This window comes from Stagnihabitans sp., from assembly GCF_964946895.1.
This window is the reverse complement of the sequence record NZ_CBBQHX010000019.1, coordinates 1-56296: the sequence shown is the minus strand read 5'-3', so window position 1 is coordinate 56296 and position 56296 is coordinate 1. Positions and strand designations below refer to the sequence as shown.

At 64.4% G+C, this 56296-nt stretch carries 51 protein-coding genes (1 of these 51 cut by a window edge); 14 read left to right on the top strand and 37 right to left on the bottom strand.

All coding sequences use genetic code 11. The features are described from left to right. Positions 1–1786, top strand: partial view of a LamG-like jellyroll fold domain-containing protein gene (locus AC1Y2B_RS13575; protein ID WP_482253637.1) — the 3' portion only. It extends 1643 nt beyond the left edge of the window; only the last 1786 of its 3429 coding nucleotides appear in the window; its start codon lies beyond the left edge, outside the window; its stop codon occupies positions 1784–1786. Positions 1787–1830: 44 nt separating this feature from the next. Beyond that, a complete protein-coding gene (locus tag AC1Y2B_RS13570) occupies positions 1831–3051 on the top strand; it encodes an MFS transporter (protein ID WP_482253656.1) in 1221 nt (406 codons plus the stop codon). Between the two features lie 64 nt (positions 3052–3115). Here the strand turns inward: AC1Y2B_RS13570 and AC1Y2B_RS13565 are convergent, their stop codons facing one another. Continuing rightward, positions 3116–7993 (bottom strand): vWA domain-containing protein, encoded by a 4878-nt coding sequence (locus AC1Y2B_RS13565; RefSeq protein ID WP_482253636.1) that lies wholly within the window; start codon positions 7991–7993, stop codon positions 3116–3118. Beyond that, on the bottom strand, positions 7990–10428 hold the full coding sequence (locus tag AC1Y2B_RS13560) for a hypothetical protein (RefSeq protein WP_482253635.1): 2439 nt from the start codon (positions 10426–10428) through the stop codon (positions 7990–7992). The genes AC1Y2B_RS13565 and AC1Y2B_RS13560 overlap by 4 nt, the downstream gene beginning before the upstream one ends. 287 nt (positions 10429–10715) lie before the next feature. On the opposite strand from AC1Y2B_RS13560, the gene AC1Y2B_RS13555 reads away from it, so the two are divergent. The 3 genes from AC1Y2B_RS13555 to AC1Y2B_RS13545 all read left to right on the top strand — a co-directional run bounded on the left by AC1Y2B_RS13555 (position 10716) and on the right by AC1Y2B_RS13545 (position 12297). Next, complete coding sequence (locus tag AC1Y2B_RS13555; protein WP_482253634.1) at positions 10716–11150, top strand: thermonuclease family protein; 435 nt, start codon at positions 10716–10718, stop codon at positions 11148–11150. A gap of 184 nt (positions 11151–11334) precedes the next feature. After that, positions 11335–11859, top strand: coding sequence for an REP-associated tyrosine transposase (locus AC1Y2B_RS13550; RefSeq protein WP_482253633.1), 525 nt, complete (start codon positions 11335–11337; stop codon positions 11857–11859). Positions 11860–12114: 255 nt separating this feature from the next. Continuing rightward, positions 12115–12297 carry a hypothetical protein gene (locus AC1Y2B_RS13545; RefSeq protein ID WP_482253632.1) on the top strand — a complete coding sequence of 61 codons (183 nt, stop codon included), beginning with the start codon at positions 12115–12117 and terminating at the stop codon, positions 12295–12297. A gap of 51 nt (positions 12298–12348) precedes the next feature. Here AC1Y2B_RS13545 and AC1Y2B_RS13540 read toward each other — a convergent pair whose 3' ends face one another. Then, entirely contained in the window at positions 12349–12936 is a 588-nt protein-coding gene (locus tag AC1Y2B_RS13540) for an NADPH-dependent FMN reductase (protein WP_482253631.1), read from the bottom strand. 193 nt (positions 12937–13129) lie between these two features. On the opposite strand from AC1Y2B_RS13540, the gene cobT reads away from it, so the two are divergent. The 3 genes from cobT to AC1Y2B_RS13525 all read left to right on the top strand — a co-directional run bounded on the left by cobT (position 13130) and on the right by AC1Y2B_RS13525 (position 17240). After that, complete coding sequence (gene cobT, locus AC1Y2B_RS13535; protein WP_482253630.1) at positions 13130–14995, top strand: cobaltochelatase subunit CobT; 1866 nt, start codon at positions 13130–13132, stop codon at positions 14993–14995. 119 nt (positions 14996–15114) lie between these two features. Further along, positions 15115–16911, top strand: coding sequence for an aminopeptidase P family protein (locus tag AC1Y2B_RS13530; protein ID WP_482253629.1), 1797 nt, complete (start codon positions 15115–15117; stop codon positions 16909–16911). After that, on the top strand, positions 16911–17240 hold the full coding sequence (locus AC1Y2B_RS13525) for a DUF427 domain-containing protein (RefSeq protein ID WP_482253628.1): 330 nt from the start codon (positions 16911–16913) through the stop codon (positions 17238–17240). Before AC1Y2B_RS13530 ends, AC1Y2B_RS13525 begins: the two co-directional genes overlap by 1 nt. A gap of 24 nt (positions 17241–17264) precedes the next feature. Here the strand turns inward: AC1Y2B_RS13525 and AC1Y2B_RS13520 are convergent, their stop codons facing one another. Then, positions 17265–17672: a SufE family protein gene (locus tag AC1Y2B_RS13520; protein WP_482253627.1), complete on the bottom strand. Its 408-nt coding sequence runs from the start codon at positions 17670–17672 to the stop codon at positions 17265–17267. A 106-nt stretch (positions 17673–17778) separates the two neighbouring features. Here AC1Y2B_RS13520 and AC1Y2B_RS13515 point away from each other — a divergent pair, with 106 nt between their 5' ends. Continuing rightward, positions 17779–18231: a hypothetical protein gene (locus AC1Y2B_RS13515; protein ID WP_482253626.1), complete on the top strand. Its 453-nt coding sequence runs from the start codon at positions 17779–17781 to the stop codon at positions 18229–18231. Here the strand turns inward: AC1Y2B_RS13515 and AC1Y2B_RS13510 are convergent. The 19 genes from AC1Y2B_RS13510 to AC1Y2B_RS13420 all read right to left on the bottom strand — a co-directional run bounded on the left by AC1Y2B_RS13510 (position 18228) and on the right by AC1Y2B_RS13420 (position 37508). After that, complete coding sequence (locus tag AC1Y2B_RS13510; protein WP_482253625.1) at positions 18228–19073, bottom strand: calcium-binding protein; 846 nt, start codon at positions 19071–19073, stop codon at positions 18228–18230. The genes AC1Y2B_RS13515 and AC1Y2B_RS13510 overlap by 4 nt on opposite strands. A gap of 90 nt (positions 19074–19163) precedes the next feature. After that, on the bottom strand, positions 19164–20321 hold the full coding sequence (gene rnd / locus AC1Y2B_RS13505) for a ribonuclease D (protein WP_482253624.1): 1158 nt from the start codon (positions 20319–20321) through the stop codon (positions 19164–19166). 187 nt (positions 20322–20508) lie between these two features. Next, positions 20509–21576, bottom strand: coding sequence for an ABC transporter ATP-binding protein (locus AC1Y2B_RS13500; protein ID WP_482253623.1), 1068 nt, complete (start codon positions 21574–21576; stop codon positions 20509–20511). 2 nt (positions 21577–21578) lie between these two features. Beyond that, positions 21579–23768, bottom strand: coding sequence for a glycoside hydrolase family 2 protein (locus AC1Y2B_RS13495; RefSeq protein WP_482253622.1), 2190 nt, complete (start codon positions 23766–23768; stop codon positions 21579–21581). Positions 23769–23776: 8 nt separating this feature from the next. Further along, entirely contained in the window at positions 23777–24595 is an 819-nt protein-coding gene (locus AC1Y2B_RS13490; protein WP_482253621.1) for a carbohydrate ABC transporter permease, read from the bottom strand. Position 24596: 1 nt separating this feature from the next. Beyond that, a complete protein-coding gene (locus tag AC1Y2B_RS13485; RefSeq protein ID WP_482253620.1) occupies positions 24597–25490 on the bottom strand; it encodes a carbohydrate ABC transporter permease in 894 nt (297 codons plus the stop codon). 163 nt (positions 25491–25653) lie between these two features. Next, positions 25654–26925, bottom strand: coding sequence for an ABC transporter substrate-binding protein (locus tag AC1Y2B_RS13480; protein WP_482253619.1), 1272 nt, complete (start codon positions 26923–26925; stop codon positions 25654–25656). Between the two features lie 131 nt (positions 26926–27056). Continuing rightward, the gene (locus AC1Y2B_RS13475) at positions 27057–28076 is read right to left on the bottom strand and encodes a LacI family DNA-binding transcriptional regulator (RefSeq protein ID WP_482253618.1); all 1020 of its coding nucleotides are present in this window, start codon (positions 28074–28076) and stop codon (positions 27057–27059) included. A gap of 102 nt (positions 28077–28178) precedes the next feature. After that, a complete protein-coding gene (gene kce, locus AC1Y2B_RS13470) occupies positions 28179–29111 on the bottom strand; it encodes a 3,5-dioxohexanoate:acetyl-CoA acetone transferase (protein WP_482253617.1) in 933 nt (310 codons plus the stop codon). A gap of 3 nt (positions 29112–29114) precedes the next feature. Next, positions 29115–30143, bottom strand: a complete 1029-nt coding sequence (locus AC1Y2B_RS13465) for a branched-chain amino acid ABC transporter permease (RefSeq protein ID WP_482253616.1) — start codon at positions 30141–30143, stop codon at positions 29115–29117. Further along, positions 30140–31003, bottom strand: a complete 864-nt coding sequence (locus AC1Y2B_RS13460) for a branched-chain amino acid ABC transporter permease (RefSeq protein ID WP_482253615.1) — start codon at positions 31001–31003, stop codon at positions 30140–30142. The genes AC1Y2B_RS13465 and AC1Y2B_RS13460 overlap by 4 nt, the downstream gene beginning before the upstream one ends. 1 nt (position 31004) lies before the next feature. Continuing rightward, positions 31005–31706 carry an ABC transporter ATP-binding protein gene (locus AC1Y2B_RS13455; protein ID WP_482253614.1) on the bottom strand — a complete coding sequence of 234 codons (702 nt, stop codon included), beginning with the start codon at positions 31704–31706 and terminating at the stop codon, positions 31005–31007. Further along, positions 31699–32421, bottom strand: coding sequence for an ABC transporter ATP-binding protein (locus AC1Y2B_RS13450; protein ID WP_482253613.1), 723 nt, complete (start codon positions 32419–32421; stop codon positions 31699–31701). Before AC1Y2B_RS13450 ends, AC1Y2B_RS13455 begins: the two co-directional genes overlap by 8 nt. Before the next feature lie 102 nt (positions 32422–32523). Then, entirely contained in the window at positions 32524–33795 is a 1272-nt protein-coding gene (locus AC1Y2B_RS13445; RefSeq protein WP_482253612.1) for an ABC transporter substrate-binding protein, read from the bottom strand. Beyond that, the gene (locus AC1Y2B_RS13440) at positions 33741–34517 is read right to left on the bottom strand and encodes a DAPG hydrolase family protein (protein ID WP_482253611.1); all 777 of its coding nucleotides are present in this window, start codon (positions 34515–34517) and stop codon (positions 33741–33743) included. Before AC1Y2B_RS13440 ends, AC1Y2B_RS13445 begins: the two co-directional genes overlap by 55 nt. Further along, the gene (locus AC1Y2B_RS13435; protein WP_482253610.1) at positions 34518–35441 is read right to left on the bottom strand and encodes a 3-hydroxyacyl-CoA dehydrogenase family protein; all 924 of its coding nucleotides are present in this window, start codon (positions 35439–35441) and stop codon (positions 34518–34520) included. A gap of 1 nt (position 35442) precedes the next feature. After that, positions 35443–36237 (bottom strand): SDR family NAD(P)-dependent oxidoreductase, encoded by a 795-nt coding sequence (locus tag AC1Y2B_RS13430; protein WP_482253609.1) that lies wholly within the window; start codon positions 36235–36237, stop codon positions 35443–35445. Continuing rightward, positions 36234–36584, bottom strand: a complete 351-nt coding sequence (locus tag AC1Y2B_RS13425; RefSeq protein WP_482253608.1) for a cupin domain-containing protein — start codon at positions 36582–36584, stop codon at positions 36234–36236. Before AC1Y2B_RS13425 ends, AC1Y2B_RS13430 begins: the two co-directional genes overlap by 4 nt. 87 nt (positions 36585–36671) lie before the next feature. Beyond that, a complete protein-coding gene (locus AC1Y2B_RS13420) occupies positions 36672–37508 on the bottom strand; it encodes a cyclase family protein (RefSeq protein ID WP_482253607.1) in 837 nt (278 codons plus the stop codon). A 171-nt stretch (positions 37509–37679) separates the two neighbouring features. Here AC1Y2B_RS13420 and AC1Y2B_RS13415 point away from each other — a divergent pair, with 171 nt between their 5' ends. Beyond that, the gene (locus tag AC1Y2B_RS13415) at positions 37680–38423 is read left to right on the top strand and encodes an IclR family transcriptional regulator (RefSeq protein WP_482253606.1); all 744 of its coding nucleotides are present in this window, start codon (positions 37680–37682) and stop codon (positions 38421–38423) included. 2 nt (positions 38424–38425) lie between these two features. On the opposite strand, the gene AC1Y2B_RS13410 is transcribed toward AC1Y2B_RS13415, so the two are convergent. The 3 genes from AC1Y2B_RS13410 to AC1Y2B_RS13400 are packed head-to-tail and all read right to left on the bottom strand — an operon-like array spanning position 38426 to position 42129. Beyond that, on the bottom strand, positions 38426–39298 hold the full coding sequence (locus AC1Y2B_RS13410) for an intradiol ring-cleavage dioxygenase (protein WP_482253605.1): 873 nt from the start codon (positions 39296–39298) through the stop codon (positions 38426–38428). Position 39299: 1 nt separating this feature from the next. Continuing rightward, positions 39300–41054, bottom strand: a complete 1755-nt coding sequence (locus AC1Y2B_RS13405; protein ID WP_482253604.1) for an FAD-dependent oxidoreductase — start codon at positions 41052–41054, stop codon at positions 39300–39302. Next, the gene (locus AC1Y2B_RS13400) at positions 41047–42129 is read right to left on the bottom strand and encodes a maleylacetate reductase (RefSeq protein WP_482253603.1); all 1083 of its coding nucleotides are present in this window, start codon (positions 42127–42129) and stop codon (positions 41047–41049) included. The genes AC1Y2B_RS13405 and AC1Y2B_RS13400 overlap by 8 nt, the downstream gene beginning before the upstream one ends. A gap of 80 nt (positions 42130–42209) precedes the next feature. Here AC1Y2B_RS13400 and AC1Y2B_RS13395 point away from each other — a divergent pair, with 80 nt between their 5' ends. Further along, on the top strand, positions 42210–43160 hold the full coding sequence (locus AC1Y2B_RS13395; RefSeq protein ID WP_482253602.1) for a LysR family transcriptional regulator: 951 nt from the start codon (positions 42210–42212) through the stop codon (positions 43158–43160). Here the strand turns inward: AC1Y2B_RS13395 and coaD are convergent. Next, the gene (gene coaD, locus AC1Y2B_RS13390; protein ID WP_482253601.1) at positions 43157–43657 is read right to left on the bottom strand and encodes a pantetheine-phosphate adenylyltransferase; all 501 of its coding nucleotides are present in this window, start codon (positions 43655–43657) and stop codon (positions 43157–43159) included. The genes AC1Y2B_RS13395 and coaD overlap by 4 nt on opposite strands. Before the next feature lie 85 nt (positions 43658–43742). Continuing rightward, the gene (locus AC1Y2B_RS13385) at positions 43743–44177 is read right to left on the bottom strand and encodes a CBS domain-containing protein (protein ID WP_482253600.1); all 435 of its coding nucleotides are present in this window, start codon (positions 44175–44177) and stop codon (positions 43743–43745) included. A gap of 147 nt (positions 44178–44324) precedes the next feature. Between AC1Y2B_RS13385 and AC1Y2B_RS13380 the strand changes: the two genes are divergently transcribed. After that, positions 44325–44930 carry a hypothetical protein gene (locus AC1Y2B_RS13380; protein WP_482253599.1) on the top strand — a complete coding sequence of 202 codons (606 nt, stop codon included), beginning with the start codon at positions 44325–44327 and terminating at the stop codon, positions 44928–44930. Here the strand turns inward: AC1Y2B_RS13380 and AC1Y2B_RS13375 are convergent. Then, entirely contained in the window at positions 44909–45808 is a 900-nt protein-coding gene (locus AC1Y2B_RS13375; RefSeq protein ID WP_482253598.1) for a LysR family transcriptional regulator, read from the bottom strand. The genes AC1Y2B_RS13380 and AC1Y2B_RS13375 overlap by 22 nt on opposite strands. Positions 45809–45930: 122 nt before the next feature. Here AC1Y2B_RS13375 and AC1Y2B_RS13370 point away from each other — a divergent pair, with 122 nt between their 5' ends. Together AC1Y2B_RS13370 and AC1Y2B_RS13365 are read left to right on the top strand one after the other, a co-directional pair. Next, positions 45931–47430, top strand: a complete 1500-nt coding sequence (locus tag AC1Y2B_RS13370; protein ID WP_482253597.1) for a CoA-acylating methylmalonate-semialdehyde dehydrogenase — start codon at positions 45931–45933, stop codon at positions 47428–47430. A gap of 194 nt (positions 47431–47624) precedes the next feature. Continuing rightward, on the top strand, positions 47625–47849 hold the full coding sequence (locus AC1Y2B_RS13365) for a YgaP family membrane protein (protein WP_482253596.1): 225 nt from the start codon (positions 47625–47627) through the stop codon (positions 47847–47849). An 82-nt stretch (positions 47850–47931) separates the two neighbouring features. Here AC1Y2B_RS13365 and AC1Y2B_RS13360 read toward each other — a convergent pair whose 3' ends face one another. The 8 genes from AC1Y2B_RS13360 to AC1Y2B_RS13325 all read right to left on the bottom strand — a co-directional run bounded on the left by AC1Y2B_RS13360 (position 47932) and on the right by AC1Y2B_RS13325 (position 56171). Next, entirely contained in the window at positions 47932–48771 is an 840-nt protein-coding gene (locus tag AC1Y2B_RS13360) for an ABC transporter permease (RefSeq protein WP_482253595.1), read from the bottom strand. A 15-nt stretch (positions 48772–48786) separates the two neighbouring features. Beyond that, positions 48787–49710 carry an ABC transporter permease gene (locus AC1Y2B_RS13355; RefSeq protein ID WP_482253594.1) on the bottom strand — a complete coding sequence of 308 codons (924 nt, stop codon included), beginning with the start codon at positions 49708–49710 and terminating at the stop codon, positions 48787–48789. Positions 49711–49714: 4 nt separating this feature from the next. Further along, complete coding sequence (locus AC1Y2B_RS13350; protein WP_482253593.1) at positions 49715–50797, bottom strand: ABC transporter ATP-binding protein; 1083 nt, start codon at positions 50795–50797, stop codon at positions 49715–49717. A gap of 106 nt (positions 50798–50903) precedes the next feature. After that, a complete protein-coding gene (locus AC1Y2B_RS13345) occupies positions 50904–52028 on the bottom strand; it encodes an extracellular solute-binding protein (protein WP_482253592.1) in 1125 nt (374 codons plus the stop codon). A 501-nt stretch (positions 52029–52529) separates the two neighbouring features. Then, entirely contained in the window at positions 52530–53654 is a 1125-nt protein-coding gene (locus AC1Y2B_RS13340; protein ID WP_482253591.1) for an ABC transporter permease, read from the bottom strand. After that, positions 53651–54571 (bottom strand): ABC transporter ATP-binding protein, encoded by a 921-nt coding sequence (locus tag AC1Y2B_RS13335; RefSeq protein WP_482253590.1) that lies wholly within the window; start codon positions 54569–54571, stop codon positions 53651–53653. Before AC1Y2B_RS13335 ends, AC1Y2B_RS13340 begins: the two co-directional genes overlap by 4 nt. Before the next feature lie 38 nt (positions 54572–54609). After that, on the bottom strand, positions 54610–55545 hold the full coding sequence (locus AC1Y2B_RS13330) for an HlyD family secretion protein (protein WP_482253589.1): 936 nt from the start codon (positions 55543–55545) through the stop codon (positions 54610–54612). After that, entirely contained in the window at positions 55542–56171 is a 630-nt protein-coding gene (locus tag AC1Y2B_RS13325; protein ID WP_482253588.1) for a TetR/AcrR family transcriptional regulator, read from the bottom strand. The genes AC1Y2B_RS13330 and AC1Y2B_RS13325 overlap by 4 nt, the downstream gene beginning before the upstream one ends. Positions 56172–56296: the final 125 nt, after the last annotated feature.

The window sequence follows — 56296 nt, the reverse complement described above, 5'->3', positions numbered from 1 at the left end:
CGGCGCGCCAGCGGCAAGCGGAGATTTGCCGGCGGTTCAGGCGGGCACCGGCCTGATCGGCGCGGTCTATGACCGGACCGGGAGTTTCACCGACATCAACGATCTGCTGGCCCAGACCGTTACCCAGACCACGCCGGCGCGCAGCTTCGTGGCCGAGCGCGTGGATTTCGGCGGACACGCCGATCAGAACACCCTTGCCACCTTTTTTGACGACGCGGCCACGCTGACCAATGGCGGCGGCGGCACCGACATGTCGACCATCGGCATGCGGATGACGGGCTATGTCTGGATCCCTTCTGGCACCCATATCCTCGACGTGCAGTCCGATGACGGCTTCCAGCTGGCCCTCGGCGGGCAGGTCATCTCCTCGTACAGCGGTGCGCGCGGGTTCGAGGGTACCAGCCGCCAGATCGATTTCGGCACGGGCGGGCTTTATAAGATCGATCTCTATTACTATGAAAACTCAGGCGACCAGGGCTTGCGGCTGAAGATGGACGGCTCTGTCATGGGGCCGCAGTATTTCTTCCAGACCTTGGCCGACTATCAGGCGGCGCTGACCGCCAGCGGGTCGATGCCGGACGGCGGGCTGCCGCAGACCTATCACGGCCCGGTGGGCACCACCGGCACCGGTCTGGACCAGATCATCCGCGTGATCGGCGAGGATGCCGGGCTGGCCCATACCATCTCTCATCACCAGATCGCCGCAGGGGCTGCGGCGGCCGATACGATCGACTGGCTGATCGTCAACGCCATCCGGGCCACCGGGGCTGCCAACGACGGTGTAATCACCACCAGCGAGACCTATGGCCTGTCGGATTATATCCGGTCGAACGCGCTGTCGGCGTTCCTTGCCGCGCATGGCAATGATGAAAACGGCGTCGAGACCGGATTCCACCTTCTGCAAGGCGATGGCGGCACCACGCGGATTTATGGACAGGATGCGATCAACACGGTGTTTGACGGCCTTTTCCACATTGGTTTTTCCACGATGTACCAGAACTTCCTGAACGAGGACGGCAACGTCAACGCAAGGGTGGAAGAGGTTGCCACCTGGCTCAACAACCTTCTGGCCGATGATCTGGCGGCGGGGACCCTAGCCAACACCGGTGTGGGTCTTGCGGGGCCAACCGGGCTCTTGGGCAGTGCGGCCCAGCCCGATGTCGTCTCGACCGATGCGCTGACCTCGGCTTTGGCGGCCGACGCCTTGACCCTGAAGCTGACCGGCCTGTCGATGAACGGGTTCGGCAACGCCCTGGCCAACACGCTGACCGGCAATGATCTGGACAACCTGCTGGATGGCAGTTTGGGAGATGATACCGTGATCGGCGGCAGGGGGGATGACACGCTGATCGGCGGGCGCGGCAATGACAATCTGGATGGCGGCGCGGGAAGCGATCTGTTGAACGGCGGGGCGGGCAATGACGTGCTTGATGGCCGCAGCGGGGCCGATGTCTTGAAAGGCGGCACCGGCGCGGATCAGTTCGTCTTCGACGCTGCGCGTGGCGGTTGTGACACAATTCAGGACTTCACCGCAGGTTCGGACAAGATCGTCATCGACGCCTCGGGTTTTGGCGGAGGACTGACTGCGGGGGCATTGGCGGCCAATCATCTGGTCATCGGCACAGCACCCGTCGCCACGCAGGGCTTCGGGCAGTTCCTGTACGACAATCACACGGGCAAGCTGTACTTCGATGAAAACGGCACGTCGGACGGCGGCATGATCCTCTTTGCGCAATTGACTGGGATTGCGGGGCTCAGCGTCAGCGATTTCACGCTGGTGGCCTGACATCTGCGGCTTGCTGCGGGCGGCGGATGGCCTAGATGGAGGTGATGAATTATCCGCGCGTCAGCCTTTATGCGCTGATGCTGGCCGCCGCCGGCATCCCGCTTTACATCCACCTGCCGCAGTTTGCCTCGGTCAGCCTTGGCATCGGTCTGGGGACCATCGGCACGATCCTGCTGGCCATCCGTTTGATCGATCTGGTGCAGGACCCGCTGATCGGCTGGGCGATAGACCGCTGGCCGCGCGCGCAGACCGGCTTCGCGATAGCGGCGGCACTTGGGCTGGCCTTGGGTTTCCCGCTTCTGTTCGCGCTCAGGCCGGGACCGCATGTGGTGGCGCAGTTGGTCACGGTTCTGATCGTGCTGTTTTGCGCCTACAGCCTTGGCACGATCCTGCTTTATGGGCGCAGCGCCACGCTGGCCCAGACACCCGATGCCAAGGGCCTGATGACGCTGGCCGCGTTCCGCGAGGGTGGGACACTGGCCGGGGTGATCCTTGCAGCACTGGCCCCGGCGGCACTTGCCTTTGCAGGCGCGGGCGGCGCAGGGTATCCGGCCTTCGGTCTGGGTCTTGGCGTGCTGGCCCTTGCAACCGCCGCCTTGACCCTGCCCCTGTGGCGGCGTCCTGCCCACGTCGGCCAGTCCTTCTCGCTGGCGGGTCTTGGTCAGGCCGGGGCGCTGCGTCTGCTGGCGCTGGCGTTGGTCAATGCCTTGCCCGTCTCGATCACCTCGACCCTGTTTCTGTTCTTTGTCGAGGATCGCCTGCGCCTGCCGGGCCTGGCGGGGCCGCTTTTGACGCTGTTCTTCCTCAGCGCAGGCCTCAGCGTGCCGCTCTGGACGGCGATCAGCCGACGGATCGGGGCCAAGGCGACGCTGATGATCTCGATGCCAATGGCCATTGCGGGCTTTGCCGGGGCGGCATTTCTGACGGCTGGGGACCTATGGGCTTTCGCGGCAATCTGTGTGGCGGCCGGCGCGGCACTTGGGTCTGACACGGTGCTGCTGCCCGCGATGTTTTCAGTGGCGCTGACCCGGGCGGGCCTGAAAGCCTCGTTGGCGTTCGGGATCTGGGCCTTTGCCGGGAAACTTGGGCTGGCGCTGGCCGCTTTTCTCGTCATGCCGCTGCTGGAGTGGTACGGCTTTGTGCCCGGTGCGACCAACAGCGCGGCGGCACTGACCGCGCTGAGCCTGGCCTACGCCGGGATCCCCTGCATCCTGAAGCTCGCCGCCCTCGCGCTGGTTCTGACGCTTCCGGCAGAACAGGGTTAGGCATGGCGGCGGCAAACCGAAACCCGCCGCTGCCCCGGGCAAGCGCATCCACCGCCGCGCGCCCTCAATCAACCGGCAGCGTCAGGGTGGTACTTTGCCCCGGTTGCAGGGTGACAGGTTGCGGCGGCAAGGTGCCGTCGCCGACCTGCAACTGATACGCTCCGGCAGGGGCTTGAACCGGGGGGCCATCGACCGTGCCGCTGGCCACCACACTGCCATCTGCCGCAATCAGATGGAACTCCACCGCCACCGCGGATTTGACCGCCGCCCCGAGCGAGGCGCCATCCGACGCATCGAAGAATGCGCCGCCGCCCGCCGTGGCCCAAGCCGTGAACTGGTCCTTCAGCGCCGGATCATCAAGGTTGAAGCCGACGATGTTGAGCCTGAGGTCAAAACCCTGACCGCGCAGCGCCGCGATCTCGGACGCGGGATCACCGCCGCAGGTTTCTTCGCCATCGGTGATCAGCACGATCAGCCTGGCGCCGGCCGCCGATGCAAGGTCAGCCCCCGCGTCGCGCAGGCTGGCACCGATGGCCGTCTTGGCCCCGTTCTCCGCCTTGATGGTGGCAATCGCCTGCGCGGCCACGCCCGTGTCCAGCGGTGCCAAGGGCACCACATCCTTGCCCTCGCATGATCCTTTGCCGCCGATCCCGAACACCCGCAGCGCGAAATCCGTGCCCTTGGGCAGGTCTTTCGCGGTCAGGTCCGCAAGAATCGCCTTGGCCAGATCAATCTTCCGCTTGCCCCCCACCTTCTGCAGCATGCTGCCCGAGGCATCGAGGATCACCTCGATCGCCCGCCCGCCAAGGTCAGAAGCCGTGCCCTGCCCCGAAGCCTGCCCCGCCTGAACTGTCAGCAAGGCGGGTGGCGGAGGCGTGGTGGTGAAGCTCCAGCTCAACCGATAAGGCACCGGGCGGCGCAGGTCGGCCGCAAGGGCACGGAACGCGGCCCGCGCATCGGACGGGTCCGCGAAGATCCTGTGCTGGCCGTGGTTGAAATCGGCCCAATCCTGCATCATCGCCGCCTGTCCTCGCGCTGCGGCATCGCGGGTGCCAGAGGGCACGCGCAGGGCATAGATGCGCGGATTGGCCGCCCCGATCGCCGCCCAGGAAGACTCGGTCAGTTGGCTGGTGAACGAGGCATCGGTGATCAGAACGATGGCATGGCGTCCCGGCTCTTGCGCCAAGGCGTTTGAGGCCACGATCAACGCCGCCTCGCTGTCGCTGTCACTGTCAGGGTCGGAGTAAGCGTTCAGCGTGCTCCACGCGGTGCCAGCATCGGTGGCGAAATGGTCCAGAAGCGGGGTGGCACCGCTGCGGTTGGCGGCACGGAACGGCACGAAATTCATCGCCAGATCCCCGTGGGACAGGCTATCGGTCAGGTCCTGCACGGCCGAGAAGATCGCCGAGGAGAAGGTCGCCACGCTGCCGGACGTATCCCACAGCACCGCGATGGAATCGCGGGCCTTGAAGACATCCAGCAGGAACGGCCCCTTGCGCCCGGTCACATCCGCCTCTACGCCGCCCTCTGTCGGTGCCAAGGAAACGCTGTCGCCCGCCGCATCGGTCAGCGTCAAGGCCGCCCCGTCATCGTCCCGCTTCAGCGTCAGCGTCAGCGCGCCCTCGGGCGGGGCAAGACGATAGTAGCGGTGCAGCGCCTGGGCCGAGACTTGACCGGCTGCCGCGGCCCCGGCGTCAAGCGCAACGGCGGCACCGGGCGAGGTGCCACCCCCCAGTCCGCCTGTCGCCTCTGTCGCCGTCCGACGCTCCCAGACCGCTGATTGTGTGGCAGCGCCCCATTCGCCCAGGATCGAGCCACCCCCCTCTGCCGCGCGGTCCTCGGTGACGGTGACCTGCCCGGGAAGATAAGCTTGGCTGGCGTCTGGGCTTTCCACCGTAAAGCGCAGGTCGCGCGCCCAGACCGGCGAAGCCAAGTGCAATGCGCCTTGGCCGGTCGACGGGTCGATCAGCACGCGCCCGACCGGGGTCCAGGGGCCAAGCGGCCCCTCGATCGCAGCGTCCACCTGCATCGAGACGGGTTGCGCATCCGCACTGACGGACGGATCATTCGCCACGCCGATGTCAGAGACCGCCGCCGCCCGACCATCCAGAAAACCCATGACGAAGAAGGCTTGCGTCCCCGGATCCCCCTTGAACTGCACGGGTTGCCCCGGCCATCCCGCCGCTTCGCCCACCAGCGGCCAACTGGCCACCGTCGCCCGGATCAGATGGCCCCCCAGTTCGACACGGGCCAGATCGAAGGGCGCTGGCAGAGCTTCGGGCGGGACCAGAACCGAAAGCTCGGACAGCCGGGCCACAGTGCCCGCAACGCCGCCCCAGGTGTCCAGCGGGATCAGCCGGATTTGCCGCGCTGGCAGGGGTTTGTCGAACAGCACCGGCTGGGCGCGCGCGCTGGGATCAATCTCGGCCTCGATCACCGGGGACCAAAGCCCATCGGCCCCTGCGGCCTCGATCCTGAGGTGCCGCAACCTTGCCCCAACCTCGCCCGAAGCGGGCGGGGTCAGCACCAGCCCCAGAACCGACAGCGGCTGGTCGCCGGGCAGGGTTATCGTGACACCGGTGCCGGCCGGCAGATCGGTCTCGGTGCCGTCCAGTTGGCCATCGGTCAGGCCAGCGGCATTGGACGGGTCAATGGCACCGCCGAAGTCGCTGCGCGCGGCGTCCAGTGCGCCCAGCAAAGGATCGGGCAAGGGCGCGTAGGGGGCAGGATCGGCAGCCGTCACGCCCTCGGCGGTCTGCACTTTGGCGGTTGCGATGGCCAGCGTGGCGCCGCTGGCGGGCTCGGTCAGCGCGACAGCGAGCGTAGCAGCCTCGCCCGCGTCAAGCCAAGGCGGGGCCTCAAGCCGCCATGGCAGGGTGATCGGCCCCCCGGACAGGTCGACCGTCGCGGGCAGGCCCAAAAACCGCCATTCGCCGTCTGACACCCAAGGCGACAGCCGGGCCGAGCCCGTGGCCCCCGGTGGCGGGGTCAGGCGGACCTGACCCTGAAGCCGTTGCATCTGCGGCCAGTTGGCGGCCAGCAGCGACGGGTCGGGGGTCATCACCCCGGCTCCACCCGGCTCTGGCGCGGCGAAGGGCGGCGCGAGGGTGACGGTGATCTGACCGGCATCCGGTGACAGATCCGCCCCCTTCAGCGTCAGAACCGCAGTTCCGACCGGCAGGATCGCTTCGACCCGGGCCAAGGCCTTGCCGGGGTCCGCCGGGTCTGGCGCAAAGTCCAACGGCATCGGGCTGGCCTGCGCGGGGATGTCGAGATCACCCGACGCCTGCACCGCCGCAGGCACAGAGACCTGCAGGACCAGCCGTTGGGCACTGGTCACGGGCAGGGCGAAACTGTCAGTGTCTTCCAGATGATCCAGCCAGAAGCGCATCGGCGCGTCGGGCGTCAGGACGGTTGCCGTCATCGGTGTGTCGTTCGGCTCCCGCTCCTCCCCCGAAGCGGGCGGCGGCGCGGGGTCAACCGACAGGGACCACGCACCTTCAGCATGCAGCGTGATCAGGTTGCGTCCCGGTGCCAGCGGCAGACGGGCCAGGGTTGCCTCACCTGCATCGCCCCGGCGCGTCTGGTTCAGGACAAGGCCCTGTCCGTTCCTGACCTCCATCGATATTCCGCCTTCGCCATGGGCACGGATCGTCCACCAGTGCAGATCGCCGGGCGGAGCAGTGACGGCAATCATGTCCACCGTGTGATCGCTGCCGTCACCCGACACCGTGCCCCCCACCTTCAGCACCGTCGCATAGGCGGGACGGTCGTTCGGCTCAGCCTCGGTGCCCGGCGGCAAGGGCGGGGCTGAGACCAGCGTCACGCTGTAACTGTCCTCGGGTGGCAGCGATCCGTTCAGCCGCAGGCCGTAGTGCCCGGGCGGAAGTGCCAGGGGACCAAGGTGCGATTTGCCCCCCGGACCGATGTAGACCTCCGAGATGTCAGCCCCCGTGGCATCGGTCAGTGCCGCGTCGATTTCCTTGCCGACCGGCGCGTCAAGGTCGATTTCCAGCCGGGGCGCGGGGCCGGAAGGCGTTGGATCGGGCACGTCGAAGGTGAAGTAGTCCGTGTCGGAGCCGCCACCGGATCCGTACAGCCGGGCGGTCAAGGCTTCGCCAAGGGTCAGGGCATGGCCGTGGTCGATGGTGTTGTCGGGCTCGCGTTGATAGTCAGGCGTGCCTGCGGGGTCTGGACTTGCCGACAACAGCGCCACAGCCCCGGCATCCAGGCCCTTGACGCGCAGACGATACTGCCCCGCTGCCAAGCCAAGGTCGATGCGCTTGACATCATGGGCAGCGCCGCTGCCCGGTTCGTCAAAGACCACGGCACCGCTTGGATCATCCACCTCAAGCCCTGCCGCAGCGTCGATCGGACCTTGCAGCGACAGGGTCCAGGGCTGCGCCGCCCCCTCTGCACTGACCATCCAGGGCAATTCCACCGCGTCACCGGTGCCCGTCACCAGCGTCTGAAAGCCATCGATCGGGGCTGTTGGCGCAGTCGCATCCGGCAGTGCGGCCGCTTGGCCATGCAGCCGCCAGCGCAGCTTGTCAGCCGAGGCGCCGATCTGCACCGCCCAGCGGCCGGGCCCCAGCATCACCTCGGGCGAGGTCAAAAGCCCAGTGGTCAGATCCAGTGTCCCGGTCCAGGTGCTGACCGGCGCGCCGCCGTCGGACGGAACCCGTGCCAGCACAACCGCCCCGGACGGGCCCGGCGGTGCTTCAAGGGTCAGGTGCCACAGCACGGGTTTTGCCAGATCAAAGGCCAACCAATCCTGATCCCCCCCCTCTGCCGAGCCCTTGATGCAGAAGTCAGGCCCCGGCAGCGCGTTTGCCGCCTCCGGCGTCTCGTTGGGCTCCACCTCGTTCGTACAGGCAGCCAAAGTCGGCCCGACCTGCAGCACCAAGGCGCATAGCAGTGCCAGGGCCCGCCCGACGATCATGGGGCGCCACCCTGCCCGCCGGTGCAGGCCTTCGCGGCGACGTCCAAGGCCCGGCGGGTCTTGTCGCTTTCCTCCTGCGCCTTGACGATCGCGGTGGCATATTTGACCAGCGCGCCGCCCAACTCACCGCCGCCGCCCGTCAGGGTGAAGACGATGGCCACGACCGAGGCAACCCGGGCCACGGTTGACCCGAACCGGAAATAGGACGCAGCACTGCGGCAAGCGACCTGACGGAGCGTTGCTCCGTCATCTACAAGGGCTTCGCGGCCGCCATCGGCGAACTGATCCTCGACCACCGCGCCCGCCGGGGCCACGACCCACCACGCCAGTCCCGGCTCTGCGGCCGGCACCAGATCGGGGACCGGAGAGAACAGCACATGGCCAGAGGTCAGCGCCGCTGCCGCCCGGACGCGGGCGCCATCCGACAGGCCCGCCAGATCCGCCATCGCGGTGACAGGCCGCGCCGAACCGGTCTGGCGCGCCTTGGTCCAGACGGCCACGGCGTCGTCCCCGGCCCGGGTGGCACCGGCCAAAGGGGCTGCAATCTGCAGCGAAATCCGCTCGGCCAGAACCGAGGCCACGCCCCAGGCGGCCCCGGCAAAGGCCGGATCGGCCACACCCTGCGCCACAGGTTCAACCGGTCGCAGCATTTGTTGTCGAATGCTGAGCCCCGGTGCCTCGCCCGCCGCCGCGGGTGGCAGGGCATGCCACAGCGTCATCAAAAGGCCGACACCTTCGGGCAAGGGCGCCGGTGTGTCCGGGCTAAGGTCGGCAAAGATCGCCTGTCGCAGCGGTTCAAAGCCGTTCATCGCCAACCCGGTGCTGCGCAGCTGCTGCGCCAGGGCGCCGGCGGCGAAATCGCCCCCGGTGCCGGCCGGGATCACCGCATCCGCGCGGGCACCACCGTCCAGCGGCAACAGGGTGACAAGCCCAAGGAAATCAAGGTAGTTCGCGCCGAAATCGGGCAGCGGTTGGGTTAGATCCTTGCGGTCCAGCAACAGGATATGCTGCACCTCGGTCGGCGCTCCGGGACCGGAAAGGCTGACCGTCAGGGCCAGCCGCCACAGCCGATCCGGTGCCTTCGGCAAGGCCGCGCCGCCATCGGTGCCTGCGCCGGTCTGAGTGCCATCACTGGAGGTCTGATCCAGCACGCCGCCCAGCTTGCCCCCGATCGCCGTGCCCAGATCGGCGGGCATCGAGGGCGCCACGGGCAGCACGATCGGCTGGCCGAACAGCTGCTGATCCGCAGCCAGCAGCACCGGAGTGTAGACCTGCGCCCCCGGTTGGCGGCTGGCGTCGGGGGGTGTGATGCTCCACGCTTCGGCAAAGGCCAGGACCAGGCTTTGGGTGAACGGCAGGGTCTGATCCAGCACCACGCGGTCGGCGGGCGCGTCGCCTGCGGTGCCTTCGGTTGCGGTCAACGTGATATGGACCAGCGGCGCCAAATCCTGTGGCAGGGCATGGGCGGTCGCGTAACGGGCACAGGCCGTGCCGTCGAAGGACCCGCCCGAGGCCGGGTCATAGGTGCGCCATTGGCCAGCCTCATGAACCTCGACCAGGTAGCGATCCTGCCCGGCCAGAACGGCAGCGCGCCGGTCAAGGGGTTCGGGGGCCGTTTCAAGGCCGGCTTGCCGCATGTCGGCGGTCAGGGCGGCGGCCTCGGCCTTGCCCGCGTCAATCGCAGCCCCCCATTGGCGCGACAGATCGCCAAGGGTGGCCAGAACTGCCGGATCAAGACCCGGCGTTGCCGCAGCCTGATCAAGGGCCGTACGCAGTGAGGGCACGGCGGACGCCGTCTTGCCCGCCAGCAGCTGCGCCAGTTCGGTCGCCTGCGCGGTGGACATGCGGCAGATGCCGAAACGCGTTTCAGCGGCGGGATCGCGGGCCATGATCAACGCCTGCAAAAGCCGGGCGGCATCGGCCAGACTGGCCCGCCGCAGGGCCAGCACATCCTGCGGGCTGCGCAATGCGGCGGCTGTCGGCAGGATGGTGATATCCCGGCTGACCGCTTGTGCCAGCCCGGCTGGATCCTGACCTGCAGCCGCGGCATAAGCGGCCACCGGGTCGTCAGCCTCAGCACCGCCGCCGCCCGGTTGGCCTGCGTCAGAGCCTGCCGCAGTCTGCCCCAACCGCGCCAAAGCCAGCGCGGCGGGCGGATAGCCATCCTCCGCCGCCCAGCCGTAATAGCGCAGGGCTGCAGCCATCTCTCCGGCATGTTCCAGCGTGCGGGCATATTCGTGCATCAAGCGGGGCGTCTGGTCGTCCTGATCGACCGCAGCCGCACAGGCCGCCTCGGCCTCGGGGGCAATCGCGGCCATGGCGACCGCCGGATCCCCGGCCAGACGGTCGCAGTCTTCCACCGCATCCGCCCAGGCCGCAGTGCCGAACACGCAGCACACCGCCAACAGCGCAAAGACCTGTCGCAAGGGTTTCATCGCGTCCGTCCTTCGGTCAGGCCGATTCCCAGAGCCAGTATTGCGCGTCGCCCGCAATCCGCAAAGGGCACGATACACAAGACGGCCCTTTCCCGCCCGCAAGATCCAGCGCTTCAGCGCAACCGGAGACCAGCACCCGCAGGCGACGTGAAGACGCCTGCAACGCCCGGACGCGCGCTGTTGAAATTCGTTAAGACTTTCCCCAAATGTCGCGGTTGCGCCACCGGCCCGACTGCAAATCCCCCGCTCGTCTTGCGATGACAGACCCCAGAAAGACGGAGAAAACCATGCCCTATCCCTGGCGTCCTGCCCTGGCCAGCCTTGCCCATTTGTTGACGGCGCAGCCCGGATTTCCGGCACCGGTCGCGTCGGGGGGGCAGTGTCAGGTCAGCAAGGTGGTCGATGGTGACACGCTGCACCTCACCTGTGCGGGTGTTGTCCACAAGGTTCGGCTGTTGGGCTATGACACGCCCGAAATCTATCATCCGCATTGTCCTGCCGAAAAGCAGGCGGGCGAGGCTGCAACCGTCCTGATGCAAAGGCTCGTCGCCTCGGGGCAGGTGACCGAGGTGCGCTTTGGCGGCCTTGACCGTTATGGCCGCGATTTGGCTGATGTGGAGATTGGCGGTCAGGATGTGGCAGGCTTCATGCTGGCCAGCCCCCTTGCCCTACCCTATGCCGGCCACCGCCATCCCGACTGGTGCCACCTTCTTGGCTCGTGACCTGGGCAGATGGCCGATCCCTGCCCCAATCACCCCGGCGCCATTGTCCTATGGGGAGCCATCTGACCGAATGGCGAAGACCTGGCGCACGCGGCGGGTCTGAGACCACAGGCAAGCCACGCGGCAAAGGGTGGCCTTGCAGGGCCTCAACTCTTCCTTAACCAAATTGCCGGATCCTGCGACGATGACATGGTCTCGCCGCCTTCTCCTGCCCGGAGCCACCTATTTCTTCACCGTCCGCCTTGAACAGCGCGACGCGACCTTGCTGACCGACCATATCGAAACCCTGCGCTACGCCTATGCCCGAACCGTGCGCGAATACCCGGTGACCTGCCATGCCATGGTGGTTCTGCCCGACCATCTGCACGCTGTCTGGACCGAACCTGAGGGCGGTGTCTGGTACAGCGAGCGCTGGCGGCGGATTAAATCGCGCTTTTCCCATGCCATCCCGGAGGCTGGCCAGACGCGCCCCGCACCGGACGCCAAACCGGAGCGGGGGATCTGGCAGCGGCGCTTCCACGAACACGCCATCCGCACCGAGGAGGAGTTTCAGCGCGCCCTTTTTCACTGCGAGACGAACCCGGTGAAACATGGCCTTGTGGCTGATCCTGCCCTTTGGCCCTACTCCAGCTTTGCCAAGGGCAGGATGGTCCAGCGGGCCCATGCTGCGCCGGCTTTGGCCGGGGCTGACCAGCGCCGCAGCGCCTGAACCGGCAAGAGTTTTCAAACTGCTGAATTGATTATCTGTCTTTTCAGGTTCATGCTGGAAACATGGGCAGATTGCGAAACATCGGTTTCGGGCTGTGCCTGATGCTTGTGGCGCGGGCTGTGCCGCTGTGCGCCCAGACCCTGCCCGTCGCCGACCCGATGCGCCTTTTTGCCACCTGCACAGGACGCCTTTCGGCCCTGATGGAATATCAATGGCTTGTGCAAGACCCCGGGGCCGACGCAACCGAGGCGCGCCATGGCGGAACTTCTGGCGGCTGCGATGCCGCAAGACGCAGCCCAGCACGCGATGGACCTGCGCCTGCAGGCCAAGGTGGCAGAGGCACAATTGCTGCAGCAGGCCTTGGGCCGCGATGGCGCCTGGGCGCTGTCCCTGGCCAAGCGGCAGGTGGCGGCCTGCACGGCCTTGCTGCTCAGCTGATGTGAAAAGGGGGGCGCCGTGGCACCCCCCTCGAACCATGGATCAATCCGATCAAGCCTGCTTGGCAGCCTTGGTCGCATTGGCCCACCAGACCAGATCGTCCAGCGACGCCTTGACGGCCGGCAGCAGGTTGGCTTCGACATCGGCCAAATTGCCCGAACCACCCATACCGGGGTGAACCTTGAAGAAATCGCCCATGCCCAGATGCACGGCATTGCGCGTCGGCACCATCTGCAACTCGACGGCGATGGTGCGCAGATGCTCCAGCGCGCGCGTGCCACCCGTGGCACCGTAAGCAATGGCGGTCATCGGCTTGCGGTTCCATTCCACATAAGCCTGATCGAGTGCGTTCTTCAGGGCGCCGGTGATCGAGCGGTTGTATTCGGCGACGACGAAAATATAGCCATCAAACTCGCCGATCTTCTTCTGCCACGCCACGGCGCGGGCATCCGACGAGGGCATCCAGAGGTTCGACGCCATCTCGTTGAACAGCGGCAGATCAAAGTCGCGCAGGTCGACAAGCTCGACGGTCATATCGTCACGCGTCTGGGCTTGCGCCAGCATCCATTGGGCGGGAATGTCGGCAAACCGCGTCGGGCGGGTGGAGCCGATGATGAGGGCGATTTTCGGTTTGGACATGGTCAATTTCCTTATGGAAGGTCAATTCGATGACAGTTGTCTAGCTGTTGTGCGGAGATAGAGAAATTCCGAGAATGCGCGCTAACACTGTGCAGGATTGCACGAAGTTCGTTTTGGAATTTTCATCGACTTGCAAGCGCGCGGACACCCGGCCCACCTTGCCCTTGCCCGCGCACGGTGCCAGATTGCGGCCATGAGCAAGCCCCTCGACAACCCCGCTGATCCCTTCAAGAAGGCGCTGGCCGATGCCACGCGCACGATGGCCGATGACCCCGAGATGACGGTGACCTATTCGGTCGATCCGGCGGGCATGAACAAGGAAGGCGTGCGGCTGCCGCAGGTCTCGCGCCGGATGACCAAGGATGAAGTCCTTTTGGCGCGCGGCACGGCAGATGCCTTCGCCCTCAAGCGGCGCTACCATAACGAGCAGGTGTCGTCGAAATACGCGCCGACCGGGCCCTTGGCCAAGGAAATCTATGACGCGATGGAGACGGCCCGTTGCGAGGCCGTCGGCGCCCGCGCCATGCCGGGCACCGCGACCAACATTGACGCCAAGATCGCTTACGAGGCCGACCGAAAGGGCTACGGCCAGATCAATGCCGCCTCCGAAGCGCCTTTGCCGGTGGCCGCGGGCTATCTGGTGCGGCATCTGGCGACCGGGCGCGATCTGCCCAAGTCCGCACAGCATGTGATGGACCTGTGGCGCGGTTTCATCGAGGAACAGGCGTCCGGCTCATTGGGCAGCCTGGACGAAGTGCTGGCCGATCAGGCCGCCTTTGCCCGACTGGCCCGCAAGGTGATCTCTGACCTTGGCTATGGCGACCAGCTGGGCGACGATCCGGACCAGAACGACCAGCAGGACGAAACCGGCGACGAAGACCGCGAAGACGCCCCGGAAGAAGCCGGATCCGAGCAGCAGGAATCAGAGGAATCGGACGCGTCTCCGGAACAGTCGCAGGAAGAGGAACCCGACCAGTCACAAGCCGAAGTGACGATGGAGGAAACCTCTGACCTCGATCAGGGCGAAGAGGCCGAACTGCCGGATGGCGAGGCCCCGCTGGAGCCGCCGCCCCCTGCCGCGCATTCGGCGGCAGACCCGCTTTACAACGCCTACACCACGGAATTCGATGAGGAAATCAAGGCCGAGGAGCTGGCAGAACCCGCCGAACTGGAACGCCTGCGCGCCTATCTGGATCAGCAGCTGGAACCCCTGAAAGGCGCCGTCTCGCGCCTTGCCAACAAGCTGCAGCGCCGTCTGCAGGCCCAGCAGAACCGCTCGTGGCTGTTCGATCTGGAGGAAGGCACGCTGGACGCGGGCCGGCTGGCGCGCGTGGTGGCCAACCCGACCACGCCGCTGTCCTTCAAGCAGGAGAAGGACACCGAGTTCCGCGACACCTGCGTGACGATGCTGTTGGATAACTCCGGTTCCATGCGCGGGCGTCCCATTTCGATCGCAGCCATTTGCGCGGATGTGCTGGCGCGCACGCTGGAACGCTGCTCGGTCAAGGTGGAGATTTTGGGCTTTACCACCCGCGCGTGGAAGGGTGGCCAAAGCCGCGAGAAGTGGCTGGCGGCCGGGCGTCCGCCGGGTCCGGGGCGGCTGAACGATTTGCGCCACATCATCTACAAGAACGCCGATGCGCCGTGGCGGCGGGTACGGCCGAACCTAGGCCTGATGATGAAAGAGGGTCTGTTGAAGGAAAACATCGATGGCGAGGCGCTGGAGTGGGCGCACCGCCGCATGATGGCCCGGCCCGAGGCGCGCAAGATTCTGATGGTGATTTCCGATGGGGCGCCGGTCGATGACAGCACGCTGTCTGTGAACCCGGCCAATTTCCTGGAAAAACACCTGCGCGATGTGATCGCCATGGTCGAACGACGCAAGGCCGTCGAACTGATCGCCATCGGCATCGGCCATGACGTGACGCGCTATTACCAGCGCGCCGTCACGATCACCGATGCCGAACAGCTGGCCGGGGCGATGACCGAACAACTGGCCTCGCTGTTCGAGGTGGACCAGAAGAAACGGGAACGCGCCTTTGGGCGCAAGGCAGGGTAAGGCCACGATTTTTCTGAGAAAAATCATCGAAACGCCTCGGCGTCGGTTTTTCGCCTAAAGATCACGGTGCAGACAAGATCCGATTTTTCGCAGAAAAATCGCGGGCGGGGGACGCGGATATGTTTCAGACCTTTGACAGCCATGCCTCGCCCGCCCAAGGGCCCGGACGTTTGGCCGACCTGCGCGGCGTCTTGCAGGCGGAGGGGCTGGAGGGCTTCATCATCCCGCGCGCCGATGCCCATCAGGGCGAATATGTCGCGGCCCGCGATGAACGGTTGCAATGGCTGACCGGCTTCACTGGATCGGCAGGGTTCTGCATCGTGCTGCCTTCGGTGGCCGGGGTCTTCATCGACGGCCGCTACCGCACGCAGGTCAAGGGTCAGGTCGATCTGACGCATTTCACCCCGGTTCCCTGGCCCGAGGTCAAGCCCGGTCCGTGGATTGCCGAACACCTTTCTGCGGGCGTCGTGGGCTTTGACCCTTGGCTGCACACCGCGGACGAGATCGCCCGGATCGAAGCCGCGCTAGAGGGCACGGGCGTCACTCTGCAGCCCACCACGAACGTGGTCGATGCGATCTGGGAGGATCAACCTGCCGCCCCCTTGGGCAAGGCCTTCCCGCATCCGGTGGAGTTTGCCGGGGAAACCTCGCTGGACAAGCGGGCGCGGCTGGGGGCTGCCCTGACGGCGGCGGGACAGGATGCGGCGGTGCTGACCCTGCCTGACTCGATCTGCTGGCTGTTGAACATTCGTGGCGCGGATGTGCCCAAAAACCCGGTCCTGCAAGCCTTCGCGCTGCTAGAGGCGGATGGCGACGTGATCCTGTTTGTCGACCCCGACAAGATCGGCCCCGATGTCGAAGCGCATCTGGACGACGGCGTTAGCCTGTTGCCCGTTGCCGAATTCATCCCCGCCCTGCGCAGCACCACAGGCAAGGTGCGGGTCGACAAGACCACGGCCCCCCTTGCGGTGGCGCAGGAAATCCGCGCCGGAGCGGCCGAGGTCGTCTGGGGCGATGATCCCTGCCGCCTGCCCAAAGCCTGCAAGAATGCCGCCGAGATCGCGGGGATGCGCTTGGCCCATCTGCGCGACGGGGCGGCGGTTGTGGAGTTTCTGGCTTGGCTTGATGACCAGACGCCCAAGGGCGGCCTGACCGAGATTGATGTCGTGACCGCCTTGGAAGGCTTCCGGCGGGCGACCAACGCGCTGCACGATATCTCGTTCGACACGATCTGCGGATCGGGGCCGAACGGGGCCATCATGCACTACCGTGTGACAACCGAAAGCAACCGCGCCATCGGCCGCAATGAACTGCTGCTGGTCGATTCGGGCGCGCAATATCTCGACGGCACCACGGACATCACCCGGACCATCGCCGTGGGCGACCCGGGGGCAGAGGCGCGGGCCTGCTATACCCGCGTGTTGCAGGGCATGATCGCCATCTCGCGCGCCCGTTGGCCGAAGGGTCTGGCGGGCCGCGATCTGGACCCGCTGGCGCGGGCGCCCCTGTGGATGGCCGGACAGGATTTCGATCATGGCACCGGGCACGGCGTCGGCGCGTTCCTGTCGGTGCATGAAGGCCCCCAACGCCTGTCCCGCATCAACGAGGTGCCGTTTGAACCCGGCATGATCCTGTCCAATGAACCGGGCTATTACCGAGAGGGTTACTTCGGCATCCGGCTGGAAAATTTGATCGTCGTGGAACCGGCCGCAGCCTTGGGCGACAATCGTGATCAACTGGCCTTTGAAACCCTGACCTATGTCCCCTTCGACCGCCGCCTGATCCTGACTGAGGCGCTCGCTCCGGGCGAACGCGCGTGGCTTGACGGGTACCATGCCGAAACCTTGGCCAAGCTTGGCCCCCGCCTGTCGCCAACGGCGCTGGCTTGGGCGACAGCCGCCTGTGGGCCGCTCTGATGGGCCTGCCGATCACCATCACGCCTGATGCGTCCCACTGGCGCATCCGTGTGGGCGACCTGACCCTGGGTGAGACCTCTGCCGCGCTGGTGCTGCATGAGGCCGGGCATGGCCCCGTGTTGTACCTGCCGCGCGCCGACATGAAGATGGAACTGTTCACCCGGACGGACCGTGCCAGCACCTGCCCATGGAAGGGGCGGGCCAGCTACTATTCTGTGGCCGGGCTTGCCAATGTGGTCTGGAGCTATGAAACGCCGCTGGCCACGGTCGCGCAGATTGCAGGGTATCTTGCCTTTTATCCACAGGTCACGGTTGAGCGGGTGGATTAGGGCGTATGGGCACCCTGCCCCTGCTCAGCCTTCCGCCGCCACTTTCCTGATCCGCTCCACCATCGCGCGCACCCCGTTTGAGCGTTGGGCCGACAGATGGTCATTCAACCCCAGCCGCGCCAGTTCCGCCTGGGCATCGACCTGAAGCACCTGAGCCAGCGTCAACCCGGAATACAGGCTGTGCAGCACGGCAATCAATCCGCGCACGATCATCGCGTCACTGTCACCCTGAAAGTCGAAGCGTCCGGCCTCGATCACCGGGCGCAGCCAAACTTGGCTGGCGCAGCCCTGCACCTTCAGGGCGGGCACCTTGAACATGTCGTCCAGCGCGGGCATCGCCTTGCCAAGTTCGATGACATGGCGATAGCGCTCCTCCCAGTCATCGAGGAATTCAAAGGTATCGGCGAGGTCTTCGAAGGCTTGGCTGGCCATGGGCGTCTCCTGTGGGTGACAGGTAGCCTTGCTGTGCGCCAAGGTAAAGGCTCGGCTTTTCAAATGCCGCAGCTTGGGCTACCCAAGGGGAAATGAGGGGGCGGACATGAAACGCGCAGTGGTCTTGGTGACGGTTCTGGGGTTGGGCCTTGCAGGTTGCGGCTTTGGTCAGTCCAAACTCAATCCATTCAACTGGTTCGGCAAACCGCGCTCTGGCGAGACGGTGGCGCTGTACACCCCGCCCGTCGATCCGCGCGGGCTGGTCGACACGATCACCACGCTGAAGGTGGAGCCCGACCCCAGTGGCGTGATTGTACGCGCCACCGGCGTGCCACCTACGCAGGGCTATTGGGACGCAGCACTGGTGCAGTTGCCGGTCGATGGCTCTGGCAAACTGATCTTCGAATTCCGCATCGCCCCGCCCGCTGTCCAGACCCCCGCCGGCACCGAACCCTCACGCGAGGTGACGGTGGCCACTGCAGTCAGCAGCTACACTCTGCAGGATATCAAGGCGATCGAGGTGCGTTCGGCCAAGAACGCCATGACGGCGCACCGTTAACCCAACACGTCCGCCAGCGTGAAGGTGCCATCGGCCAGCAGGAACTCTTCGACATTGGCCACGGTGATCGAACCGGTGTTCAGACCGGTGCTCCACGACAGGGTGACGAAACCCGGTTCGGCAGCGGCCGTTGCGGTGATCTGATCATGGGCCGGTGCGGCTTCCTGCGGACCGACCATGATCCGCAGATCGAGTTGGTCATTGCCCAGCCCGCCGTCCAGCGTGGTGACCAGATCGCCATTGTTGCGCACGGGGGCAAAGATCATGTCGTCGCCCGAACCGGCCAGGATGTGATTGTCACCCTTTCCGCCATAGATCGTGTCGTTGCCGCTGCCGCCATCGACAAGATCATTGCCGTCGCTTTCATAGATGACATCCCGTCCGGCGCCGCCTTTCAGCGTGTCGGCCCCGGTGCCGTCATAGAGCACATCATTGCCCGCGCCGCCGTACATCCGGTCCGTGCCGGTGCCGGCGTAAAGCGAATCGTTGCCGGCATCGCCGTACAGGCGGTTGGTGCCGCCGATGCTGTAGATCGCGTCCCCGTCCGCCCCGCCGTGCAACCAGTTCAGGCCGACATCGCCGTAAAGCGTATCCGCCCCCAGCCCGCCCCACAGCACGCCGCCGCCTGCGCCGCCAAAAAGCTGGTCCGTGCCTCCCCCGCCGAACAGCTGATCCCGCCCGCCGTCGCCCCACAGCATGTCGTTGCCCGCCCCGCCATAAAGCCAATCCAGCCCGGTGCCGCCATACACCTTGTCGTCGCCGCCATAGGCGAGGATCGTGTCATTGCCAGAGGTGCCGATCAGCGTGTCGGGGCCGGGAGTACCGGGAATCGGTTGAACCATGATTCAAAAGTCCTGCGCAGCGGAGGCTGAATGCAACCGCACTATGCGCCAAACCCGTGAATTTTCAACCGGGTCGCCGGGCCGTCCGGCTTAAAGCCGAACCACCCGCACTTCGCTGCCCTTGGCCGAGAGGGCAATCTCGCCCCGGCACAGGCGCAGGGCGTCGTCGCCAAAGGCTTCCGCCCGCCAGCCGGTCAGGGTTGGCACATCGCGCTGCCCCGCCGCAATGGCGTCCAGATCCCCCGAAGAGGCGATCAGCCGCGCGGCAACCCCAAGGCTTTCCGACTTCGCCTTCAACAGCACGCGCAGCAGGTCTGCCAGTGCGGGATTGACCTGCAACTGTTCACGGCTGATGTCGGGTTTCGGCAGATCCTCGGGCTTCATCTCCATACCGGCCTTCACGGCGGCGATGATGCCATCGGCGATCTCGGACTTGCGACCTTCGCGCATCAGAAGCCGCGAGCGACCCAGTTCCTCGTGGTTGGTGGGCCGGGTCGAGGCCAGCTCCAGCAAGGCGTCATCCTTCATCACGCGCGAGCGCGGGATGTTGTGGGTCTGGCAATAGGTCTCGCGGAAGCGGGCGAGTTCCTTCACGACGGCGAGAAACCGGCCCGAGGTGGTGCGGGTCTTGATCCGCAGCCAGGCTTCTTCGGGGCGCGTGGTGTAGGTTTCGGGGTCCAGAAGGATGCCCAATTCCTCGGCTACCCAGGACTGGCGGTTGTTCTTGGCAATCTGGGCGGCCAGCCATTCGTAGATCTGCCGCAGATGAGTGACATCGGCCACCGCGTATTCCGCCTGCGCCTGCGTCAGGGGGCGGCGTGACCAGTCGGTGAAGCGCGAGGTCTTGTCGAGATCGGCTTTGGCGATCTTTTTCACCAGCGTCTCATATCCCACCTGTTCGCCAAAGCCGCAGACCATGGCGGCAATCTGGGTGTCAAACAGCGGAACCGGGAAGCAGTTGCCCTCGACGAAGAAGATTTCCAGGTCCTGCCGGGCGGCGTGGAAGACCTTGACGGTCGCGGTGTGACGGAACAGATCGTAAAGCGGTTCCAGCGACATGTTGGGACCCTCGATCGGGTCGACCAGCACCGCCTCACCATCCTTGCCGGGCAAAGCCATCTGGATCAGGCAGAGTTTCGACCAGAACGTGCGTTCGCGCAAGAATTCCGTGTCGATCGTCACGTAGTCATGGGTTTTGGCGATGGCGCAGAAGGCAGCGAGGTCTTCTGTCGTGGTGATGGTGCGCATGGGCTGGCTTTCACAGAGGGCGGGTTCGTCCCGCCCTTCCGCTATAGGTTGCTTGGCACGGAATGGAAAGAGTTCGCCTGCGGCGTGCCGGACACGGGGGGGCTGCCGCCCCCCCGTACCCCCCTGCCCCAAGGGGGGCACGCCCCCCTTGGGGAACCCCGTGGATATTTGCGCAAGTCTGAAAGGGTCAGCGGATGCGTTGGCCCTGGATGTCGAACAAGAGGGCGCGGGCGGAGTCGAAGCTGGCAGAGAGGGACTGGCCGGGGCGCAGGGCGCGTCCATCCTCGACAGCGATGGTCAAGACCTGGGCGGAAGCCCCCTGGCGGGCATAGGCAAAGGTTTCGCCGCCAAGTTGTTCGACGATTTCGATGGTCAGGTTCAGGCTGGCGGCGCCCCCGCGCTTGAAGATATCAGGGCGCAGGCCGAGGGTGACCTCGGCCCCCTCAGACAGCCGGGTGACGATCGGCGGCAGCGGCAGGGTCTGGTTCAGTTCGGGCAGGGTCAGGCTTGATCCCGCAACCACGGCCTTGAGGAAGTTCATCTTAGGGCTGCCGATGAAGCCCGCGACAAACAGGTTGTCGGGATTGTCATACAGGTCCAGCGGCGCGCCGACCTGTTCGACGCGGCCTTCGCGCATCACCACGATCTTGTCGGCAAGGGTCATCGCCTCGATCTGGTCGTGCGTCACGTAGATGATCGTGGCCTTCAGCTCTTGATGCAGGCGGGCGATCTCGATCCGCATATGGACGCGCAGTTCGGCATCCAGGTTCGACAGCGGTTCGTCGAACAGGAACACCTGCGGTTCGCGCACGATGGCGCGGCCGATGGCGACGCGCTGGCGTTGGCCGCCCGACAGATCCTTGGGCTTGCGGTCCATCAAGGCCCCAAGGCCGAGGATCTTGGCGGCGGCATCGACGCGCTGGGTGATTTCCTGTTTCGAGGCGCCGGCGAATTTCAGCGCGAAGCCCATGTTTTCGCGCACGTTCATGTGCGGGTAAAGCGCGTAGGACTGGAACACCATCGCAATGCCGCGCTGGCTGGCGTCAACCTCGTTGACCCGGCGCGAACCGATGGTCAGATCGCCGCCGGTGATCGTCTCCAACCCGGCGATCATCCGCAACAGGGTGGATTTACCGCAGCCCGAGGGGCCGACGAAGACGACGAATTCCTGCGGAAGGATCTCAAGGTCGACGCCTTTGATCACCTCGACGGCGCCGTAGGCTTTGCGCAGGCCTTTCAGGGTCAGTCCGGACATGGCTACTCCGCTGAGATCTGGGTGACCGACACGCCGAGGCGGTCACTGGTGACGGTGATGGTGATTTCGCCCTTGCCGGTGGCCTGCACCCAGAAGCCGGTGGACCCGGCACGCAAGGGCACGAAGCCCGGTCCGATCCGGCGTCCGGCCCCGGTGACGGTGATCGAGACGGGTTCGGGAAAGAAGGGCAGCTTGTGGCCGGCCTGATCCAGCGCGCGCACCATCACCCGCACCGCGTCATGCGGCCCGATGCGGCTGGCATCGGAGACGACCTGCAGGGTGGTGGCCACAGGATCCGAAGCATAAGTCAGATGCGCAACTGCCGTGCCGCCGACAAAGCCCGTGATTGTCGCATGTTCCCAAGACATACCCCACAGCCCCAACTCGTCCTTGGTGAAATGGCGTTGATCGAGAATGACGGGCGGGTGCGGCAAATGCGGGAAGCGGTCCCGATCAGGGCCGACGCGTTTGGGCGGATGGTTGCCGTAGCGCAGTTCGACCTCGTCGCAGTTGGTCAAGATCAGCAAGGGCAGGACGCCGCCGATGTTGCGCTCGCCCCGCGCCCAGAAGGTCACGGGTTGCAGGATGATCCCCTCGGCGGGTTCGGATTGGCTGGCATAGGCGTAACCTGCAAATTTCGGCTCACGGAACATGTCCATCACGCCGTGGTGGCAGATGCGGTCGCCGGCGCCGAAATCCTTGTGGGTGTTGTAGTCAAAGGCGCACCAGCCGATGGCGCCCGCGATCTGCGGGTCACCATACATGGCGTTCAGCACGTCAAGGTGGCGGATGACGTGTTCGGCCTGCCGCTGTTCCTGATCGTGGCTTTTGGTCGGGTACATGTGGCCACCGTATTCGGTGATCATGTAAGGCACGACATCCGGCCGCCCTGTGACCTCTTGCTGAGGCCGCAGCGGGGTTCTTGGCCGGTTGCCGCCCTGCTCCTCATTCCCGAGGATGAAGTCATTCATCGTGTAGACGTCTTCGAGCAGTTCGGAGTCCGTGATGTATCGCACGCCGCCCGTCGGGCGGGTGGTGTCCAGCGACTTGGCCATGGCATTGGTGGCCACGTAGAAATCGTGGTTGTCCTGACTTTCGTTGATGCGCACACCCCAGATCACGATGGAAGGATGGTTCCAGTCCCGCGTGATCATGTGACGGACATTTTGCACCGAGGCGGCCTGCCACGCCGCATCGCCGATATGCTGCCAGCCGGGAATTTCCTCGAACACCAGAAGGCCCAACTCGTCGCAGCGGTTCAGGAAATGCGTGCTCTGCGGGTAGTGCGAGGTGCGCACCATGTTTACCCGCAACTCATGCTTCAAGATCTCCGCATCGCGCTCCTGCGCCGCTTTGCCCAAGGCATAACCGATGTAGGGGAACGACTGGTGCCGGTTCAGACCCCGCAGTTTCAGCGCCTTGCCGTTGAGGTGGAAGCCCTGGGCCGTAAATGCGACGTCGCGAAAACCGAAGCGGGTGGCGTGGGTGTCTTCGCCCTGCGCTGTCGCAAGGGTCAGGTCCAGCGTGTAAAGCGCGGGTGTTTCAAGGCTCCACAGGGTCACGCCGGGGGCTGCGAAGGTCAGGGTGACTTCGGGGGCTGCGGCAACAGTGCTGGATGCCACAACGGCGCCCGACCCATCCTTCAACAGGGCCGTCAGCGTGCCCGACAGCGCCAGACCTTGCGGATTGCCCAGCCAGACCCGGGCAGAGACTTGGGGCCGGGTCAGCACATCGGGGGTCTCGACCTTGACCTTCTCGATGAAGACCGGGGTCGTCACTTCCAGCCAGGCTTCGCGGTAAATGCCGGCATAGGTCAGATAGTCGATCACGCCGCCAAAGGGCGGGATCGCAGGATTTTCCGTGCCGTCGATCAGCACATTCACATGATTGACGCCGGGTTTCAGATGTGGCGTCAGGCGAGCCACAAACGGCGTGTAGCCATCGGCATGGGCAGCGATGTCGACACCATTCAGGCGGACCTTGGCATTTGCCATCGCCCCGTCAAAGCGCAGACTGACCTCGCGGCCTTCCCATGACGGATCATTGGTGATCGCCTTGTCATAGGTGAAGGGACGCTGATAGGCCTTCTCGTCGAAATACGAGAACGGCAGTTCAACCGCATTGTGCGGCAGGCGCACACGGTCGCGCCCTTCGAACAGCCAGTCCTCGTTGAAGTCAGTCAGGATGCGCATTTCAAACCTTATTTGACGGAGCCGAGCATGCCTTCGACGAAGCGACGCTGCAGCAGGAAGAAGACCAGAACGGTCGGCAGGGTCGCCAGAACATTGGCGATCATGATCAGGCCGTAGTCGGGGGTATAAGCGGATGCCAAGGAAGCCACCTCCAAAGTGATTGTTTTCATTTCATTTTGTTGCACGACCATCAGCGGCCAAAGGTAAGCGTTCCAGTTCGACATGAAGACGATGATCATGGCGGCGGCATAGGTTGAACGCATGACGGGGATGTAGATATAGACGAAAACTTGCCATTCCTTCAGCCCGTCCAACAGGGCGGCATCGCGCAACTCGTGCGGGAAGGCCTTGGTGTTCTGGCGGAAGTAGAAAATCATGAAGATGGCGGCGATGCCGGGCAGCATGATGCCAAGATAGGAATTCATCAGCCCCGCGCGCGAGAACATCATGAACAGGGGCACGATCAGCGCGGCGAAAGGGACCGACAGCAGCAGCAGCAAGCCGCCGAAAATCCGGTCGCGCGTTTTCGACTTGAAGATCTCGAACCCGTAACCGGCCAGCGACGTGACGGTCAGCGTCAGCAACGTCCCGGTGATCGACACGACGGCCGAGTTGAAGAACACCCGCAGCACATCGGCAGAAGCAAAGAATTTGGTGATGTTCTCGACCAGGTGGCTGCCGAAAGTGGCCTTGCCGCCGGTGATCTCGACCGCCGTGTTGGTGGCACCGACCACCATCCAGTAGAAGGGAAAGACCGAGATGAAGGCCGCCAGCCACATCAGGGCTTGGGACGACAGGCTCAGGATCAGGGCTATGGGATTTCTCATCTTAGCGATCCTTCGCCACCTGGAACTGAATCCACGACAGGATGCCGACGATGATCACGATCAGCCAGGACACCGTGGCCGCGTAGCCGTAGTTCGGCACGAACTTGAACAACAGGTTGTAGATGTAGAGCGACAGCGTCAGCGTCGAATCCGCCGGCATCCCCCCGGCACCTGCGCTTGCGGTGATCGTGTTGACCTCGTCGAACAGCTGCAACGTGCCGATGGTGGACAGAACCGTGGTGAACAAGATCACCGGCTTCAACATCGGGATGGTGATGCGGGTGAAGCGCGCCCAAGGCGGCACGCCGTCGATCCGCGCGACCTCGTACATCGAGGGGTCGATGTTCTGCAGGGCGGCCAGATAGAAGACCATGTTGTAACCGGTCCAGCGCCAGGTGATGGCCAGAATGATCAGAACCTTGGCCCAGAACGGGTCGATCATCCAGCCGATGGGGGCGCTGATCACATGCAGCGCCATCAGCGTGTCATTGACCACGCCATCCGAGGCGAACATCGATTTGAACAGCACCGAATAGGCGACAAGCGAGGTGACGCAAGGCAGGAAGATCGCGGTGCGCAAGATGGCGCGGCCACGCAGGCGCGGGTTGTTCAGCGCCACCGCAAACAGCAGCGCCAGAACGATCATGATCGGCACCTGCACGACCAGAAAGATCAGCGTGTTGGACAGGGCGTGCTGAAACACCGGGTCCTTGGTCAGCCGGATGATGTTGGCAAAGCCGCCGAAGTGGAAGGCAAGACCCTTGCCGGTCTGCACGCTCATCCACAGCGACCAGAAGATCGGATAGATCATGAACAGGCCCAACAGGATCATGGCCGGGGCGATGAAGGCCCAGCCAGCCCAACTTTCCCGCACGCCCGTGACGCCTTTTGCCATGATCATTCCCTGATGCAGCAGCCCCCGTTCGGGGTCCAGACCGCCGCGGCCCGCAGGGGTCGCGGCGCAGGCCCGGCCCTGACGCCGGTGTTGGCAGGACCGCTTTCGGGGTCCCCGACCTGACCGCAGTCACATCAAGGACCCTTCCGGCGGGAGGAACGCCTTACTGCATTTGCTGCGCGACCTGCGCGTCGATCGCAGAGATCGCAGCGTCGATGTCACCACCGGCCACAAGGCCCGGCAGTTGCGCGGTCACGGCAGCGTCCGCCTCGTTGGTGAAGATGCCGTAGTTCACGCCCGGGATCTTGGCTTGCCAATCCGAGAAATCTGCCCAGACGGCCTGCCCCCCGAAGTAGTCATCCTTGGCCGAATAGGCCGCGCCATCACGCGCCGGCAGGAAGGACGAGAAGGCGCCCTGCCCCACCAGGATCTTCTGGTAGAAGTCGACGTCCGATGCCCATTCGGTTTTCAGGAAGTCGATCGCCGCATCCTTGGCCGGGGCCGAGGACAAGACGTACCAGCTTGACCCGCCCAGGTTGGAATAATGGGTCGCCCCATCCACGCCCGCCAGCTTCGGCGTCGGCGCCACGGCCCATTTGCCGGACATGTTGTCGCCCTTGATGCCGCCAGTCATCCACACGCCGGTGAAGACGCCCGCCACATCGCCGTTGTTGAAGGCGCCGGTATAATCACCCCAGCCCGATACAGGCTTATAAAGCTCCTTGGTCTGCAGCATCTTGACCCAGGTGGACAGTGCGGCTTTGAAGACCGGGTTGCCCTTGATATTGGCCGAACCATCCGCCTTGAAGTACCACGATCCGGCCGATTGCATCATGATGCGGATCGCACCCGCGTCGTTCTGGTCGATCGAGAAGAGCGGCTTGCCGGTGGCTGCGAAGACCTTCTTGCCAATCTCGATCACCTGATCCCAGGTGATGTCCTTGAGGTCATCGGCCTTGTAGCCGGCCTTTTCCAGAAGGTCAGAGCGGTAGAACAAACCCGAGACGCCCGAGTCGAAGGGCAGCGAATAGGTCTTGCCGTCCACCGTGGCCAGTTCAACCTTGTAGGGGGCGAACTTGGTATAATCGATCTTGTCGGTCAGCGGCTCGAAGGCACCGGGGAAGGACAGAAGGTATTTCTTGGCACCATAGTCTTCGATCAGAACGATATCCGGCAGACCCGCCGTCTGACCCGAGGCCAGTTGCGTCTGCAGCTTCTGTTCAAGGTCGGCCTTGGCGAAATCCACGACCTTGATGTTCACGTCCTTGTGGGTGGCGGTATAGCGCGAGATGGCCTCGTTCATCGCGGCGCCGTTGAATTCCGGGGCCCAGCACCAGACCGTGACGTCGGTGGCCAGCGCCATGGTCGCGGTCAACAGTTGCAGGCCCGCTGCGGCGAGAACGCTTGTGCGCAGGCTAAAACCGAAAGGCTTCATGTCATTCCTCCCAAAATGCGGGGCCTATTTTCCCCGTCCGGGAAAGGCTAGCCGAGCGGAAAAATTCTGTCAAATTTTTTAGTAAAAATTTATTCGCCGCATCGCAGCAGAGCGATGGCAGCAATCCGCGATCAGTTATGCCCCTTGGCACTGCCGCGCCAGATCATCCGCGCGGCAAGAACCGTGTGCTTGGCGATCTGCCGGCCACCGATCCGCTCCATCAGCATATCCACGGCCGTCTCGCCGATTTCGGCGGCAGGCAGATGCACGGTGGACAGTGGCGGGTTGAGAAACTGCGCCACCGAGATATCGTTGAACGAGGCCACTGCAATGTCATCGGGAATGCGCAGGCCCAATTCGTGAATGGCGCGGTAGGCGCCCACGGCCATGTTGTCGTTGCAGCAGATCAACGCCTCGGGCCGGTTGGGCCGCGACAGCACGGATTGCGTCAGACGATAGCCGGATTCCTCGGTGTTCCAGTCGATCTGGCAGATGTCGGGGTCATAGATCCCGGCCGCCTCCATCCACTCGACATAAGCCATGTGGCGCTTTTCGCGGGCTCGGAAGATGCCTTTGTCATTCCTGATCTGCCAGCCGACAAAGCCGATCCGCCGATAGCCAGAGGCGTGCAATGCGGCCAGAAGCCGTCGCATCGCGATGGTGAAATCACTTTGCACGGCGTCAATCTCGTCGTCGGGCGGGGCATAGTCGGCAAAGACCAGATGCTTGGCGTGGGCCTTGAGGAAGGCGATATGGTCCTCCTCCAGCATGCCGATGGCGATGACACCCGACGCGGCGGCAATGATCTCGGGGTCGGGCAGCGATTCCGAGTGGTAAACTTTCACCGTCTCAACCCGCAGCGCGGCGCAGCGGCTTTCGATGCCCAGCCGCATGGCGACGTAATAGGGGTCGGCAAATTCCTGATCGGGGCGCAGGAAGTGGACCAGCACGATCTTGGTCGGGCTTTCCTCGCGGTCGGCCTTGGCCTTCTGACGGGCGCGGGGCGTGGCATAGGACATCGCCTCTGCGGTCTCGATGATCGACTGGCGGGTCTGCGGTGAAACCGACAGCGTCGCATCAAAATTCAACACCCGCGACACGGTGGCCTGAGAGACGCCGACGGCATTGGCAATCTGTTTCAGGGTCACCATGACATTGGTCTTTCCGGGGTTCGTGTTTTGTCCGGTCTTTGAATGACACGAAGACACCGCCCCGCGCAATGGCCGGGATGCCACAGGTCGACGCGGGGCCGGTCAGAAGTTGGTCCTCTCGCCCCCCTTCAGGCCCAGAATCTCGCGCGCTTCGTCGGGCGAGGCCACCTCACAACCCAGATCCTCGACGATGTGGCGGATCTTGGCGACCTGTTCGGCATTCGACGTGGCCAACTTGCCGCGCGCGATCTGTAAACTGTCCTCCAGCCCGACCCGCACGTTGCCGCCCATCTGGCTGGCGGTGGTCGCCAAGGACATTTGCGCGCCACCCGCGCCAAGGACGGACCAGCGGTAATCGTCGCCAAACAGCCGGTCGGCAGTGCGCTTCATGAAGATCAGGTTGTCGACCTCTGGCCCGATGCCGCCCAGGATGCCGAAGATGAACTGGATGAAGATCGGCGCCTTGAACAGCCCGATGTCCATGCAGAACCGCAGGTTATACAGGTGCCCGACATCATAGCATTCATGTTCGAACTTGATGTCGTGCGGCGCGAGGGTCTTTGCCACATTGGCAATATCGCGGAAGGTGTTGCGGAAGATATAGGTGTCGGAATTCTCGACATACTCTTTCTCCCAGTCGAACTTCCAGCTGTCGTAGCGCTTGGCCAGCGGATGAAACGAGAAGTTCATCGACCCCATGTTCAGGCTGCACATCTCGGGCGAGAAGCGCAGGGCGGGCGCGATGCGCTCTTCGATGGTGTTCTTCAGACTGCCGCCGGTGGAGATGTTCACCACCGCTCCCGTCGCCTGCTTGATGCGGGGCAGAAAGGCCGCGAAATCCTCCGGGTTGATGGACACGCCCCCATCCGCGGGCCTGCGCGCGTGCAGATGCAGGATCGCCGCGCCCGCGTCAGCCGCGGCAATCGCCTGAACCGCGATGTCGTCTGCCGTGTAAGGCAGCGCGTCCGACATGGTGGGGGTGTGGATCGCCCCGGTGATGGCGCAGGTGATGATCGTCTTGGGGCGCTTGGCCATGGCTCAGTCCTTGCCAGAAGTCGGTGCGGTGTCGGTGAATTTGATGCGGTAGCCCACCGGGAACAGCGACCAGCCAAACCGCTCTGCCGCATAGCCCCACAGGCCCTTGGGGGCCGCCAGCATGATCACAATGGCCAAGGTGCCCAGTAACAGCAGGTAGATCGTGCCATAGTCCGCCAGAAACTGCCGCAGCAGGAAATAGACCACGGTCCCGACAATCGGCCCCTCGATGGTGCCGATGCCGCCGATGACGACGATGAAGATCACAAAGGCCGTCCAGTCGTTGACGCTAAAGGACGCATCCGGCGAGACGCGCAGTTTCTGCAATGCAATCAACGCCCCGATCATCGCCGTCAGCCCCGCCACAACGATGTACAGCACATGCTTGACCGAGCCGATCCGGATGCCCAGCGACGTCGAAGCGACCTCGCTGTCGCGGATTGCGGTCAGGGCCAGCCCGATGCGCGAGCGCAACAGCAGGTAGACCAAGGCCAGACAGCCCGCCCCCAAAGCCAGCGCCACCCAGAAGATCGACGCCTCGCGCAGCCATTTTGCGCCCAGCTGTTTGGTGACTTCGGCCGGCAACGAGATGCCCGATCCGCCCCCCAAGACCGTGGCCTGCGCGGCCACCAGACGAAACACCTCGGCCATCACCCAGCTTCCGATGGCGAAATACGCCCCCTGCAGGCGGAACACCAAAGACGCAACCGGAATGGCGATCAGTGCCGCCGCAATCCCTGCTAGCGGAATGGCCAGAAGCGGGTTCACCCCCAAGAACAGCGCCAGGCAAAAGGTCAGATAGCCGCCCAGACCGACATAGGCCTGCTGGCCCACCGAGACGAGGCCGGTATACCCGGCCAGCAGGTTCCACAGCGTCGCGAGGGCCAGATAGACGGCGAACTCGCCCGCCAGATGCAGGAAGGCGGAAGAGGCCCACCACGGCGCCGCCGCCAGAAGGGCCAGCAGCAGCACGGCGATGGCACCCGCGGCGCGGGAGGTCGGCGTGGAGCGGGAAAGGCTGAATTGGGTCATCCGTCCATCCTCGGAAACAGGCCGCGCGGTTTCAGCGCCAGGATCAGCAGGAAGGCGACGTGGCCTGCAAGGATCTGCCAACCGGGGTCAATGGCCGCGCCAAGGCCTTGGGCCACGCCCAGGATCACCCCGCCCGCCAGCGTCCCCCACAGGTTGCCAAGCCCGCCGATGATCACCGCCTCAAAGCCGAAGATCAGCCGGCCCGGCCCCATGAAAGGGTCGAAGTTGGAGCGGATCGCAAGGAACACGCCCGCAATCGCCACGACACCAAGGCACAGGGCCATCGCCCAGGCATAGACCTTGCGGCGGTCCAGCCCCATCAGTTCAGCAATCTCGGCATCGTCCGAGGTGGCGCGGAAGGCGCGACCCAAGGCCGTGTTGTAAAACAGGTACTGCAACCCCGCGATGACCGCCACGGCCGTGCCGAACATCAGTGCCGGCAAAAGGCCGATGGAAATGCCGCCAAGGGTCACCGAAGCCGTCTCCAGCGCGCCCGCATCCAGCTTGCGGCTGTCAGCCGTGAAGACGGCCAGCAACCCGTTCTGCAGGATCACCGACAGGCCGAAGGACACCAGCAGCGGCGGCAGAAGGTCGCCGCCAAGGGTGCGGTTCAGGATGCCGCGTTGCAGGGCATAGCCGAAGGCGGCCATGATCGGCACCACGAACACCAGCGCCAGAAGCGGCGGCAGGCCGGTCAGCTTGATGACCTCCATCGCGATATAGGCGGCCAGCACGATCAGGTCGCCATGGGCAATGTTGACCAGCCGCATCACGCCGAAGATCAGCGACAGGCCCGCGGCGAACAGCGCATAAAGGCCGCCAACAAGGACGCCTTGCAGGATTGTGTTCAGAATATCCATCTTAGGTCCCGAAATAGGCGGCAGAGATGGCGTCGCGGGAATGATCCCCCGGACGCCCGGCCAACGACACCCGCCCCTCGGCAAGGCACAGGAACTGGCTGGCCGACCCCAAGGCGCGGGTGACGTCCTGCTCGACCAGAATGGCGCTCATCCCCTGCCCGGTGATCTTGGGCAGTTGGGCGTAGATGTCCTTGATGACGATGGGCGCCAGGCCCAGCGAAAGCTCGTCAAACAGCACCAGATCGGGGTTCGACATCAGCGCCCGCCCGATGGCCACCATCTGCTGTTGCCCACCCGACAGGCTGGTGGCGGGCTGGTTGCGCTTTTCCTTCAGGATCGGGAACAGATCGTACAGCGTCTTCAGGCTCCACGGCCCCTTGCGTCCCACCTGACCGCCCAGGATCAGGTTCTCCTCGACCGACAGCGATTTGAACAACCGCCGCCCTTCCGGCACCAGTGCAATGCCCATGGCGACGGTCTGGCTGCCCGGCTGGCCGGTGATATTCTTGCCGTTCCAAGTGACGCTGCCCGCCTTGGGCGAGACCAGTCCGCAGATCGACTTCAGAAGCGTCGACTTCCCCGCCCCGTTGGCCCCGATCAAGGCCAGCACCTTTCCCGGCTCCAAGGCCAGCGACACGCCATGCAAGGCCTTGAAATCACCGTAGAAGCTTTCGATGTCCTGAACGTGCAGCCCCTCAGACATGCTCTTCCGCCCCCATGTAGACCGATTGCACATCCTTGGACGCCAGAACCTCCGCCGGCAACCCATCGGCAATCTTGCGACCGAAATCCACCACCACCAAGCGCTGCGCGACCGACAAAAGTGCATGCACGACATGCTCGATCCAGACGATGGTCACGCCCGTCGAATGCACCTCGCGGATGGCATCCAGCAGGGACAGACATTCGCGTTCGGTCAGCCCACCGGCGATTTCATCCAGCAAAAGCAGGGCGGGATCGGTGGCAAGCGCCCGCGCCATCTCCAGCCGCTTGCGCTCCAGCAGGGTCAGCGCGCCGGCCCGGTCATTGGCGCGGCGCGCAAGGCCTGTCAGGCGCAGCACCTCTGCCGCGCGCCCCTCTGCCCCCTGCGCCGAGGGTCGGCCAAAGGTCGCCCCGACCAGAATATTCTCATACACCGTCATGCCATTGAAGGGATGCGGGATCTGGAAACTGCGCGAAATCCCCATGCGGCAGCGGGCCGAGGCGTCCAGCGCGCTGACATCCTGCCCCTTGAACATGACGCGCCCGGCATTGGGCTTCACGGTGCCCGCGATCAGATTGAACAGCGTGGTCTTGCCCGCGCCGTTGGGGCCAAGGATGCCCACGATCTCGCCAGCGGCCACGGTCAGGGACACATCATCCGTGACCCGCAGCGCACCATAGCTTTTCGACAGGTTTTCCAGAGATAACAGGGTCATGCGCCAGCTTCTTCTATCGCAGACCGTGCGGGACAAACCGGTTCCCCGGTGTCCCTGATCTGCTTTTGGTGGGCCGGGAGCCCAAGGGCTCCCGGCATGTCATCAGGCCAGAAGTTTCAGATCGCCGGTGACCGGGATCTGCGGGTTCTGCTTGTTGTTGACGATCTTCAGCTCCAGCTTGCCGTCCACCCGTTGCCACTGACCGCCCGCCAGCGGGGTCTTGGTCACGTTCTTGACAGGCCCATTGGCCCAGTTGATCGGCCCGACCAACGTGTTGAGGTTGGTCTTGGTGATGGCATCCATGATCGCGGCCTTGTCGCCCAGATCTGCCGCGCGTTTGATCACATCCAGACCGACTTCGAAGATCGCATGGCTGAAGCCCAAGGTGGCCGTCCACGGCTTGCCGGTGTCCTTGACATAGGCCGCGCCAAAGTCCTTGGCCGACTGGCCGGTCAACGACGAGGAATAGGGGTAATCCGGCGTCCACCAGACTTCCGTGGTCAGCCCATCCCCCCGATCGCCCAGCGCATCCACCGAAGCCGGGAACAACAGCGCCTTGCCGATGGTCGCGACTTTCGGCTTGAAGCCCTGTTGCGCGGCCTGCGCCCAGAAGGTTGCGAAATCCGGCGGGATCATCACGCCCGTCACAATCTCGCAGCCCGCCGCCTTGAAGGCGGAAATCTGGCTGGTGAAGTCATTGTTCAGGGGCTGATAGCGGCCCGGATCGGTCAACGTGTAACCCGCCGCGGCCAGCGGGCCCGGCAGACCCAGTTTCGCATCGCCCCAGGCATTGCCATCGGCGTCATTGGGGAACAGGCCACCGATCTTCTTGGCAGCCCCCGAGGCGTCCCACATCGCGGTGTAGTTCGCGATGATATCCTCAAGCCCCCAGAAGAAGTGGTAGGTGTAGTTGAAGCCGACATCCGGCTTGCCACCCCGACCGAAGAAATAGGGCTGCCACGGGGCGTTGGTGGAAATGCAGGGGATCTCGTTCAACTCGCATTGGTCGGCCACCGGGTTGGTGGTGTCCGGCGTGGCGTGGGTCAGCATCAGCTGCACGCCCTCATTCAGGATCAGATCCTGCGCGACTTGGGCAGCGGTGTTGGGGTTGGACTGGCTGTCCTTGGTGATCAGCTGGATCTGCACCGGCTTGCCGTTGTTCTGCAGACCGGCCAGCGCGTCCTTCAGACCGGCAATGATCCAGTCCTGCGCCTCGCCGAAGCCGGCCAGCGGGCCGGTGGTCGGCGCCACAAAGCCAACCTTGAAAACCGCATCCGCCGCCGAAGCGCGGGTGGCGCGCAACAGCGCCGGAGCCGCGATCAGACCGCCGGTCGTGGCGATGAACTTGCGTCGTGTGTAGGTGAAGTGAGCCATTCTTTCCTCCCAGAGTGAATGTTGAACCTGCCCGGTCTTGTGTCGTGTCCTGCCGCCGGGTCAGAGATTTGGTCCTGCGCCACCTGACGATACAGGAGGGGCAGAATTTCGCTAAGAAAAGACAGTTCCTCGCGCGCATGCCGGTGCAGGCGACGGGCAAGGTCCGCCGTAACGTGTTCGTGCCGCAGGGCGCGGGCGACGTCGGCGGGGATCGGATGATCCCGATCCCGGCTTTCGATATGGCCCAGCAAGAAGTTCGACTGCATCTCGCAGCCCTGCGTGGTGTTCGTAACAACCTGGGTCATCAGGCCAAGATCGACCGGCGTCCCCAGCAGCCCAATCCGCGCACAGATCGCCACACCGTTCAATCGCGCATGGTCGGCAGGCTGGAAAAACGCCGCCGGGTCGCAGAAATGCAGGCGCAGCTTGCAGACCGGGCGGTCGGAACCGCCAAGATAGATATGTGCCAGACGCAAGGTCCCGTCCCGGGCGTTCCCCGTCCGCCCTTTCAAGCCCCAGACCAGATGGTCTGCCCGATGCCAAAGCGCGTGCGGCGCGGTCTCGTCCAGATGGCCGAACCACCCTTCCACCATCCGGGCCTTCACCCCGGGAATCCGTGTCCGCGCACAGACGGTCCTGAAGCCATCGTCATAGTCGACGACGCCGGTTTCCATCCCGATATGGCCGGGCTTCAGAAGGTCCATCCCCTGGTCAAAGCGCATCTACCCCTCCAGCACCTTTTCCAGCGCCAGCAAGTGGCTGACCACCTTGGCCCGCAAGGCCGCCGATTGCTCGGGCGTCCAGGTGCGGAACCCCTGTCCCGATTTCATCCCCAACCGCCCCTCCGCCACCATCTGCTGCAACAGCGGCGACGGACCCGGCCTGTTCTCCAGATCAGCCAGCACGGTGTTGTGGATGTCCAGCGTCAGATCGGTGCCGACCAGATCGGCATTCTCCAGCGGCCCCAACACCGTCAACCTGCGCCCGAAGCTGGCCTTGATCACCGCATCGACCGAGGCCGAATCGCAGATGCCCCGCTCCACCAGACTGATCGCCTCGCGCCAAAGCGCATGCTGCAAGCGGTTGCCGATGAAGCCCGGCACATCCTTCTCCACCCGCACCGGCGTTTTCCCGGCCTCTGCCAGCAGGTCCATCGTGGCCTGCATCGCCGCCTCGGACGTGTCCACTGTCCGGATCACCTCCACCAAGGGGATCAGATGCGGCGGGTTCCACCAATGGGTGCCCAAGGCGCGGGTCTTGTCCTTCAAACCTGACATGATCTCGGTGATCGGCATCACCGAGGTGTTGGAGCACAAGATCGCCGTGTCCGGCGCCGAGGCTTCAATTTCCGCAAAGATCGCCTGCTTCAGCGCCATCTTCTCCGGCGCCGCCTCAAACACAAAGGCCGCGCCCCGCACCGCACCCGCCACGCTGTCAAACACCTCGATCCGCTTCAGCACCCTTGCCGTCTCGGCCTCTGACACGCCCATCAGATGCAGACTGTCCGTGACGCGCCCCGGCAAGGCCGCCCGCGCCTCTGGCATCGGATCCGTTACCGCGACATACTGCCCGGCGCGCGCCAAGGTCAGGGCAATGCCATGCCCCATCAGCCCCGCGCCAATCACCGCTGTCTGCAGGTTCTTCATGTCATCCCGCCGTGTAGCCGCCGTCAGCATACAAGATATGCCCGGTGTAAAAGTCACTGGCCTTCGAGGCCAGGAACAACAGCGGCCCCGCCAGATCCTCCGCCTCGCCCAGCCGCCCCTTCGGCACCCGCGCAAGGAACCCCGCCCGCACCGTTCTCGCGTGGTCATTGTCGGCAAACATCCATTCCGTCAGCGGAGACCGGAACACCGTCGGCGCAATGGCATTGACCGTGATCCCCAACGGCCCCAACTCGCAGCCCAGCGCCTTGGTCATCCCATCCACCGCCGCCTTGCTGGCACAGTAGGCCGTATACCCCGCCGGATGCCCCAGCAGTCCCCGGGCCGAGGAGACCAGCACAATCTTGCCCCCCGTCCCCTGCGCCTTCATCTGCACCGTCGCCGCTCGCGCCAGCAGCCAGGACTGCGTGACATTGGCATCCATGACATTCAGGAACGTCTCCGGTGCCATTTCGTCAATCTTGGCCACCTTGTTCATGCCACTGGCCACGACCAGAATATCCAGCCCCCCAAAGGCCTGAACCGCCGCCGCAACCAGCGCCCCGCAAGCCGCCTCGCTGTCGGGCCGGGTGTTCACCTCCACCACCTCGGCCCCGCCCTCGCGGCACTCCGCGGCAATCGCCGCCAGTTCACTGGCCTTCCCGGCCGCCAGCACCAACCGGCACCCGGCCCCTGCCAAGACCCTTGCCGCCACCACGCCAAAAGCGCCCGAGGCTCCGGTGATCAGGGCCACCTTGCCACGTATGTCAAACATCTTCATCGGATCGGGCAAGCTCATGACGGCACCTTTGTCGGATATGGAATAACAACCAGCATCTTGCAGACATGGTTCGAGCGGTTGACGATCTCTCGCACTTCTCCGGGCGCGATGGTGGCTGAATCCATCGGCCCCAGCACCGTCTCCACCCCGCCAGTGATCACCGTCATCATCCCTTCCAGCACGACATAAACCTTCTCGAACGGCGTTGAATCCGGCCCGGCCCCGCCGCCCGGCAGGAATTGGGACAAACCGACCCATTGGTTGACAGGCCCGCCCTCTTCAAACCCCTGCAAGCGCAAGCCCACGACACCACGATGGTTCGGCGCCTCATAGCTCTTGGCATCCTCAAAGCGTTTCACCAGCACGACAACGGCCTCCCAGCCCTTTTCATTTGTTCCTAAATATCCCGGGGGGTGCGGGGGGCTGGCCCCCCGCTCCGCCGCCAAAGACAGTCAGAACGCTTCCCCAGCCTCGATCCGGTAGCCTTGGCTTTTGTCGATCATCGCCACCAGCCGGATGATGCAGCCATCGCCGCGGTCCCAGTTCCACGGGAAGAAGGCAAAGGTGCAGCGCTTGCCGGTCACCGCATCCAGATCACCACCCACGTTTTCAATCCCGAGGATACCGGCCTTGAACAGGATCTGGTGCACCGGCTCCCAATCCGGGAAGTCATCCGCCCAGTCGCGCCCGCCCGACCATTCGAAGTATTCCTTCTTCAGATGCGGTAACAAAGGCCCATTCCTCTGCGGCCCAATCGCGGTGGCCAGCGGGTGGTCATTGGCCTGCGTGTCATGGCCGACGACCTTGACGCCCTTCCTGACCATCCACTCGCCGGCCGAGGGCACGAAACCCGGGCAATAGGCGAAGTAATCGCCGTCTTCATATTGCTTGTGCCACCCGGTGTTGATGATCAGCACGTCGCCGGGGCGGATCGCATGACCGCAGGCGGCCTCCAGATCGTCGCCCGTGATCGGCTCCCACTTCTTCTTCGGGAGCGAAACCACGATCCCGGTGCCGAAGAAATGCGGCAGCGGGACTTCATTGATGAACGGCGTGCCCTGCACCACGTGGGCCGGAGCATCAATGTGGGTCGTCGCGTGCATCGTGGTGGTGATGCGTTGGCTCAGCACGCCCGATTTGGCCATGTAATGGATGCGCTCGATCTGCACGTCCTGAAAATAGGGCCAGTTCGGATGCTGGAACCCGAAACGGTGCGACAGGTTGTAGAACTCCAACCCCATCGAGTTGTCCAGGTTCCCCTGAAATTCAATGCCGCGAACAGTGACCATTTAGGCGCCTCCCCCTTCAAGCGGTCTCATGGGCAAGGTGCCTCCCGCACTATGCCGTCTTGCATGACGGTACATATGCACCACATTGCGGTCAACAGATTCTTGAGATAGCGTACACCTGCACCGCATGGCGGGCTGGAATCGGCCCCGCAGGTCTGGCATAGGGCGCCCATGAACGACGACAGCAAATCCAAAGACGGCATCCAGGTCATTGCCCGCGCAGCAGCGATCCTGCGGGCGCTGAAAGACGGCCAGACCGGCCTGTCCTTGGGCCAGATCGCCGAGAAGGTCGGCCTGCCCCGCTCCACCGTGCAGCGCATCGTGGCGGCCCTGATCGACGAGCGCCTCTTGATGTCGACCCGCTCTGCCGGGGTTCGCCTTGGCCCCGAACTGCAATCGCTGGCCGAGGCTGCGCGTTACAACACCGTCGAGCTCTGCCGCCCGCACCTGACCGCCCTGATGCAGGAAACCGGTGAGACCGTCGACCTGTCCGCCCTGCGTCAAGGCCAGATGGTCTTCCTCGATCAGGTCCAAGGCAGCCACCGCCTGCGCGCCGTGTCGTCCGTGGGCGAGCATTTTCCCCTGACCTCCACCGCGAATGGCCGCGCCGCCCTGTCGATCCTGCCCGAGGATCAGGTGCTGACCCTCGCCCGCGCCGAATGGGGCGATGGCCCCGGCAATCTGCCCCTCCTGCAAGCCCGCCTCGCGCTGGCCCGCAAGCTCGGCTACGCCGAGGACAACGACGACCATACCGAGGGCATCTCTGCCGTGGGCTTCGCCTTCCGGGACTTGGCCGGAGAGACCTTCGCCATCTCGGTCCCGATCCCGACCTCGCGCTATGCCGACCAGCGCAGCAAGATCATCACCGCAATTCTGCAGTTGAAGGCCGAACTGGTGCAGGTGCTGGCCGGCTAGGCTCATTTGGCTTTTGCCAGCACGAAGTCATGTTCGACCAGATGGAAGGGGCCGGACATGCCCTCGGCCTTGATCCTGTCTGGGTCGGTGATCCAGTCGAACTTCGCCATCAGGCTTTTCTTCACACCAAAGACCGCATCGGTGTTGATATAGGGATCATCGGGGTCGAAGATATGGGTGACCAGCGTCTCAAACCCTTGCGCCTCAAGGATATAATGCAGATGCGCCGGGCGGTACGGATGCCGCCCCAAGGCGCCCAGCAGTTTGCCCACCGGGCCATCATCCGGGATCGGATAGAACTTCGGCTTCACCCCCCGGAAAAAATACCGCCCATCGGCGCCTGTGCGGAACACGCCCCGCAGGTTGAAATCCGGCTGGATGCCCTTCTGCTGGACATCATAAAAACCCTCGTCATTGGCCTGCCACACGTCGATCTTGGCCAGATCAATCGGCTGCCCATGCGTATCCAGTATCCGCCCCCGCACCACCATCGGCTCGCCCTTGGCATCCAGACAGATATCCGCACCCATCGGCAATTCCGGCGCATCCGCCACATGGAACGGCCCCAGCACCGTGCTTTCGGAAGCCCCCGAGGGTTTGCGGTTGTTGATCGCGTCCACCAGCATCGACACGCCCATGATGTCAGAGAACAGGATATACTCCTGCCGCCATTCATTGCAGATCTGGCCCGTGGCCGTCAGGAACTGGATCGCCGTCATCCATTCGTCGGTCGTAGGCTCGATCTCTTTCACCGCTGCGTGCAGGTGGCGGGTGATCACTGCCATCACTTCCTTCAGCCGTTCAGACTTCGCCGCCGCATTGCGTGCGATCACAACCTCGGCGCTGTCGCTTTCCGTGAAATATCCCGGTTCCATCTCAGCGCCCCAGAATGGATTTCAGAACCCGGCGCAGATCAGCCGCAGGCTGTTCGGTGACAGCATCTGACCGCCACGCCACATGGTGATCCGGCCGCACCAGCACGGCACCTGAATCCGACACCTCGCGCGCCCGCGCCCAGTCGCCGGTATGATCCAGCCACGCCCGCCGAGGGCCAATCAACCGCACGTCAACCGTGATCCCCAATTCGGCGCCGACCGTTTTCGCAGCCTCTGCCCAGGCCTCCCCGCCAATCCCGGTGAAAATCGCAAATCGCCCATGCCCACACAGGTCCAGCGTCGAGTGCTTCTTGCCGGTCGCATCGAACAGCCAGACATGCGGCACCCTTGCCCCCGGCCAAGTCGTCGGCTGATAGTGCAGTTCGGCATCCAGCTCAAACGCCGGCTCCATCTGGCCATCCGTCACCACGGCGGCTGATCGGTAGCGCTGGTTCATCTCGACCCCATGCGCGTCAAACTCGTACTTCTTGAAAGCAATCGCATCGCGGATCGCCGCCCGCTGCTTTTCCGCCGCCGCCGTCGCATCAGCCCGCGCATCCATGTTGGCGCGGATCTTGTCGTAATCCATGCCCCCGGTCATGCCCAAGGCGCCAAAAATCGGCCCAAACTCGCCGATCGACTGGTTGGCCCGCGTCACGATCTGCCGCGCCACCGGGGCGCGTTCCACGGTGTAGCTGTCCAGCAATGAGGGCGCTGCCTGCCCCTTCACCACCATCGCCAGCTTCCACGCAAGGTTGAAGCTGTCCTGGATCGAGGTGTTCGACCCCAAGCCATTCGATGGCGGATGCCGGTGTGCGGCGTCGCCCATGATGAAGACCCGGCCATTCTGCATGTCGGTGGCGAACATGTTGTTCACCGTCCAGGTGTTGGCGCTGATCAGCTCGATCTCCAGCTCTGGATCGCCCACCAGTTGCCGCGCCACCTGGGTGGCCATCGCCGCATCCACCACCGGGGCGGGCTGGTTGATGTCATAGCCCCAGACGATCAGCCACTCATTCCACGGCCTGACCATCCGCACCAGCCCCATGCCGATGCCGCCCACATTCGCGCCCGGCTGCATCACCCAGTACAGAACCGAGGGCCTGTGGGCGACGTATTTGGAAAGGTCAGCCCGGAACAGGATGTTCATCGAGCCGCCAACCCCCATCTTGCCCTCGAACGGCAGGCCAGCCTGTTCGGCCACCAGCGAATTCCCGCCATCCGCACCGACCAGATACTTCGACCGGACGGTGAATTCCTTGCCCGTCAGCTTGTCGCGGCAGGTTGTCGTCACACCCGTATCATCCTGCAGATGATGCAGATATTCGACACTCATCCGGCCTTGCGTGCCGCGCTGGCAGGCGGTCTTGAACAGCAAGGGCTCCATGAAGGTCTGCGGCAGGTCGTTCATTTCGCAGGGCGAAGACAACAGATGCTCTGCCTTCGACATCGGATGGGTGCCCCACGAATTCATCCGGCCAATCTCTTCGCCCGCAAGGCTGACGCAGAAGATGTTCTCGCCCATCTTCTCCTGCGGTGTGGCAAACAGATAGGCCTCGTCCTCCACATCCCGTCCCAGATCGCGCAGCACCTCCATGCAGCGCTGGTTGGTGATATGGGCGCGCGGCGTGTTGGCCAGCCAGCGATAGCGGTTGACCACCATGTTATCGACGCCATAGCTGGAAAGCAGCGCCGCCGTGGCCGAGCCCGCCGGGCCAGAGCCGATGATAAGAACGTCCGTCGTAATGTCAGCCATGGTGTCCTCCCTGTGGTTGGTCCCCGGCCCAGGCGGCCTGCAGCAGCGCCAGAAGGTCTGCCTGTTCCACCGGTCGAGGGTTCCAATATGCGTTTTGCGTGGCGATCTCTGCCGCCCGCGTCAGATCTTCTTCTTTCATCCCCAAAGACCGAAGGCTCGTCGGCGCCCCCAGCACCTTGGCAAAATCCCAAAGCCCAAGGCCCGGCGTGGCGCAGCCCAGAACCCCCGCCAGGGGCGCCAGAAGGTCCGCCACCCCCGCCGCGTTGAAGGCCGCCGCATGCGGCAGGATCACGGCATGCGTCTCGGCATGCGGCAGATCGAAACTGCCGCCCAGAACGTGGCACAGCTTGTGATGCAGGCTCATCCCCACCTGCCCCAGAACCAGCCCGCACAGGAACGCGCCATATTGGCTTTGGCTGCGGGCCGTCAGATCGCCCGGATCTTGCCTGACCTGCGGCAGGCTTTTCACCATCGCCTCAAGGCCCTGCAGGGCCAGCGTCGTGGTCAGCGGGTTGCGGTCCTGCGCATAAAGCGCCTCCACCGCATGGGCCATCGCATTCAACCCCGAGGTCACCGAAACCGCAACCGGCAGCCCGGTGATCAGCCGAGGGTCATAGACAACCGCCTCTGGCTGCACCTTGGGATCGGTGATCGTCGTCTTGCGGCCAGCTTCAGTCTGGCCCAGAATCGCCGTCACCTCTGACCCCGCATAGGTCGTCGGCACCGCAATCTGTGGCAAATCCGTGCGCAGCGCCAAGGCCTTGCCCAGCCCTGTGACCGATCCGCCGCCAAACGACACCAAAGCATCCGCGTCCAGGGCCATAACCTCGGCCAAGGCCGCCTCTGTCACCTCCACCGGCGTATGCATCTGCGCCAGCGCCACCGTGCCCACCACCCGCGCGCCCACCTGCGTGCCAAATGCCCGCGCGGCCGCGCCATGGCCCGGCGTGCCCAGCACCACGGCGCGGCGCAGGCCCATGGCCTCCAGCTCCGCCGCCACCGCTGGGGCCGCGGGCGTCCCAAAGCGCAGGCGCATCGGGGCAAATCGCAATGCGAAGGCCGCAACGTCGGTCATGGGTTACCTCCCACCGCAAGGCTAGCCTGCAAGAACGCGGAACTTGATCGGAAAGCAAGAAGCTTATATACCTTGAAGTTATGAAAATAGACCCGCGCCAACTGGAAATCCTCGCCGCCATCGTCGAGGCCGGGGGCCTGACCGAAGGCGCGGCGGCCTTGGGCAAATCGCAGCCCTCGCTCTCCCGCTCGGTCGCCGCGTTGGAGGCGCGGTTGGGCAGTCCCCTGTTCCTGCCCAACCGCCGCCCGCTGCAACCGACCGAACTGGGCGCAAGGCTGGCCGAGGAAGGCCGCCGCATCCTGCAGGCGGGCCAAGCCGCAGCCCAAGCCGTGCAAAGCTTCAAGGTCGGCAAGGCCGGGGCCGTCCGCATGGCCGGCACCCCGGTCTTCATGGACGGCGTCATCGTCTCGATGATCGCCGGGTTCCAGGCGCAAAACCCCGATGTCCGCATCGAGCAAAGCTACGGCTACGCCCCCGACCTGTCCGAGCGTGTTCTGTCCGGTGCCCTCGACCTTGCCATCTGCCCCCTGCGCCCGGAAGACCTGCCCGAGGGCGTGCACTTCGACCCGCTCCTGCCCGGTCGCAATGTCATAGCGGCCCGCGAAGGCCACCCCCTGCTGCACGGCCCCGCTGTCACCGCGGCCGACCTGCAACGCTTTCCCTGGATCTCTCCGCCCACCAACAGCCCGCTTTACGCCGACCTGCAGCGCGTTCTGTCCACGATCAGCGCCGACAAGATCCGCATCAGCTTTTCCGGCGGCAGCCTGTCGGCGGTGATGGGCATGCTTTCGGGCTCAGACAGCCTGACCGTCCTGCCCTATTCGGTGCTGTTCACCCTGCGCCGCCAATACCATGTTGCGGCGCTGCAGGTGAAGATCGAACACCCCGACCGCAAGCTGGGCCTGCTCACCGCCCGCACGGCACTGCAAAGCCCCGCGGCCAAACGCCTGCGCGGCTATATCCTGACCCAGTTCGAAACCCTGTCCGCCACCATCCAGCACCATGAACGGCAATCGCTTTGGCGTCGCTAACCCTTGCGCCGCAACCGCCGCACCAGCGCCGCATCGACAGACGGCGTCACAAACTTCGTCACATCCCCGCCCAGCCGGCAAATCTCTTTCACCAGCTTGGACGCAATCGCCTGGCGCCGCGCATCGGCCATCAAAAACACCGTCTCGATCGACGAATCCATCGCGCGGTTCATGCCAACCATCTGGAATTCATATTCAAAATCCGCCACCGCCCGCAGGCCGCGGATGATGATCCCCGCCCCCACATCGCGGGCGCAGTCGATCAGCAGGTTCTCGAACGGATGCACCACAATCTCGCCGCCGACGCGGGCTGCGATTTCGCGGCACTCCTCCTCCACCATCGCCACCCGCTCCTCCAGCCCGAACAAGGGGGCCTTGTCGCGGTTGATCGCAACGCCGATGACCAGACGGTCCACCATCGCCATGGCGCGCTGGATGATGTCGATGTGACCCAAGGTGATCGGGTCGAAGGTGCCGGGATAAAGGCCGATGCGCATGGGTCCCCTCGCTGACTGGTCTGCCCACGCAACAATAGTGCTTGACCAGACGCAAGAGCCAAAGCGTCACAGCGGGTCAAGCCGGTCAGAAGCCCTTGATCATGCCCTCCAGCGCATCCTTCTCCGCCGCCAGCTCCATCAACCGCGCCTTGACCACGTCGCCGATCGAAATCAGCCCGACCATCTGATCCTTCTCCACCACCGGCATGTGGCGGAACCTGCCCTCTGTCATGATGGCCAGCACCGCATCCGAACTGTCTTGCCGGCTGCAGGTCGTGACCTTGGCTGTCATCAGGCTTTCCACCCGGTCGGTCAGGCAGGCCGGGCCGCGCCGCCCCAATTCCCGCACCACATCGCGCTCGGACACGATGCCCACCACCGCCCGCCCATCGGTCGAGATCACCACCGCCCCGATCCGGCGCGACGACAGCACCTCGGCCAGCTTCGCCACCGTCGTTCCCGGTGGCAGCGTCACAACGCCATCGTCGGATTTTGATTTGAGGATATGACTGACAAGCATGGGAGCCTCCCTTTCCTGTCCTTCCAAATCTGCGCCTATCGCAAGATTCTGTCAAGTTTTATGCAAGCGCAGCAATTTTATTACAATTCGACAAGGCTGGACGAAACACGCCGCAACCGTTACCCAAGACAAAACGCCGAGGTTCCCATGCGCCCTGTTTTCCGTCTTGCCCTTTGCCTGGCTGGCCTGCTGGCCTCTCCCGTTCACGCCGCTGGCACCATCGTCGTCAGCCCGGTCTATGGCCAACTGGTGGCGATAGCCGTGCCCTCCGATTTCAAACCGGGCTTTGAATCCGAGGACAAGGGCTCCTACCTCCTCGAACTCACCCCGAAATCCGAGACGGTCGACGCCTGGACCCAGATGATCACCCTCTCTGGCGGCAAGGGCCTTGCCGGCAAGATCGCCGTCGTCGATGTCGCCACCCAACTGGCGCAGGGCTATCAGGCGGCCTGCCCCAACAGCTTCTCCGCCCGCACCCTGCCGCCGCCCCAGATCAAGGGCGCGACCGAGGTGTTTTCAGGCTACCTCGGCTGCGGCGACACCGGCGGCCAGTCCGAGGCGATGGTGTTTCTGGTCCTCAAAGGGGCGCAAGACATCTACACCGTGCAATGGGCCGAACGCGGCACGGCGCAGGACAAACCGCTCGACGCCGCACCGCCGCTTTGGCGTCCCCGCGCCGACGCGCTGGCCCTGACCCGCGTCTGCGACAAGGTCGCGGGCGAGGCAGCACCCTACCCCTCCTGCACGCAGTAAGCCTCCAGCCGCGCCATCTCGGCCCGCACTTCCGCCGTCAGCAGCGCGGCAAAACGGTTCAGCCGCTCCACCCGCCCGTCGTCGGCATGGCGGATCAGCCAGAACGCCCGCTTCAGGCTGATCTGATCGGGGATCACCCGCACCAACTCCTGCGCCGCCGGCAGGGCGAAGTCATGCACCACCCCCAGCCCTGCGCCATGCCGCAGAAAGTTCAGCTGCACCGAGACCGAGTTTGACGCCAAGGGCGGCGGCCTCACGCCAATCTCGGCCAGATAATCCAGTTCCTTGTCGAAGATCATGTCCGGAATATAGCCCACGAACCGATGGCCCTGCAGATCGCCCGGCCCAAGGATCGGCCCATGCCCCGCCAAATAGGCGCGCGAGGCCGCCAGATGCAGCCGGTAATCCGTCAGCTTCTGCACCGTCAACCGCCCCGCCTCTGGCCGAGACACCCCAATCGCCATGTCCGCCTCGCGTTTCGACAGGTTGAAGACACGCGGCAAGGCGACGATCTGCACCTCCAACCCCGGATTGGCGTCGCAAATCCGCGCCAGAACCTGCGGCAGCAGGTAATTCGCACAGCCATCCGGCGCGCCGATCCGCACCTGCCCCGTCAGCCCCTCCGGCCCGGTCAGCGCCTCTGCAGCCCCCTCCATCGCCGCTTCCGCCCGCTCGGCATGGCCCAGCAACCGCGCCCCCTCCTCGGACAGCGCATAGCCCTGCGGCCCCTTGGCAAAAAGCCGCGCCCCCATGGCATCCTCCAGCCGGGCAATCCGCCGCCCCACCGTCGCCGGATCAATCTTCAACCCCCGCCCCGCCGCCGACAGGCTTTCCGTCCGCGCCACCGCAAGGAAGATCCGCACGTCATCCCAATCCATCGCAACACCCCCGCCGGACAGGCGCGCCCCATCCCTGCAATTCTGCAAAGCCCTTTTGAAATCTTGCCCCTGTTCTCCGCATTTCCGCAAGACTATTGTCACCGCAACAGATGGAGGACGCCATGAAAGAAATCGGTCACTGGATCAACGGCAAGCATGTTCCCGGCACGTCGGGCAAGTTCGCCGATGTCTTCAACCCCGCCACCGGCGACGTGCAGGCCCGCGTGGCCCTTGCCACCAAGGCAGAACTTGACGCCGCCACCGCCGATGCGGCACTGGCCCAAGTCAAGTGGGGCGCCACCAACCCGCAGCGCCGCGCCCGCGTGATGATGGAATTCGTCCGCCTGCTGAACCGCGACATGGAAAAGCTGGCGCAGGCCCTCTCCTCCGAGCATGGCAAGACCGTCCCCGACGCCAAGGGCGACATCCAGCGCGGCCTTGAAGTGATCGAGTTCTGCATCGGCGCCCCGCACCTGCTGAAGGGTGAATTCACCGACAGCGCCGGCCCCGGCATCGACATGTACTCCATGCGCCAGCCGATCGGTGTCGCCGCCGGCATCACCCCTTTCAACTTCCCCGCCATGATCCCGCTCTGGAAAATGGGCCCGGCCTTGGCTTGCGGCAACGCCTTCATCCTGAAGCCCTCGGAACGTGACCCCTCCGTGCCGCTGATGCTGGCCGAGCTTTTCAAGGAAGCTGGCCTGCCCGATGGCGTGCTGCAGGTCGTCAACGGCGACAAGGTCTCGGTCGATGCCATCCTCGACAATCCGCAAATCGCGGGCATCGGCTTTGTCGGCTCGACCCCGATCGCCGAATACATCTACGCCCGTGGCACCGCGAACGGCAAACGCGTGCAGTGCTTCGGGGGCGCCAAGAACCACATGATCATCATGCCAGACGCCGACATGGACCTTGCCGCTGACGCCCTTGTGGGTGCCGGCTACGGGGCTGCGGGCGAGCGTTGCATGGCCATCTCGGTCGCCGTTCCGGTCGGCGATGAAACCGCCGACCGCCTGATCGCCAAGCTGATCCCGCGGATCGAGAAGCTGAAGGTCGGCCCCTACACCGCCGGCAACGATGTCGATTACGGCCCCGTCGTCACCGCTGCCGCCAAGGCCAACATCCTGCGTCTGGTCGAATCCGGTGTGGCTGCTGGGGCCAAGCTGGTCGTCGATGGCCGCAACTTCAAACTGCAAGGCTATGAAGACGGCTTCTTCGTCGGCCCGCACCTGTTCGACCACGTCACCTCGGACATGGAAATCTACCGCAAGGAGATCTTCGGGCCGGTCCTGTCGACCGTCCGCGCCAAGACCTACGAGGAAGCCCTCAAACTCGCGATGGACCACGAATACGGCAACGGCACCGCGATCTTCACCCGCGATGGCGACACCGCCCGAGATTTCGCCAACCGCGTCAACGTCGGCATGATCGGCATCAACGTGCCGATCCCGGTGCCGCTGGCCTACCACACCTTCGGCGGCTGGAAGAAATCGGCCTTCGGTGACCTGAACCAGCACGGGCCCGACAGCTTCCGCTTCTACACCCGCACCAAGACCATCACCTCGCGCTGGCCTTCGGGCATCAAAGAGGGGGCAAGCCTCAACTTCAAGCAGATGGACTGAGGCTTCGGCCCCGTCCCGGCGCCGGATGCTCCCCCGGCGCCCAAGGCCACCCTGCGGGGTGGCCTTTTCGTTTCTGTTCAAAACGCTTGCAGGGCTTTGCCCCATGGGTGCCCCGGTCTCTCCCTGATCAAGACTAGATGTTGACACAATAAAGATGTCTTGTGGCCGAACAGGAAGAGCTGAGGGGGGCTATCATGTTCAGCCGCAACATCACCACCTTTGACCGCAATCTGCGCATCGCCGCCGGCCTGATGCTGGACATGTGGTTCTTTTCCGGCTGGCTGGATGGTTCGTTGCGCTGGGCGATCGGCATCCTCTGCATCCTCTTGCTCAGCACCGCCTCGGCCAGCTATTGCCCGCTTTACAACCTGCGGCACCTGATCCACCGGGCGCTGGCCTCCAAGGCCCACGACAACTGACGCGCCCGCCTGACGCCAACATCGGCGCATGAAAAAGGGGGCGTCACCGCCCCCTTTTGTCTTTCATCAGACCGGCACAGCCTCAGATGATGCCCGCCTCATCGGCCCGCCGGGCCTCGGCCTCGCGCGCGGCCTCAACCGTCGCGGCCCGTCTGCGGCGGATCTCATAGATCACCGCCATCGAGAAGGTCACCAGAATCAGCAGCAGCGCCAAGGCATTGATCGACGGCGTGATCCCCGCCCGCACCTTGGAGAACACATAGACCGTCAAGGTCTGCGAGGTGCCACGGGTGAACAGCGTGATGTTGAAGTTCTCGATCGACTGGAAGAAGGCAATCGCCGCCCCCGCGCCAATCGCCGGGTACAGATGCGGCAAAAGGATGCGGCGCATCACCTGCGAATGGCTGGCGCCCAGGTCCAGTGCCGCCTCCTCAAGGTTCTCGTCAAAGCTTTGCAGCCTTGCCAGAACCATCAGCATCACGAAAGCCGCAATGTAGCTGACCTGACCCAACACCGACAGATGCAGACCCGTCGGCACGTTCAGCTTGTTCCAGAACAGGATCGTCGAAATCCCGATCACCGCCCCCGGCGCCAGAACCGGCGCCACCATGACGCCATACAGGATCGAGCGCGTCTTGCCCTTGATCGAGTTGATCACGATGGCCGCCGCCGTGCCAATCGGCACCGCCAGAACCACCACGGCCAAGGCCACAAGGATGGTGTTGCTGAACGACGACCACATCGTGCTGTCGTTCCACAGGTCGATGAACCAGCGATCCGTCAGCCCCTTCCACGGATAGACCGAGGGCAGTTTGCTGTCGTTGAACGCTGCCCCGCCCATCAGCGCCAAGGGCACCAGCAGATAGACCAGAAAGGCCGCCATGTAGATGTTGTAAAAGGTCCGGCGCAGTTTGTCCGTCATGATCCAGCCCTCCCCTTATTTCGCAATATCAGTCAGCTGGACCTTGAAGATCCACATGACCAAAGACACGAAAACCGTGCAGAGGATCAGGAACAGGAAGGAATAGGCCGCCCCGGTGTTCCAGTCCTGGCTTTCCAGCATCCATTGCTGGATGGTCTGGGTGAACCACAGGCTCGACGGAGAGCCCAGCAGCGCGGGCACCAGCAAGGACCCTGCCGACAGCATGAACACCATCACCGCACCCGAGGCGATGCCCGGCTTGGCATGCGGCAGGATCACCCGCCAATGCGTCCGCCACCACGGGCTGCCCAGATCCTGCGCTGCCTCGATCTGGTTGGTGTCCAGCGACTGGATGGCGTTGTAGATCGGGAACACCATGAACAGCACATAGGTATAGACCAGCCCGATGATGATGGCCTGATAACCCGCAATCCAGCGCACCGGCTGATCCAGAATGCCCATGCCCATCAGAACCGCATTCAGCGGCCCCTTCAGCGCCAGAATGATCCACCACGCAAAGGACCGCAGCACTTCCGACACCCACAACGGCACGAACAGCAGCAGGAACAGCGTCGGCAGCGACTTGGGGCTGACCACCTTTGCCAGATAGAAGGCCAGGGGATAGGCCACGACGAAAGTGATCACCGTCACCATCGTCGAGTAATAGATCGTCCCGAAGAAGATCTTCACATGGATCGGCACCTGAACATTGATCCCGAAGAAATCCGTGTCGGTGCTGTTGGCAAAGAACTTCGCGTAGTTGTTCAGCGAGTAGAAGTCCTTGGGCCCGCCCACATCCACCACCGGCAGATAGGGGCGGAAGCTGGCCTCGAACAGGGTGATATTGGGCAGGATCACCAGCATCAACAGCCAGAAGGCCGTCAGCAGCATGAAGGCGCCGGTTAACGTCGGGCCATAGCGACGCAGAAGGTCATCCATCCGGTCATTCCCCTCGCGTCAGGCCATCAGGCAGGATCGAGGCGCGCTCGGCGGCAAAGCTCATGTAAAGCTTGTCACCGGGTGCCGGAATGGCGCTGGACCCGTCGTTGCGCAGTTCGGCCACCAGCTCCGCCCCGGTGTCGGACACCCCATGCACCGAGATGAAGTTGCCCTCGAACGCCACATCCGTCACCGTCGCCGCAAGGCTGTTCTCGGCCCCCGGCGTGGCAGAGATGATCGTGTGCTCGGGCCGCACATACAGCTTCATATCCTTGCCCTCGGTCGTGTTGACCCGGGCCCGGAAGCTGCCATGCACCGTGTCAAACCGCGCCATGCCGCCGCCCACAGACCCGACAGAGCCCGCGAAGATGTTGTTCTCGCCCACGAAAGACGCCACGAACCCGTTTGACGGGGTGTTGTAGATGTCACGCGGATTGGCCACCTGCTGCAGGCGCCCCTGCGACATGACGCCGACCCGGTCCGACATGGCCAAAGCCTCGCCCTGATCATGGGTGATGTAGATGAAGGTCACGCCCGTGCGCTTTTGAATGGCGCGCAGTTCCGCCCGCATATGCTGGCGCAGCTTCAGGTCCAAAGCCGACAAGGGCTCATCCAGCAGCATCACCGACGGCTCCACCGCCAGCGCGCGCGCAATTGCCACCCGTTGCTTCTGGCCGCCCGACAGCTGGCTGACCATCTTGTCCGCCGCCCCCGGCAAGTCCACCAGCCGCAGCAATTCCTCGGCCTTGGCCCGGCGCTCGGTCTTGCCGACGCCGCGCACTTCCAGCCCAAACGAGATATTCTCCCAGATCGGCATCAGCGGAAACAGCGCCAGATTCTGAAAGATCAGCGCGGTTGGCCGCTGGTTGGGGCGCTGCCCCTTCATATCCTTGTCCCCGATGCGGATCACCCCCGAAGACGGGTCGGTGAACCCCGAGATCATGCGCAGAATGGTGGTCTTGCCACAGCCCGACGGCCCGAGGAAGGAAAAGAATTCCCCCGGCTTGATCGAGACGTTCACATGGTCCACGGCGCGAAAGCTGCCAAAGTCGCAGCAGACATTATCCAGATCAATACCGGCGCTCATCGGTTTGTCGTTCCCTGTTGGTCGTTTCTTGTGATTGCGGCTGCAGTCGCCGCTAATGCCACGCCGGGCCCCAAGGGGCCCGGCGCAACCTTCTCAAGCGTTAAGCTCAAGCAGCCTTGTACTTGTCGGCATATTCGCCGCGCTTGGCAACGAATTCAGCCGATTGCGACGGCCACCACCACAGGGCCTTGGAGGTCGCTTCGGTCAGGAACGCGCCGTAGAACTTGGCGACGTCCGGGCCCATCTTGTCGTAACCCGCCTTGTTGACCGGGTTGGCCGAGAAGGCCGTCGCCCAGCCAGCCGACCCATCCGGGCCAGAGACGAACTTGGCGAATTCATGCGCCTGATCGACGTTGGCGGCGTTCTTCATCAGCACGAAGCCTTGGTTCCAGGCGTAAGCGCCTTCAACCGGGGCGACATAGGCATAGCCGTCATTGCGCAGGTTGTAGCCGGTCGAGTCCCAGCACTGGCCCAGCGTCGCGCCGTTGTCGGCGAAGCCGGCGTGGGCGTCGTTCTCGCCCGACCACCACTGAACCACGTTCTTCTTGTTCTTGATCGCGAAGTCCAGCGCGATGTCCCACAGTTGGGTCATCTTGGCCATGTCGGTGTAGCCGTCCAGCCACGGGAAGGGCAGCTTGCCTTGGGCTTCCAGATAACGACCGGCCGAAGCCAGTGCCGAGTGCGGACGCACGACGACCTGGTTTTCCGGCTTGAACAGATCGCCCAGCGACGGCGGGGTCGACAGCTTGGCGCTGTCGGACTTCACGACCAGCGCTTCGGTGCCCCAGTTCGACGGCGCGAAGAACAGCTTGCCGTCCACGCGGGCCAGCTTCTCGGCATTGCCATCGATCAGACCCGGCAGGTAGTTCGCCAGTTCCAGCTTCTTGTCGTCCCAAGCCTGGATCAGGCCGTTGGAATTCCACGCCGAAACGCGGTCAACGGTCGGTTCGGTCACGTCGACGCCGCCGGACTGGATCGCAACCTTGGCCTGCGCGAACATCGAGTCCTGCTCGGGTTGTTCGGTGAAGTTCACCTTGATGCCGGTGGCAGCGGTGAAGGCCGGAACGATCTTGTCCTTCAGGTCGGGATAGCCGGCCCAGCCCATGAAATTCAGCTCGCCCGAAGAGGCCAGCGCCTTGGAGGAAATCAGCGCCGGAGCAGCCAGTGCCCCCACGCCCGCCGCGGTGGTCTTCATGAAGCCACGACGGCTGATGGTGTTCTTGTTGGTCACGTCAGTCTCCCTTTGTTGCTCCGCTTGCGCGGAAATCGACCGGGGTCATGGCTCGCCTGCCCACGCAGACGGGCCGGCCCCGTTCTTGAAGAATGGTCATGCACCCGCAACACGATAGATTTGTGACAGAGGCACACCCTTCCTGCGGCGAACCTTACTCTGTCATATGGCCTCTGTGTCAACTGCACTGTTACAAAGCAAAAGTCTCCGATCGGTTATTTTGCGTACAAATACGACAACCGGGCATAAAACGCCGCTTTGACGCTGCAGGGCGACATCGGACGCCGGGGCAAGGCTTCGCCGGTGGCGCGCAATTTCAGCACGGGCCAAACCGACCCGGCATATTCCGTGCAGCGACAGGCCCCGCCCCGAAATCCAATTCTCCGCCCGCCGCTGAGTCGCCAAAATCGCCGCCCCTTGCCCCTTCATTCAGGTCCAAATATCCCGGGGGTGCGGGGGCTGGCCCCCGCCCTTCGCCGTGTGCCGGGGCTGGCCCGACGCTCAGTCCAGCGTCCGGCGATAGCGCAGCAGGGCCGCCAGCACGATCACCGCCATGATCGCCGCAATCCCCGCCATGTCCTGCCGCACATCCCAGACCCCGGCCCCCTTCAGCATCACCTTGCGCGTCAACCGCAGGAAATGCGTCGCCGGAATGGCCGCGCCTATCGCCTGCGCCCAGCCCGGCATTCCGGCAAAGGGAAACATGAACCCCGACAACAGGATCGACGGCATCAGCGTGAAGAAGGACAGCTGCATCGCCTGCATCTGGCTGCGCGCCAGCGTCGAGATCAGGAACCCCAGCGCCAGATTGGCCACGATATAGAGGTTGAACCCGGCAAAGAACGCCCAAGGGTCACCCAGAAACGGCACCTCGAACACGCCGCGCGCCGCGACCAGAAACACCGCCGTCTGCACATAGCCCACCAGCACATAGGGCGAGATCTTGCCCAGCATCACTTCGATCGGCTTCACAGGTGTTGCAAGCAGTGCCTCCATCGTGCCCCGCTCGCTCTCCCGCACGATCGCCACCGCCGTGATCATCACCATCGTCATCGACATGATGATGGCCAAAAGTCCCGGCACGATATTGGTGGCCGTCCTGCCCTCGGGGTTGAAGGACTTGTGCACCACCACCTGCACCGCACTGGCCGCAGCACCCGGCCGCGCCAAAGCCCCCACCAGCGTGTCGCTCAGCGCCCGGTCGACAATCCCGCCCAAAGCCGCCACCGCCGCCCCCGAGGCCGAGGGGTCGCTGGCATCGGCATCCACCAGCACCTCGGGCCGCAACCCGCGCACCACATCCCGCTCAAACCCCACCGGAATCACCACGACGAAATTCGCCCGGCCTTCGCGCAACGCCGTGGCCCCCGCCGCGGGCCCCGTCACAATCCCCTGAAAGTCGAAGTAATCCGATGTCCGCAACCCCTCCAGCACCGCCCGCGTCAGCGGCCCGCTGTCATCCAGTTCCAGCAAGGTCGGCAGATGGTGCGGATCGGCGTTGATGGCAAAACCGAAGATGATCAACTGCATGATCGGAATCCCGATCATCATGACAAAGGTCACCTTGTCGCGCCGCATCTGGATGAATTCCTTCACCAGCACCGCCCAAAGCCGCGCAAAACTCATCTCGGCGCCCCGAAATTGTCCTGCGCCCCCGACATCAGCCAGATGAAGGCCTCCTCCAGGCCACCCTCCAGCTTGCTCCACTGCCCCGGATGCCGCTGCGTCACCGCCAGCAACCCCGCCGCGTCGGGCGAGGAGACATGCAGCACCGCCCCGAACCGTGCGACCTGCGCCACCCCCGGATCGGCCCGCAAAGCCACCTCCAGCGCGCCAATATCGCCGCCTTCCACAACCCAGGTGTGCAACCCCACCATCCGCGGAATCTCCCGCGCGGGCCCACTGATCAGCTTCTTGCCATAAGCGATATAGGCAATGAAATCACACTGCACCGCCTCATCCATATAATGGGTCGACACCAGCACCGTCACACCCCGTGCACTCAGCCGCCGGATTTCATCCCAGAAATCCCGCCGCGCCTTGGGATCGACCCCCGCCGTCGGCTCATCCAGTAGCAGCAGGTCCGGCTCATGCAACATGCACGCGGCAAGGCTCAACCGCTGCTTCCACCCCCCCGACAAACGCCCCGCCAATTGTGAGGCCCGCCCCCCCAGCCCCAGATCCTCCAGCGCCTTGCCAACCCGCACCTTACGATCCTTCATCCGATACATCCGCGCGATGAAATCAAGGTTCTCCCGGATCGTCAGGTCCTCATACAGGCTGAAGCGCTGGGTCATGTACCCGACCCGCTCCTTGATCGCTTGGCTCTGCGTCAGAATGTCCAACCCCAGACAGGTCCCCGCCCCCGCCTCCGGCGTCAGCAAGCCACACATCATCCGGATCGTCGTGGTCTTGCCCGAGCCGTTCGGCCCCAAAAACCCATAGATCGCCCCCTTCGGCACATCCATGTCAAAGCCATCCACCACCGGGCGCCCGTCAAACACCTTGGTCAACCCCCGGACCGAAATGGCAAGTTCGCTCACGCTCGCACCTTCACGGCCCAACCCTCATGGCCCAACCCTCACGGCAAAGCCTCCAGCGTCACCGGCTGTCCCGGCTGCAACCCCGCAGCCCCCTGCACCACCGCCTCGACCCGAAACACCAACCGCCCCCGCTCATCGCGCGAATACAGGATCGGCGGCGTGAACTGCGGCTCGGACCCGACCCGGGTCACCACCGCCACCGCGCCCTGACAGCCATCGCAGGCCACCGACAGCTTCGCCCCCGGCACCACCCCAGCCCGCAGCGCCTCCGGCACAAAGAAGATCGCCTTGATCCGCCCCGGATCAAACAACGCCAGCACCGGCGCCCCCGAGGCAGCCACCTCCCCCACCTGATAGAAACTGCGGTCCAGAATGCCCGAAATCGGCGCCTCCAGCACCCGGTCGGCCAAGGCAATCCGCGCCGCCTCCGCCTGCGCTTCGGCCACCGCCAGCGCCGCCTCCGCCGCCCCCCTTTGGGCCGCGCGCGCCGGCAGTTGCGCCACCGCCAGCTGCGCCGCCAACTGCTCGACCGACGCGGCCGAGGCCACCGCCGCCGCCTTGTCCTGATCGACCTTCGCCGCCGAAACCTGTCCCTGCCCCGCCAGCTGCAAGGTCCGCTCCAGCGTCGCCGCCGCCAGATCGCGGTCGGCCTCCGCCTTCTTCAGACTGGCGCGGATCACCGCAATCTCCGCCTCCCGGCTGCCGGTCGCCAGGTTGTCAAGGTTCGCCTGCGCCTGCGCCACCGCCGCCTCCGCGCCCTGCACCGCCGCCCGCTGCGCCGGATCGTCCAGCCGCGCCAGCACCTGCCCGGCCGTCACCACCGACCCTTCGGCCGCGTCCAGCTCCACGATCCGCCCCGCACTCAACGGCGCCACATAGACGTAATCGGCCTCCAGATACCCGTTGTACCCGGCCGGAGCACTTGCCCCGAACAGCCCGCCCACAAAGCCCAAGACCTCCGCCCAGACCGTCATGGCCGCAACCCCGCCTGCAGAATGGAAATGTGGTTTTCCACCAAAGCCTCCAGCATAAGCCCGCCCGCCGGCTGAACCCCGAACGCCTGCGCCAACAGCACATGCGCCAGAACCGGCCCGATGATCGAGCGCACCGTCAACTCCGGGTCGACCTGCCGGACCTGCCCGGTCTCGATCCCCCGCGCAATGATCTGCCGCAAGGCTGGCAAAACCCGGTCCAGCACCTCTTCCCGGTAGACCTGCGCAATCTCGGGCACGACCGCGGCCTCGCGCAGCACCAGCGCCGGCACCGCCATCACCCCCGGCACCGCCAGCCGCCCCACCACCGCGCGCAGCAAGGCCGCCAGCACCGCCAGGGCCTCTCCCTCCGCGCCCAACGCCATCTCCGCCACCGGCGCCACCGCCCGCCGCACCAGCCCCGCCAGCAGCGCCTTCTTCGACGGGAAGTACAAATAGACCGCCGCCTTCGACAGCCCCGCCGCCCGCGCCACCGCCTCGACCGAGGTTTGCGCAAAGCCCTGCCCGGCAAACAGCCCCAAGGCCGCGTCCAGCACCTCATCGGGCCGCGCCGCCGCCCGCCGCCGAAACTTGGGCTGCCGCCCCGCGCTGATCCCAGCCTCGCTCATCCGCAATAACTAACCGACCAGTCACTTATTTGCAAGCCATCCCCCCTTGTTTGCCCCCCCGCTCTCTGCCCCCTTTCATACTTGTACAAATATCCCCGGGTGGGTCCGGGAGGGCAGGCGGCCCT

Bases quoted from the DNA above. Each gene is read 5' to 3' on its own strand.
- AC1Y2B_RS13460 (WP_482253615.1), bottom strand. From the start codon at position 31,003: ATGGATATTCTGAACACAATCCTGCAAGGCGTCCTTGTTGGCGGCCTT.
- AC1Y2B_RS13385 (WP_482253600.1), bottom strand. From the start codon at position 44,177: ATGCTTGTCAGTCATATCCTCAAATCAAAATCCGACGATGGCGTTGTG.
- AC1Y2B_RS13355 (WP_482253594.1), bottom strand. From the start codon at position 49,710: ATGGATGACCTTCTGCGTCGCTATGGCCCGACGTTAACCGGCGCCTTC.
- AC1Y2B_RS13430 (WP_482253609.1), bottom strand. From the start codon at position 36,237: ATGAGCTTGCCCGATCCGATGAAGATGTTTGACATACGTGGCAAGGTG.
- AC1Y2B_RS13375 (WP_482253598.1), bottom strand. From the start codon at position 45,808: ATGGATTGGGATGACGTGCGGATCTTCCTTGCGGTGGCGCGGACGGAA.
- AC1Y2B_RS13340 (WP_482253591.1), bottom strand. From the start codon at position 53,654: ATGAGTTTTGCGCGGCTTTGGGCGGTGCTGGTGAAGGAATTCATCCAG.
- AC1Y2B_RS13495 (WP_482253622.1), bottom strand. From the start codon at position 23,768: ATGCGCATCCTGACTGACTTCAACGAGGACTGGCTGTTCGAAGGGCGC.
- AC1Y2B_RS13360 (WP_482253595.1), bottom strand. From the start codon at position 48,771: ATGACGGACAAACTGCGCCGGACCTTTTACAACATCTACATGGCGGCC.
- AC1Y2B_RS13370 (WP_482253597.1), top strand. From the start codon at position 45,931: ATGAAAGAAATCGGTCACTGGATCAACGGCAAGCATGTTCCCGGCACG.
- AC1Y2B_RS13530 (WP_482253629.1), top strand. From the start codon at position 15,115: ATGTTTCAGACCTTTGACAGCCATGCCTCGCCCGCCCAAGGGCCCGGA.
- AC1Y2B_RS13565 (WP_482253636.1), bottom strand. From the start codon at position 7,993: ATGATCGTCGGGCGGGCCCTGGCACTGCTATGCGCCTTGGTGCTGCAG.
- AC1Y2B_RS13440 (WP_482253611.1), bottom strand. From the start codon at position 34,517: ATGCGCTTTGACCAGGGGATGGACCTTCTGAAGCCCGGCCATATCGGG.
- AC1Y2B_RS13570 (WP_482253656.1), top strand. From the start codon at position 1,831: ATGAATTATCCGCGCGTCAGCCTTTATGCGCTGATGCTGGCCGCCGCC.
- AC1Y2B_RS13455 (WP_482253614.1), bottom strand. From the start codon at position 31,706: ATGTCTGAGGGGCTGCACGTTCAGGACATCGAAAGCTTCTACGGTGAT.
- AC1Y2B_RS13555 (WP_482253634.1), top strand. From the start codon at position 10,716: ATGCCCTATCCCTGGCGTCCTGCCCTGGCCAGCCTTGCCCATTTGTTG.
- AC1Y2B_RS13515 (WP_482253626.1), top strand. From the start codon at position 17,779: ATGAAACGCGCAGTGGTCTTGGTGACGGTTCTGGGGTTGGGCCTTGCA.
- AC1Y2B_RS13500 (WP_482253623.1), bottom strand. From the start codon at position 21,576: ATGTCCGGACTGACCCTGAAAGGCCTGCGCAAAGCCTACGGCGCCGTC.
- AC1Y2B_RS13465 (WP_482253616.1), bottom strand. From the start codon at position 30,143: ATGACCCAATTCAGCCTTTCCCGCTCCACGCCGACCTCCCGCGCCGCG.
- AC1Y2B_RS13330 (WP_482253589.1), bottom strand. From the start codon at position 55,545: ATGACGGTCTGGGCGGAGGTCTTGGGCTTTGTGGGCGGGCTGTTCGGG.
- AC1Y2B_RS13520 (WP_482253627.1), bottom strand. From the start codon at position 17,672: ATGGCCAGCCAAGCCTTCGAAGACCTCGCCGATACCTTTGAATTCCTC.
- AC1Y2B_RS13325 (WP_482253588.1), bottom strand. From the start codon at position 56,171: ATGAGCGAGGCTGGGATCAGCGCGGGGCGGCAGCCCAAGTTTCGGCGG.
- AC1Y2B_RS13350 (WP_482253593.1), bottom strand. From the start codon at position 50,797: ATGAGCGCCGGTATTGATCTGGATAATGTCTGCTGCGACTTTGGCAGC.
- AC1Y2B_RS13485 (WP_482253620.1), bottom strand. From the start codon at position 25,490: ATGGCAAAAGGCGTCACGGGCGTGCGGGAAAGTTGGGCTGGCTGGGCC.
- AC1Y2B_RS13395 (WP_482253602.1), top strand. From the start codon at position 42,210: ATGAAAATAGACCCGCGCCAACTGGAAATCCTCGCCGCCATCGTCGAG.
- AC1Y2B_RS13445 (WP_482253612.1), bottom strand. From the start codon at position 33,795: ATGGCTCACTTCACCTACACACGACGCAAGTTCATCGCCACGACCGGC.
- AC1Y2B_RS13525 (WP_482253628.1), top strand. From the start codon at position 16,911: ATGGGCCTGCCGATCACCATCACGCCTGATGCGTCCCACTGGCGCATC.
- AC1Y2B_RS13410 (WP_482253605.1), bottom strand. From the start codon at position 39,298: ATGGAACCGGGATATTTCACGGAAAGCGACAGCGCCGAGGTTGTGATC.
- AC1Y2B_RS13415 (WP_482253606.1), top strand. From the start codon at position 37,680: ATGAACGACGACAGCAAATCCAAAGACGGCATCCAGGTCATTGCCCGC.
- AC1Y2B_RS13510 (WP_482253625.1), bottom strand. From the start codon at position 19,073: ATGGTTCAACCGATTCCCGGTACTCCCGGCCCCGACACGCTGATCGGC.
- AC1Y2B_RS13365 (WP_482253596.1), top strand. From the start codon at position 47,625: ATGTTCAGCCGCAACATCACCACCTTTGACCGCAATCTGCGCATCGCC.
- AC1Y2B_RS13545 (WP_482253632.1), top strand. From the start codon at position 12,115: ATGGCGGAACTTCTGGCGGCTGCGATGCCGCAAGACGCAGCCCAGCAC.
- AC1Y2B_RS13380 (WP_482253599.1), top strand. From the start codon at position 44,325: ATGCGCCCTGTTTTCCGTCTTGCCCTTTGCCTGGCTGGCCTGCTGGCC.
- AC1Y2B_RS13400 (WP_482253603.1), bottom strand. From the start codon at position 42,129: ATGACCGACGTTGCGGCCTTCGCATTGCGATTTGCCCCGATGCGCCTG.
- AC1Y2B_RS13540 (WP_482253631.1), bottom strand. From the start codon at position 12,936: ATGTCCAAACCGAAAATCGCCCTCATCATCGGCTCCACCCGCCCGACG.
- AC1Y2B_RS13435 (WP_482253610.1), bottom strand. From the start codon at position 35,441: ATGAAGAACCTGCAGACAGCGGTGATTGGCGCGGGGCTGATGGGGCAT.
- AC1Y2B_RS13450 (WP_482253613.1), bottom strand. From the start codon at position 32,421: ATGACCCTGTTATCTCTGGAAAACCTGTCGAAAAGCTATGGTGCGCTG.
- AC1Y2B_RS13550 (WP_482253633.1), top strand. From the start codon at position 11,335: ATGACATGGTCTCGCCGCCTTCTCCTGCCCGGAGCCACCTATTTCTTC.
- rnd (WP_482253624.1), bottom strand. From the start codon at position 20,321: ATGCGCACCATCACCACGACAGAAGACCTCGCTGCCTTCTGCGCCATC.
- AC1Y2B_RS13490 (WP_482253621.1), bottom strand. From the start codon at position 24,595: ATGAGAAATCCCATAGCCCTGATCCTGAGCCTGTCGTCCCAAGCCCTG.
- AC1Y2B_RS13560 (WP_482253635.1), bottom strand. From the start codon at position 10,428: ATGAAACCCTTGCGACAGGTCTTTGCGCTGTTGGCGGTGTGCTGCGTG.
- kce (WP_482253617.1), bottom strand. From the start codon at position 29,111: ATGGCCAAGCGCCCCAAGACGATCATCACCTGCGCCATCACCGGGGCG.
- AC1Y2B_RS13405 (WP_482253604.1), bottom strand. From the start codon at position 41,054: ATGGCTGACATTACGACGGACGTTCTTATCATCGGCTCTGGCCCGGCG.
- AC1Y2B_RS13420 (WP_482253607.1), bottom strand. From the start codon at position 37,508: ATGGTCACTGTTCGCGGCATTGAATTTCAGGGGAACCTGGACAACTCG.
- AC1Y2B_RS13480 (WP_482253619.1), bottom strand. From the start codon at position 26,925: ATGAAGCCTTTCGGTTTTAGCCTGCGCACAAGCGTTCTCGCCGCAGCG.
- cobT (WP_482253630.1), top strand. From the start codon at position 13,130: ATGAGCAAGCCCCTCGACAACCCCGCTGATCCCTTCAAGAAGGCGCTG.
- AC1Y2B_RS13475 (WP_482253618.1), bottom strand. From the start codon at position 28,076: ATGGTGACCCTGAAACAGATTGCCAATGCCGTCGGCGTCTCTCAGGCC.
- coaD (WP_482253601.1), bottom strand. From the start codon at position 43,657: ATGCGCATCGGCCTTTATCCCGGCACCTTCGACCCGATCACCTTGGGT.